This is a genomic window from Nocardioides currus (assembly GCF_003057875.1).
GTDB classification, from domain to species: domain Bacteria; phylum Actinomycetota; class Actinomycetes; order Propionibacteriales; family Nocardioidaceae; genus Nocardioides; species Nocardioides currus.
Map to the genome: position 1 here is coordinate 1 of NZ_PYXZ01000009.1, position 55,196 is coordinate 55,196.

Annotated in this window: 57 protein-coding genes, 1 rRNA gene and 1 riboswitch (1 of these 59 running past the window's edge); of the genes, 12 read left to right on the forward strand and 46 right to left on the reverse strand. The window is 72.2% G+C overall.

The features are described from left to right. From C7S10_RS17670 to glpD, 4 genes are all read right to left on the reverse strand, one after another. Positions 1–97: ribosomal RNA gene (locus C7S10_RS17670) — 16S ribosomal RNA — on the reverse strand; the annotation flags it as partial. A 365-nt stretch (positions 98–462) separates the two neighbouring features. Next, the gene (locus tag C7S10_RS17675; RefSeq protein WP_108345782.1) at positions 463–1,086 is read right to left on the reverse strand and encodes a DNA-3-methyladenine glycosylase; all 624 of its coding nucleotides are present in this window, start codon (positions 1,084–1,086) and stop codon (positions 463–465) included. After that, positions 1,070–2,527, reverse strand: a complete 1,458-nt coding sequence (gene argH / locus C7S10_RS17680; RefSeq protein WP_108345783.1) for an argininosuccinate lyase — start codon at positions 2,525–2,527, stop codon at positions 1,070–1,072. Before argH ends, C7S10_RS17675 begins: the two co-directional genes overlap by 17 nt. Positions 2,528–2,540: 13 nt before the next feature. Further along, entirely contained in the window at positions 2,541–4,259 is a 1,719-nt protein-coding gene (glpD, locus tag C7S10_RS17685) for a glycerol-3-phosphate dehydrogenase (RefSeq protein WP_108345784.1), read from the reverse strand. Positions 4,260–4,417: 158 nt separating this feature from the next. Here glpD and C7S10_RS17690 point away from each other — a divergent pair, with 158 nt between their 5' ends. Then, complete coding sequence (locus C7S10_RS17690) at positions 4,418–5,134, forward strand: MIP/aquaporin family protein (protein WP_279303180.1); 717 nt, start codon at positions 4,418–4,420, stop codon at positions 5,132–5,134. 44 nt (positions 5,135–5,178) lie between these two features. Next, on the forward strand, positions 5,179–6,696 hold the full coding sequence (gene glpK / locus C7S10_RS17695; protein WP_108345785.1) for a glycerol kinase GlpK: 1,518 nt from the start codon (positions 5,179–5,181) through the stop codon (positions 6,694–6,696). A 93-nt stretch (positions 6,697–6,789) separates the two neighbouring features. Here glpK and argG read toward each other — a convergent pair whose 3' ends face one another. The 8 genes from argG to argC are packed head-to-tail and all read right to left on the reverse strand — an operon-like array spanning position 6,790 to position 14,417. Further along, a complete protein-coding gene (gene argG, locus C7S10_RS17700) occupies positions 6,790–8,220 on the reverse strand; it encodes an argininosuccinate synthase (protein ID WP_108345786.1) in 1,431 nt (476 codons plus the stop codon). Beyond that, a complete protein-coding gene (locus C7S10_RS17705) occupies positions 8,217–8,747 on the reverse strand; it encodes an arginine repressor (protein ID WP_108345787.1) in 531 nt (176 codons plus the stop codon). Before C7S10_RS17705 ends, argG begins: the two co-directional genes overlap by 4 nt. Then, a complete protein-coding gene (gene argF, locus C7S10_RS17710; protein WP_108345788.1) occupies positions 8,744–9,679 on the reverse strand; it encodes an ornithine carbamoyltransferase in 936 nt (311 codons plus the stop codon). The genes C7S10_RS17705 and argF overlap by 4 nt, the downstream gene beginning before the upstream one ends. Beyond that, positions 9,676–10,857: an acetylornithine transaminase gene (locus tag C7S10_RS17715; RefSeq protein WP_108345789.1), complete on the reverse strand. Its 1,182-nt coding sequence runs from the start codon at positions 10,855–10,857 to the stop codon at positions 9,676–9,678. Before C7S10_RS17715 ends, argF begins: the two co-directional genes overlap by 4 nt. Then, positions 10,854–11,768, reverse strand: coding sequence for an acetylglutamate kinase (gene argB / locus C7S10_RS17720; RefSeq protein WP_108345790.1), 915 nt, complete (start codon positions 11,766–11,768; stop codon positions 10,854–10,856). Before argB ends, C7S10_RS17715 begins: the two co-directional genes overlap by 4 nt. Beyond that, positions 11,765–12,916 (reverse strand): bifunctional glutamate N-acetyltransferase/amino-acid acetyltransferase ArgJ, encoded by a 1,152-nt coding sequence (gene argJ, locus C7S10_RS17725; protein WP_108345791.1) that lies wholly within the window; start codon positions 12,914–12,916, stop codon positions 11,765–11,767. The genes argB and argJ overlap by 4 nt, the downstream gene beginning before the upstream one ends. After that, a complete protein-coding gene (locus C7S10_RS17730) occupies positions 12,913–13,386 on the reverse strand; it encodes an ACT domain-containing protein (RefSeq protein WP_108345792.1) in 474 nt (157 codons plus the stop codon). Before C7S10_RS17730 ends, argJ begins: the two co-directional genes overlap by 4 nt. Beyond that, positions 13,383–14,417: an N-acetyl-gamma-glutamyl-phosphate reductase gene (argC, locus tag C7S10_RS17735; protein ID WP_108345933.1), complete on the reverse strand. Its 1,035-nt coding sequence runs from the start codon at positions 14,415–14,417 to the stop codon at positions 13,383–13,385. The genes C7S10_RS17730 and argC overlap by 4 nt, the downstream gene beginning before the upstream one ends. A gap of 88 nt (positions 14,418–14,505) precedes the next feature. Between argC and C7S10_RS17740 the strand changes: the two genes are divergently transcribed. Continuing rightward, positions 14,506–15,309: a maleylpyruvate isomerase family mycothiol-dependent enzyme gene (locus C7S10_RS17740; RefSeq protein WP_108345793.1), complete on the forward strand. Its 804-nt coding sequence runs from the start codon at positions 14,506–14,508 to the stop codon at positions 15,307–15,309. Positions 15,310–15,478: 169 nt separating this feature from the next. Here C7S10_RS17740 and pheT read toward each other — a convergent pair whose 3' ends face one another. The 4 genes from pheT to C7S10_RS17760 form a co-directional block, all read right to left on the reverse strand. Beyond that, complete coding sequence (gene pheT, locus C7S10_RS17745) at positions 15,479–17,956, reverse strand: phenylalanine--tRNA ligase subunit beta (RefSeq protein ID WP_108345794.1); 2,478 nt, start codon at positions 17,954–17,956, stop codon at positions 15,479–15,481. Then, entirely contained in the window at positions 17,956–19,053 is a 1,098-nt protein-coding gene (gene pheS / locus C7S10_RS17750) for a phenylalanine--tRNA ligase subunit alpha (protein ID WP_108345795.1), read from the reverse strand. The genes pheT and pheS overlap by 1 nt, the downstream gene beginning before the upstream one ends. A 188-nt stretch (positions 19,054–19,241) precedes the next feature. Further along, entirely contained in the window at positions 19,242–21,878 is a 2,637-nt protein-coding gene (locus C7S10_RS22615) for a DUF4153 domain-containing protein (protein ID WP_108345796.1), read from the reverse strand. After that, positions 21,875–22,585, reverse strand: coding sequence for a response regulator transcription factor (locus C7S10_RS17760; protein ID WP_108345797.1), 711 nt, complete (start codon positions 22,583–22,585; stop codon positions 21,875–21,877). The genes C7S10_RS22615 and C7S10_RS17760 overlap by 4 nt, the downstream gene beginning before the upstream one ends. Before the next feature lie 117 nt (positions 22,586–22,702). Between C7S10_RS17760 and C7S10_RS17765 the strand changes: the two genes are divergently transcribed. Continuing rightward, on the forward strand, positions 22,703–23,335 hold the full coding sequence (locus tag C7S10_RS17765) for a LysE family translocator (protein ID WP_108345798.1): 633 nt from the start codon (positions 22,703–22,705) through the stop codon (positions 23,333–23,335). 43 nt (positions 23,336–23,378) lie between these two features. On the opposite strand, the gene C7S10_RS17770 is transcribed toward C7S10_RS17765, so the two are convergent. The 8 genes from C7S10_RS17770 to C7S10_RS17805 all read right to left on the reverse strand — a co-directional run bounded on the left by C7S10_RS17770 (position 23,379) and on the right by C7S10_RS17805 (position 29,435). Then, on the reverse strand, positions 23,379–24,449 hold the full coding sequence (locus C7S10_RS17770) for a sensor histidine kinase (RefSeq protein WP_243395455.1): 1,071 nt from the start codon (positions 24,447–24,449) through the stop codon (positions 23,379–23,381). A 9-nt stretch (positions 24,450–24,458) separates the two neighbouring features. Then, the gene (locus C7S10_RS17775; protein ID WP_108345800.1) at positions 24,459–24,725 is read right to left on the reverse strand and encodes a DUF4031 domain-containing protein; all 267 of its coding nucleotides are present in this window, start codon (positions 24,723–24,725) and stop codon (positions 24,459–24,461) included. A gap of 7 nt (positions 24,726–24,732) precedes the next feature. Beyond that, the gene (locus C7S10_RS17780; RefSeq protein ID WP_108345801.1) at positions 24,733–26,400 is read right to left on the reverse strand and encodes an ATP-binding protein; all 1,668 of its coding nucleotides are present in this window, start codon (positions 26,398–26,400) and stop codon (positions 24,733–24,735) included. 51 nt (positions 26,401–26,451) lie between these two features. Beyond that, a complete protein-coding gene (locus C7S10_RS17785) occupies positions 26,452–27,312 on the reverse strand; it encodes a TrmH family RNA methyltransferase (RefSeq protein WP_423802723.1) in 861 nt (286 codons plus the stop codon). After that, positions 27,309–27,695: a 50S ribosomal protein L20 gene (gene rplT / locus C7S10_RS17790; protein ID WP_108345803.1), complete on the reverse strand. Its 387-nt coding sequence runs from the start codon at positions 27,693–27,695 to the stop codon at positions 27,309–27,311. Before rplT ends, C7S10_RS17785 begins: the two co-directional genes overlap by 4 nt. A 57-nt stretch (positions 27,696–27,752) precedes the next feature. Beyond that, positions 27,753–27,947, reverse strand: a complete 195-nt coding sequence (gene rpmI, locus C7S10_RS17795) for a 50S ribosomal protein L35 (RefSeq protein ID WP_108345804.1) — start codon at positions 27,945–27,947, stop codon at positions 27,753–27,755. 48 nt (positions 27,948–27,995) lie between these two features. Then, positions 27,996–28,694 (reverse strand): translation initiation factor IF-3, encoded by a 699-nt coding sequence (infC, locus tag C7S10_RS17800; RefSeq protein ID WP_108345805.1) that lies wholly within the window; start codon positions 28,692–28,694, stop codon positions 27,996–27,998. A 240-nt stretch (positions 28,695–28,934) separates the two neighbouring features. Beyond that, positions 28,935–29,435: an SseB family protein gene (locus C7S10_RS17805; protein ID WP_423802722.1), complete on the reverse strand. Its 501-nt coding sequence runs from the start codon at positions 29,433–29,435 to the stop codon at positions 28,935–28,937. Between the two features lie 33 nt (positions 29,436–29,468). Between C7S10_RS17805 and C7S10_RS17810 the strand changes: the two genes are divergently transcribed. Genes C7S10_RS17810 through C7S10_RS17820 form a run of 3 tightly spaced genes read left to right on the forward strand, consistent with a single transcriptional unit; the run spans position 29,469 to position 31,682 of the window. After that, positions 29,469–29,927: a cellulose synthase gene (locus tag C7S10_RS17810; protein WP_108345807.1), complete on the forward strand. Its 459-nt coding sequence runs from the start codon at positions 29,469–29,471 to the stop codon at positions 29,925–29,927. Continuing rightward, positions 29,924–31,135, forward strand: coding sequence for an amino acid deaminase/aldolase (locus C7S10_RS17815; RefSeq protein WP_207769451.1), 1,212 nt, complete (start codon positions 29,924–29,926; stop codon positions 31,133–31,135). The genes C7S10_RS17810 and C7S10_RS17815 overlap by 4 nt, the downstream gene beginning before the upstream one ends. Beyond that, positions 31,125–31,682, forward strand: a complete 558-nt coding sequence (locus C7S10_RS17820) for a uridine kinase family protein (RefSeq protein ID WP_108345808.1) — start codon at positions 31,125–31,127, stop codon at positions 31,680–31,682. The genes C7S10_RS17815 and C7S10_RS17820 overlap by 11 nt, the downstream gene beginning before the upstream one ends. Here the strand turns inward: C7S10_RS17820 and C7S10_RS17825 are convergent. Beyond that, on the reverse strand, positions 31,652–32,617 hold the full coding sequence (locus tag C7S10_RS17825) for a GNAT family N-acetyltransferase (RefSeq protein ID WP_108345809.1): 966 nt from the start codon (positions 32,615–32,617) through the stop codon (positions 31,652–31,654). The genes C7S10_RS17820 and C7S10_RS17825 overlap by 31 nt on opposite strands. Positions 32,618–32,692: 75 nt before the next feature. Here C7S10_RS17825 and C7S10_RS17830 point away from each other — a divergent pair, with 75 nt between their 5' ends. Further along, positions 32,693–33,625, forward strand: coding sequence for an aldose 1-epimerase family protein (locus C7S10_RS17830; RefSeq protein WP_108345810.1), 933 nt, complete (start codon positions 32,693–32,695; stop codon positions 33,623–33,625). Between the two features lie 4 nt (positions 33,626–33,629). Here C7S10_RS17830 and C7S10_RS17835 read toward each other — a convergent pair whose 3' ends face one another. Genes C7S10_RS17835 through C7S10_RS17845 form a run of 3 tightly spaced genes read right to left on the reverse strand, consistent with a single transcriptional unit; the run spans position 33,630 to position 35,213 of the window. Continuing rightward, entirely contained in the window at positions 33,630–34,109 is a 480-nt protein-coding gene (locus C7S10_RS17835; RefSeq protein WP_108345811.1) for a PH domain-containing protein, read from the reverse strand. Next, complete coding sequence (gene hisG, locus C7S10_RS17840) at positions 34,093–34,938, reverse strand: ATP phosphoribosyltransferase (protein WP_108345812.1); 846 nt, start codon at positions 34,936–34,938, stop codon at positions 34,093–34,095. The genes C7S10_RS17835 and hisG overlap by 17 nt, the downstream gene beginning before the upstream one ends. Before the next feature lie 11 nt (positions 34,939–34,949). Beyond that, positions 34,950–35,213 carry a phosphoribosyl-ATP diphosphatase gene (locus C7S10_RS17845; protein ID WP_108345813.1) on the reverse strand — a complete coding sequence of 88 codons (264 nt, stop codon included), beginning with the start codon at positions 35,211–35,213 and terminating at the stop codon, positions 34,950–34,952. Between the two features lie 295 nt (positions 35,214–35,508). On the opposite strand from C7S10_RS17845, the gene C7S10_RS17850 reads away from it, so the two are divergent. Both C7S10_RS17850 and C7S10_RS17855 read left to right on the forward strand, forming a co-directional pair. After that, positions 35,509–36,090, forward strand: a complete 582-nt coding sequence (locus C7S10_RS17850) for a GNAT family N-acetyltransferase (RefSeq protein WP_108345814.1) — start codon at positions 35,509–35,511, stop codon at positions 36,088–36,090. Between the two features lie 38 nt (positions 36,091–36,128). Beyond that, on the forward strand, positions 36,129–36,371 hold the full coding sequence (locus C7S10_RS17855; protein WP_108345935.1) for a DUF3072 domain-containing protein: 243 nt from the start codon (positions 36,129–36,131) through the stop codon (positions 36,369–36,371). 33 nt (positions 36,372–36,404) lie between these two features. On the opposite strand, the gene ribH is transcribed toward C7S10_RS17855, so the two are convergent. The 9 genes from ribH to C7S10_RS17900 form a co-directional block, all read right to left on the reverse strand. Continuing rightward, complete coding sequence (ribH, locus tag C7S10_RS17860; protein WP_108345815.1) at positions 36,405–36,878, reverse strand: 6,7-dimethyl-8-ribityllumazine synthase; 474 nt, start codon at positions 36,876–36,878, stop codon at positions 36,405–36,407. Positions 36,879–36,888: 10 nt separating this feature from the next. Next, positions 36,889–38,136, reverse strand: a complete 1,248-nt coding sequence (locus C7S10_RS17865) for a bifunctional 3,4-dihydroxy-2-butanone-4-phosphate synthase/GTP cyclohydrolase II (protein ID WP_108345816.1) — start codon at positions 38,134–38,136, stop codon at positions 36,889–36,891. Beyond that, a complete protein-coding gene (gene pnuC, locus C7S10_RS17870; protein WP_108345817.1) occupies positions 38,133–38,810 on the reverse strand; it encodes a nicotinamide riboside transporter PnuC in 678 nt (225 codons plus the stop codon). Before pnuC ends, C7S10_RS17865 begins: the two co-directional genes overlap by 4 nt. Next, positions 38,807–39,415 carry a riboflavin synthase gene (locus C7S10_RS17875; protein WP_108345818.1) on the reverse strand — a complete coding sequence of 203 codons (609 nt, stop codon included), beginning with the start codon at positions 39,413–39,415 and terminating at the stop codon, positions 38,807–38,809. The genes pnuC and C7S10_RS17875 overlap by 4 nt, the downstream gene beginning before the upstream one ends. Then, positions 39,415–40,452: a bifunctional diaminohydroxyphosphoribosylaminopyrimidine deaminase/5-amino-6-(5-phosphoribosylamino)uracil reductase RibD gene (ribD, locus tag C7S10_RS17880; protein ID WP_243395456.1), complete on the reverse strand. Its 1,038-nt coding sequence runs from the start codon at positions 40,450–40,452 to the stop codon at positions 39,415–39,417. The genes C7S10_RS17875 and ribD overlap by 1 nt, the downstream gene beginning before the upstream one ends. A gap of 65 nt (positions 40,453–40,517) precedes the next feature. Next, a riboswitch (FMN riboswitch) is annotated at positions 40,518–40,662 on the reverse strand. 87 nt (positions 40,663–40,749) lie between these two features. After that, positions 40,750–40,962, reverse strand: a complete 213-nt coding sequence (locus tag C7S10_RS17885) for a hypothetical protein (RefSeq protein WP_108345819.1) — start codon at positions 40,960–40,962, stop codon at positions 40,750–40,752. A gap of 50 nt (positions 40,963–41,012) precedes the next feature. Then, positions 41,013–41,426, reverse strand: a complete 414-nt coding sequence (locus tag C7S10_RS17890; protein ID WP_165807210.1) for an MmcQ/YjbR family DNA-binding protein — start codon at positions 41,424–41,426, stop codon at positions 41,013–41,015. Between the two features lie 7 nt (positions 41,427–41,433). Next, a complete protein-coding gene (gene rpe / locus C7S10_RS17895) occupies positions 41,434–42,096 on the reverse strand; it encodes a ribulose-phosphate 3-epimerase (protein ID WP_108345820.1) in 663 nt (220 codons plus the stop codon). 4 nt (positions 42,097–42,100) lie between these two features. Continuing rightward, a complete protein-coding gene (locus C7S10_RS17900) occupies positions 42,101–43,039 on the reverse strand; it encodes a lipid kinase (protein WP_108345821.1) in 939 nt (312 codons plus the stop codon). Positions 43,040–43,254: 215 nt separating this feature from the next. On the opposite strand from C7S10_RS17900, the gene C7S10_RS17905 reads away from it, so the two are divergent. After that, positions 43,255–44,556, forward strand: a complete 1,302-nt coding sequence (locus tag C7S10_RS17905; RefSeq protein WP_108345822.1) for an AMP-binding protein — start codon at positions 43,255–43,257, stop codon at positions 44,554–44,556. Between the two features lie 76 nt (positions 44,557–44,632). Continuing rightward, a complete protein-coding gene (locus C7S10_RS17910) occupies positions 44,633–44,998 on the forward strand; it encodes a hypothetical protein (RefSeq protein ID WP_108345823.1) in 366 nt (121 codons plus the stop codon). Positions 44,999–45,049: 51 nt separating this feature from the next. Here C7S10_RS17910 and ligD read toward each other — a convergent pair whose 3' ends face one another. The 9 genes from ligD to metK all read right to left on the reverse strand — a co-directional run. Then, the gene (gene ligD, locus C7S10_RS17915; protein WP_108345824.1) at positions 45,050–46,009 is read right to left on the reverse strand and encodes a non-homologous end-joining DNA ligase; all 960 of its coding nucleotides are present in this window, start codon (positions 46,007–46,009) and stop codon (positions 45,050–45,052) included. Between the two features lie 25 nt (positions 46,010–46,034). Beyond that, the gene (locus tag C7S10_RS17920; protein WP_108345825.1) at positions 46,035–46,964 is read right to left on the reverse strand and encodes a hypothetical protein; all 930 of its coding nucleotides are present in this window, start codon (positions 46,962–46,964) and stop codon (positions 46,035–46,037) included. A 141-nt stretch (positions 46,965–47,105) separates the two neighbouring features. After that, on the reverse strand, positions 47,106–48,413 hold the full coding sequence (locus C7S10_RS17925) for an RsmB/NOP family class I SAM-dependent RNA methyltransferase (protein WP_108345826.1): 1,308 nt from the start codon (positions 48,411–48,413) through the stop codon (positions 47,106–47,108). Next, positions 48,406–48,846: an MmcQ/YjbR family DNA-binding protein gene (locus tag C7S10_RS17930; protein ID WP_108345827.1), complete on the reverse strand. Its 441-nt coding sequence runs from the start codon at positions 48,844–48,846 to the stop codon at positions 48,406–48,408. Before C7S10_RS17930 ends, C7S10_RS17925 begins: the two co-directional genes overlap by 8 nt. 33 nt (positions 48,847–48,879) lie before the next feature. Continuing rightward, entirely contained in the window at positions 48,880–49,725 is an 846-nt protein-coding gene (locus C7S10_RS17935; RefSeq protein ID WP_108345828.1) for a LamG domain-containing protein, read from the reverse strand. Between the two features lie 41 nt (positions 49,726–49,766). Next, positions 49,767–51,305: an OFA family MFS transporter gene (locus C7S10_RS17940; protein ID WP_207769452.1), complete on the reverse strand. Its 1,539-nt coding sequence runs from the start codon at positions 51,303–51,305 to the stop codon at positions 49,767–49,769. Between the two features lie 65 nt (positions 51,306–51,370). Next, entirely contained in the window at positions 51,371–52,315 is a 945-nt protein-coding gene (gene fmt, locus C7S10_RS17945) for a methionyl-tRNA formyltransferase (protein WP_108345829.1), read from the reverse strand. A 122-nt stretch (positions 52,316–52,437) separates the two neighbouring features. Further along, entirely contained in the window at positions 52,438–54,474 is a 2,037-nt protein-coding gene (locus C7S10_RS17950; protein WP_165807211.1) for a primosomal protein N', read from the reverse strand. Positions 54,475–54,703: 229 nt separating this feature from the next. Continuing rightward, positions 54,704–55,196: the 3' portion of a methionine adenosyltransferase gene (metK, locus tag C7S10_RS17955; RefSeq protein WP_108345830.1), read on the reverse strand. 710 nt of this gene lie beyond the right edge of the window; the window shows 493 of its 1,203 coding nt (coding positions 711–1,203); its start codon lies beyond the right edge, outside the window — the gene reads right to left on this strand; its stop codon occupies positions 54,704–54,706.

A 55,196-nucleotide genomic window follows, 5' to 3' on the forward strand; every position in this document is an offset into this window, starting at 1 on the left:
CCGCTCGAGTACCACCGAAGTGGCCTTTCCGCTCGACTTGCATGTGTTAAGCACGCCGCCAGCGTTCGTCCTGAGCCAGGATCAAACTCTCCATCGAAAAATGAAAAATCCAACCCCAACAAACAAACCCTGACAAAAAACTGTCAAGAATCATTGTCGGAAAAAACATAACCCCCATACAAGATGGAAGCATCAAACTAATTCGTCGACTATGACACACTGTTGAGTTCTCAAACATCAGACGCACCCAAGCGCCTCCGGCTGGGCCGGACTTGTCTTGGGGCAACCTGCAGAAACTTACCGGTCTGTGTCCGGCCCGTCAAACTGGCCTTCGTGACTCGGTGTCGGACGCGGCTGTACCCGCTGGATTTGGCCTCTCGGCCCCAGCGGGGTGTTCGCTCGCGGCGACAGGACGAAACATTAGACCCCCGGTGGCGCGCATGCCAACTCGGGGTGGACGGTTCACTGTTTGTGCAGGTCAGAGGCTTGTCGACGAGCCCGCCGTGCAGCCGGCCGGTAGACCGAGACGCTGCGCTCGTCGCTCAGCCAGAACCGCCACGGCGCCTCCGCGGCATGGCGCAGGCCCACGCGTGGCCCGCGAGAGATGGTTTCCGGGTCGGGCGGGTCCGCGAGCTCGAGCGTCACCCGTCCGGTCGACAGGTCGCACCCGTAGTCGGCCAGGTCGATCGCCAGCGCCGTGCACAGGCGGGCAGGACCACGCGCAAGATCGCGGTCCGAGGCGCCGGGCCGCCGTGCTCGTGCCGTCGCGACTCCCTCGACGACCTCGCCCGCACGGAGCAGCACCCCCGATGCCGTGCCTTCGGGGCCGCACACGACGTTGGCACAGTGGTGCATGCCGTAGGTGAAGTAGACGTACAGGTGGCCCGGTGGACCGAACATCGCGGCGTTGCGCGCAGTCGGGCCGCGGTAGGAGTGGGAGCCGGGGTCGTCGGCGCCGGCGTACGCCTCGACCTCGGTGATCCGGACCGCGACCCCGTCGCAGCGCAGCGTCGACCCGAGCAGGGTCGGCGCCACCTCGAGCACCGGCCCGGCCAGGTGGGCGGCCAGGTCAGCCGAGGCGCTCACGGCCGACGGTCGCGACGGACCGCAGCTCGGCGAGCTGCTCGAGGACGCGCCGGGGTGACGTGCCGCCACGACCGTCGCGCGACTCCACCGACCCCTGGGCCGTGAGCACGAGGCGCACCTGCGGCGTCAGCGCAGGCGAGATGCTCGCGAACTCCTCGTCGGTGAGACCGTCGAGGTCGGTCCCCTTGGCCTCGGCCGCGCGCACGCACGCGCCGGCGAGCTCGTGGGCGATGCGGAACGGCGTCCCCTCACGCACCAGCCATTCCGCGATGTCGGTCGCGAGCGAGAACCCCTGCGGCGCGAGCTCGGCCATCCGCTCGGTGTTGTAGGTGAGCGTGGCGACCTGGCCGGTGAAGGCGGGGAGCAGGACCTCGAGGGTGTCGAGGGAGTCGAAGACCGGCTCCTTGTCCTCTTGGAGGTCGCGGTTGTAGGCCAGCGGCAGCGCCTTCAGCGTGGTCAGCAGGCCCGCGAGGTTGCCGACCAGACGACCGGCCTTGCCGCGCGCCAGCTCGGCGATGTCGGGGTTCTTCTTCTGCGGCATGATGCTCGACCCCGTCGACCACGAGTCGTGCAACGTGACGAAGTCGAACTCACGCGTCGCCCACACGATGATCTCCTCGGCCAGCCGCGAGACGTCGACGCCGATCTGTGCGCAGACGAAGGCGAACTCGGCGACGAAGTCACGCGACGCGGTGCCGTCGATGGAGTTGGCGCTTGAGCCGGTGAAGCCGAGCTCGGTGGCGACCAGCTCCGGGTCGAGGCCGAGGCTCTGGCCCGCCAGGGCACCGGAGCCGTACGGCGAGTCGGACCGCACCCGGTCCCGCCAGTCCCCCAGTCGGTCGACGTCGCGCAGCAGCGCCCAGGCGTGGGCGAGCAGGTGGTGCGAGAGCAGCACCGGCTGGGCGTGCTGGAGGTGCGTGCGTCCCGGCATGATCGCGCCGTGGTGTGCCTGCGCCTGGCCCGCGAGCGCATCGACCAGGTCGAGGACCAGTGCCGCGACGACCCGCGCGTGGTCGAGCAGGTAGCTGCGGAAGAGCGTCGCGATCTGGTCGTTGCGGGACCGACCGGCGCGCAGCTTGCCGCCCACATCGGGCCCGACCTCCTCGATCAGCAACCGCTCGAGAGCACCGTGGACGTCCTCGTCGGACTCCGACGGCTGCAAGCGGCCCGAGGTGAACGCGTCCGTGAGCACGTCGAGCCCGCGGTGGAGCTCGTTCTCCTCGTCAGCGCTCAGCAGGCCCGCGGCGCCGAGCGCCTTCGCGTGGGCGTGGGAGCCGGCGATGTCGTAGAGCGCGAGCCGCCAGTCGAAGTGGGTCGAACGGGACAGGGCCTCGAGCTCGGGTGAGGGACATCCCGCGAACCGACCACCCCACAGCTTGCCCTCGTTGGTGGTGCTGAGGTCGGTGGCCGTGTCCCGGGGCTCGCTCGGTGGTGCCGTCACAGGGTCAACAATGTCAGTCGAGCGCGCGACCGACCGACCGGGCCCGGATGTCGGGCGCAGCCAGCCGCTCGGCGTTCGCGGCGAGGTCGTCGGGCTCGAGCTGCGACTCCCGCTCCGCGGCGACACGCGTCCGGTAGGCCTCGACCTCGTTCGCGACCCGGGCCTCGTCCCAGCCGAGGACGTCGGCCACCACGGCGGCGGCGTCGTCGGCGCACTCCACCCCGCGGTCGTGCGCCTCGATGGAGATGCGGGTGCGGCGCGCCAGGATGTCGTCGAGGTGCAGCGCTCCCTCGTGGGTGGCGGCGTAGCGCACCTCGACCTTGAGGTACTCCTCCGCGCCGGGCAGCGGCTCGAGCAGGCTCGCGTCGTCGTCCGCCAGCTCGAGCACCTCGTCGAGCAGCGAGCCGTAGCGCTCGAGCAGGTGGGTGATCCGCCACGTCGGCAGGTGGCGCTCGCGAGCGAGCCGGTCCTTCTGGTTGTTCAGGGCGAGGTATCCCTCCGCACCGACGAGCGGGATGTGGTCGGTCACGCACTCCCCCACGCCGCCCGGGAGGTCGACGCGGGCGGCGTCCACGGCGTCGGCGGCCATCACGCGGTACGTCGTGTACTTGCCACCGGCGATGGAGATCAGGCCGGGCTGGGGGCGGGCCACGGCGTGCTCGCGCGAGAGGTTGGACGTGGCCTCGCTCTCGCCCTTGAGCAGCGGGCGGAGCCCGGCGTAGACGCCCTCGATGTCGTCGTGCGTGAGCGGCCGGGCGAGCACCGTGTTGACGTGGTCGAGGATGTAGTCGATGTCGGCCTGGCTGGCGGCCGGGTGGGCCTTGTCGAGCTCCCAGTCGGTGTCGGTGGTGCCGACGATCCAGTGGGTGCCCCACGGGATCACGAACAGCACCGACTTCTCGGTGCGCAGGATCATCCCGGTCTCGGAGTTGATGCGATCGCGCGGCACCACGATGTGCACGCCCTTGGAGGCGCGCACGTTGAAGCGGCCCCGTCCGCCGGCGAGGGTCTGGATCTCGTCGGTCCACACACCGGCGCAGTTGATGACGACGCGGGCCGAGACGTCCTTTTCCTCGCCCGTCTCGACGTCGGTCAGCGTCGCGCCGACGATCCGCTCACCGGCCCGCGTGAGGCCGGTGACCTTGGTGGAGGGGAGCACCGTGGCGCCGTACGACGCGGCCGTGCGCGCCAGCATCATCGTGTGCCGCGCGTCGTCGGCCTGTGCGTCGTAGTAGAGCAGTCCGCCGGCGAGGGCGTCGGGTCGCAGGCCCGGGGCCAGCTTGAGCGCACCGCCCCGCGTGAGCTGCTTGTGGCGCGGGAGCGAGCGGGCGCCGCCCATGGTGTCGTAGAGGGTGAGTCCGGCCGTGACGTAGGGCCGCTCCCACACGCGGTGCTGCAGCGGGTAGAGGAACGAGACGGGGCGCACGAGGTGGGGCGCCAACCGGGTGAGCATCAGCTCGCGCTCGCGCAGGGCCTCGCGCACCAGCGAGAAGTTCAGCTGCTCGAGGTAGCGCAGGCCGCCGTGGAACAGCTTCGAGCTGCGCGAGGACGTGCCGGAGGCGAGGTCGCGCTGCTCGACGAGGACGACGCGCAGCCCGCGGGTGGCGGCGTCCAGCGCGACACCCGCGCCGGTCACCCCGCCCCCGATGACGAGGACGTCGACGTCGGCGCCGCCGAGGGCGCTCCATCCGTCGGCTCGCTCCTGCGGTCCGAGGCGTGCAGGTCGAGGCATGTCGTGGTTCCTCCGTGCGACCGGGTGGGCTGGGATGACGCATGGCCACACTAACCGGGCCGGTCGAGGACAGCGAGCTGTGCAAGGATGCGAAACCCTGACGCCAGTGGCGGAGGTCACACTCTCGGGCGTCCCTCTTCATCGGAAAGGACCGCTGCGTGTTCAGAGACATCTTCCTCCCCGAGGTGATGGGGACCGGCATCCTGATCCTGCTCGGTTGTGGTGTGGTCGCCAACGTCGTGCTGCCCAGGACGGGCGGCAACGGCGGCGGCACGCTGATGATCAACTTCGGCTGGGGCCTCGCGGTCTACTCGGGCGTCTACGTCGCCTACGAGTCGGGCGCCCACCTCAACCCCGCCGTCACCATCGGCATCCTGGCGGCCGGCGACTCGGGCCTGTCCGCCGCCGACGTGATCACCTACATCGCCGGCCAGATGGTGGGCGCGATGCTCGGCGCCACGCTCGCGTGGTTGGCGTACAAGAAGCACTTCGACGACCCCGACGCCGACCAGGGCTCGAAGCTCGGCGTCTTCAGCACGATGCCCACGATCGCCTCGAACGCCTGGAACGTCGTCACCGAGGTGATCGGCACCTTCGTGCTGGTCTTCGTGATCCTCGCCTTCGGCAAGACGCCCACCGAGGTCGGCCCGCTGGCCGTCGCCCTGCTCGTCGTCGCGATCGGCGCCAGCCTCGGCGGCCCGACCGGCTACGCCATCAACCCCGCCCGCGACCTGGGTCCCCGCCTGATGCACGCCGTGCTCCCGATCCCGGACAAGGGCAGCAGCGGCTGGGGCTACGCGTGGGTCCCCGTCGTCGCGCCGCTCATCGGTGGGGCGCTCGGCGGCCTGGCCGCCAACCTCGTCGGTTTCGTCTGAACCTCGCACGCCCGTCCCCGCCCAACACCTAGCCCGGAGGCACCATGAGCAACACCTACATCCTGTCCATCGACCAGGGCACGACCAGCACTCGCGCCATGATCTTCGACCACGACGGCTCGGTGGTGGCCGTCGACCAGGTCGAGCACGAGCAGATCTTCCCCAAGGCCGGGTGGGTCGAGCACGACCCGATCGAGATCTGGGAGAACACCCGCAAGGTGATCGGCGGCGCGCTGGCGAAGGCCAACCTCAACAGCAAGAACATCGAGGCGGTCGGCATCACCAACCAGCGCGAGACCGCGGTGGTGTGGGACAAGAACACCGGCCAGCCCGTCTACAACGCGATCGTCTGGCAGGACACCCGCACCCAGAAGATCGTCGACCGGCTCGCCGGTGACGACGGCGTCGAGAAGTACAAGTCGACGTGCGGCCTGCCGCTCGCCACCTACTTCTCCGGACCGAAGGTCACCTGGATCCTGGAGAACGTCGACGGCGCGAAGGAGAAGGCGGAGTCCGGCGACCTGCTGTTCGGCAACACCGACACCTGGGTGCTGTGGAACCTGACCGGCGGGGCCGACAACGACGGGGTCCACGTCACCGACGTGACCAACGCGAGCCGCACGATGCTGATGCGCCTCGAGGACCAGACGTGGGACGAGTCGATCGCCTCCGACATGGGGATCCCGCTGTCGATGCTGCCGGAGATCAAGTCCTCCTCCGAGGTGTACGGCGAGTGCAAGCCCGGCGTCCTCAACGGGACCCCGATCGCGGGCATCCTGGGCGACCAGCAGGCCGCGACCTTCGGGCAGGCGTGCCTGGAGAAGGGCACCGCGAAGAACACCTACGGCACCGGCAACTTCATGCTCCTCAACACCGGCACCGAGCAGGTGCCGAGCGAGAACGGCCTCCTCACGACGGTCTGCTACAAGATCGGCGAGCAGGAGACGGTCTACGCCCTCGAGGGCTCGATCGCCGTCACCGGTTCGCTGGTGCAGTGGATCCGCGACAACCTCGGCATGATCGGCAGTGCTCCCGAGATCGAGGAGCTGGCGATGAAGGTCGAGGACAACGGTGGGGCCTACTTCGTGCCGGCGTTCTCCGGGCTGTTCGCCCCGCACTGGCGTCCGGACGCGCGCGGTGCCCTCGTCGGGCTCACCCGGTTCGTCAACCGCAACCACATCGCCCGCGCGGTGCTGGAGTCCACCGCGTTCCAGACCCGCGAGGTGCTCGACGCGATGAACGCCGACTCGGGGGTGCCGCTCACCGAGCTGCGCGTCGACGGCGGCATGGTCGTCAACGAGACGCTGATGCAGTTCCAGGCCGACATCCTCGGCGTCGACGTGGTGCGCCCCAAGGTCGCCGAGACCACGGCGCTGGGTGCGGCGTACGCCGCCGGTCTCGCGGTGGGCTACTGGGAGAACGAGGACGACATCCGCAACAACTGGGGCGAGGACAAGCGCTGGAGCCCGCAGATGGACGACGACGAGCGCGAGCGGCTCTACCGCAACTGGAAGAAGGCCGTCACCAAGACCCTCGACTGGGTCGACGACGACGTGGAGTGAGACGACTCCGCTGACGCGCCCCACCGGCACCGACCCACACAGGGTCGGTGCCGGTGCCGTGTGGGGGCACGCCCGGGCCTCGGTCGGTCGGGCTCAGTCGGTCCCGACGTCCATGGCCGCGTTGTCGAGGGCCTCGTCGTCGAACGTGTCGGCACCGTTGCGCCGCGCGATGCGGTCGGCTCCCCCGGGCTCGATCTCCCCGAACAGGTTGCCGTTCTCGACCAGCACGTGTCCCTGGTCCTGCGGCTGGGTGGCGTACAGCTCGAGCTTCGCGCGCGAGTCGGCGATGTCGAGGTTGCGCATCGTCAGCTGGCCGATGCGGTCGGTCGGGCCGAACACGGCGTTGTCCGTGCGCTCCATCGACAGCTTGTCGGGGTGGTAGGAGAACGCCGGGCCGTCCGTGGCCAGCACCGTGTAGTCCTCGCCCCGGCGCAGCCGGATCGTGACCTCGCCGGTCACCAGGGAGGCGACCCAGCGCTGGATGGCCTCACGCATCATCAGCGCCTGCGGGTCGAGCCACCGGCCCTCGTAGAGCAGGCGTCCGAGGCGACGGCCCTCGTAGTGGTAGTTGGCGATGGTGTCCTCGTTGTGCACCGCGTTGAGCAGCCGCTCGTAGGCGATCCACAGCAGGGCCATGCCCGGGGCCTCGTAGATGCCGCGGGACTTGGCCTCGATGATGCGGTTCTCGATCTGGTCGGACATGCCGAGCCCGTGGCGCCCGCCGATCGCGTTGGCCTCCAGGACCAGCTGCACCGCGTCGTCGTACGTCGCCCCGTTGATCGCCACCGGACGGCCCTGGTCGAAGCGGATCGTCACGTCCTCGGTGTCGATGGACACCGCGGGGTCCCAGAAGCGCACGCCCATGATCGGCTCGACGGTCTCGAGGGACACATCGAGGTGCTCGAGCGTCTTCGCCTCGTGGGTCGCGCCCCAGATGTTGGCGTCGGTGGAGTAGGCCTTCTCCTGGCTGTCGCGGTAGGGCAGCCCGCGCTCGGTGAGCCACTGGCTCATCTCGGTGCGGCCGCCGAGCTCGTGGACGAAGTCGGCGTCGAGCCAGGGCTTGTAGATGCGCAGCTCGGGGTTGGCGAGCAGTCCGTAGCGGTAGAACCGCTCGATGTCGTTGCCCTTGAAGGTCGACCCGTCGCCCCAGATGTCGACGTCGTCCTCGTGCATCGCGCGCACGAGCATCATCCCGGTGACGGCACGACCGAGCGGAGTGGTGTTGAAGTAGGCGCGGCCGCCGGAGCGGATGTGGAACGCACCGCAGGCGAGGGCGGCCAGGCCCTCCTCCACCAGGGAAGCCCGGCAGTCGACGGCGCGCGCGATCTCGGCGCCGTACTCCAGCGCTCGGGCGGGGACGCCGGAGATGTCGGGCTCGTCGTACTGCCCGATGTCGGCGGTGTAGGTGCAGGGGACGGCGCCCTTGTCACGCATCCAGGCGACCGCGACGGAGGTGTCGAGGCCTCCGGAGAAGGCGATGCCGACGCGCTCGCCGACGGGGAGGGAGGTGAGGACCTTGCTCACTGGTCGTCCTTTGCAGTGGGGTGGTTGGCGAAGTCGAGGAAGCGGCGCGCGAGGTCGTCGCCGCCGAGGGGGTCGCGGCCGATGACGAGGACGGTGTCGTCGCCGGCGATGGTGCCGAGCACGTCGCCCAGGTCGGCCCGGTCGAAGGCGCTGGCGAGGAACTGCGCGGCGCCGGGCGGGGTGCGCAGCACGACGAGGTTGGCGCTCGCGTCGGCACTGACCAGGAGCTCGGCGCACAGGCGCGCGAGCCGCTCGCTGGCCCCGGCCGCCTCCCGGGTCGAGGTCGGGCCGCGGTCGCCGCCCTCGGCGGGCACGGCGTAGACCAGCGGGCCCTGCCTGCTGCGCACCTTGACGGCGTCGAGCTCGACGAGGTCGCGGCTCAGCGTCGCCTGGGTGACGTGCACGTCGTGCTCGGCGAGGAGCTCGGCCAGCTCGGTCTGGGAGCGGACGTCGTGGGTGCTCACCAGGTCGATGATCCGCTGGTGGCGCGCGTTCTTGGTCACGGGGCTGACGCTGCGCTCGCTCATCGCTCCCCCTCGCTGCGCTCGAGCAGCCAGGCCAGGACGGCCTTCTGCGCGTGCCGGCGGTTCTCGGCCTCGTCCCACACGGCGCTCTGGGGACCGTCGATCACCTCGGCGGTGATCTCCTTGCCGCGGTAGGCCGGCAGGCAGTGCAGCACGAGGGCATCGGGGACGGCGTGCGCGAGCAGCCCACCCGTCACGGCGTACGGCGCGAAGAGCTCGAGGCGCTGCGCGGCCTCCTCCTCGCGACCCATCGAGATCCAGGTGTCGGTCACGACGACCTGCGCCCCGTCGACCGCGGCGACGGGGTCGTGGCCGATGGTCACGCTGCCGCCGGTGTCCTCGGCGATCGCCAGCGCCCGCTCGACGACGTCCGGGGCGGGCTCGAAGCCGGCCGGCGAGGCGACGGTGACGTGCATCCCGGCGGTCGCCCCGGCCAGCACCCACGAGTTGCCCATGTTGCAGGAACCGTCGCCCACGAACGCCACCCGCACGCCGCCGAGCACGCCGAGCCGCTCCTGCACGGTCTGCAGGTCGGCGAGCAGCTGGCAGGGGTGGAAGTCGTCGGTGAGCGCGTTGATGACCGGCACCCCCGCGTGGTCGGCCATGGTGACGAGGTCGGCCTGGAGGGCGGTGCGCCACACGATGGCGCTCGACTGCCGCCCCAGCACGCGGGCGACGTCCTCGACGGACTCGCGCGACCCCATGGCCGCCAGTCCCCCGTCGACCGTCATCGGGTTGCCGCCGAGCTCGGCGATCCCGGCCGTGAACGAGACCTGCGTGCGCAGCGTCGGGCGGTCGAAGACGAGGGCGACGGTGCGCGGGCCGGCGAGGGGCTTGTGATCGTAGGGCTCGCGCTTCATCGACGCGGCGAGCGCCAGGACCTCGGCCTGCTCGGCCGGCGTGAGGTCGTCGTCGGCGAGGAGGTGGCGCATCACGCGTCCACCTCGACTGCGTCGAGGATCCCCGACCACGCCTCCACGAAGCCGCGGGCGTCCTCGTCGGTGAGGACGAGCGGCGGGACGAGGCGGATGGTGCTGGGTCCGGTCGCGTTGAGGATGTAGCCGCCCGCCATGGCGGCCGTGACCACGCCCGGCGCGTCGACGGCCAGCTCCAGGCCGACCATCAGGCCCTCGCCGCGGGCCTCGGTGACCCGCGGGTCGGCGCCGAGCCCGTCGCGCAGGGTCTTGCCGAGGGCGGTCGCCCGGTCGAGCAGCTGGTCCTTCTCGATGGTGTCGAGCACGGCGAGCGCGGCCGCGCAGGCCACGGGGTTGCCGCCGAAGGTCGTGCCGTGGTTGCCGGGCTCGAGCAGGGCGCCCGCGGTCCCGAGCCCGATGGTCGCACCGATCGGGATGCCGCCACCGAGGCCCTTGGCCAGCGTGACGACGTCGGGCGTGACGCCCTCGCCTGCCGGCAGCTGGTGGGCGAACCAGGCGCCGGTCCGGCCGATGCCGGTCTGCACCTCGTCGAGCCACAGCAGAGCGCCGTGCTCGTCGCACGCCCGCCGCGCGGCGCTGAGGTAGCCCGGGGGCGGCACGCGCACGCCGGCCTCACCCTGGATCGGTTCGAGCACCACGGCGGCCGTGTCGTCGGTGACGGCGGCGGTGAGGGCCGCGGCATCGCCGTACGGCACGAAGGTGACGTAGCCGGGCAGCGGCTCGAAGGGCTCGCGGTAGGCCGCCTTGGAGGTGAGCGCGAGCGCGCCCATCGTGCGGCCGTGGAAGGACCCCTCGGTCGCGACGAGGTGGGTGCGGCCGGTGCGGCGGGTGAGCTTGAGGGCCGCCTCGTTGGCCTCGGCGCCGGAGTTGGAGAAGAAGACCCGGCCCCCGACCTCGGGCCCGAGCAGCGTCAGCAGTCGCTCGGCGAGGGCGAGCTGGGGTTCGCTGGCGAAGAAGTTGGAGACGTGGCCGAGCGTGCCGAGCTGGTGGGTGACGGCCTCGAGGACCGCCGGGTGCGCGTGGCCGAGGGCGTTGACGGCGATGCCGCCGAGCAGGTCGACGTACTCCGTGCCGTCGGCGTCCCAGACGTGGGCGCCCTCGCCGCGGGTGAGCAGGAGCTTGGGGGTGCCGAAGGTGTTCATCAGCGCGGACTCGTAGCGCTGCTGCCAGGTGGTCATGCCGTCACCTGTGCCTTCCGGAGCTTGGTGGCGACGCCCGGCAGCACCTGGGTGCCGACGCCCTCGTCGGTGAAGATCTCGAGGAGCACGGCGTGGGGTTCGCGGCCGTCGACGACGGTGGCGCGGGGCACGCCGTTGGTCACGGCCTGGTGGCACGCGGTCATCTTGGGCACCATCCCGGCGTCCAGCGTCGGGAGCATCTCGCCGAGCGCGTCGGGCCCGATCTCCTGGATGACGTCGTCGGAGTTGCCGTAGTCGCGGTAGAGGCCCTCGACATCGGTGAGCACGAGCAGCTTCTCGGCGCCGAGGGCGATCGCGAGGGCCGCGGCCGCGGTGTCGGCGTTGACGTTGTGGACGGTGCCGTGGACGTCGGGGGCGACGCTCGAGATGACCGGGATCCGCCCCGCCTCCACGAGGTCGAGGACGGCCTCGGGCCGGACGTGGGCCACCTCGCCGACGAGGCCGAGGTCGACCTCCTCCCCGTCGACGATGGTGTTGGTGGGCTTGGCGGTGAACAGCCCGGCGTCCTCGCCGGACAGGCCGACGGCCAGGGGGCCGTGCTGGTTGATCAGTCCGACGAGCTCGCGCTGGACCTGCCCGACCAGGACCATCCGGACGACGTCCATCGCCTCCGGGGTGGTCACCCGCAGACCGCCGCGGAACTCGGAGGTGATGTCGAGGCGCTTCAGCATCGAGGAGATCTGCGGGCCGCCGCCGTGCACGACGACCGGCTTGAAGCCGGCGAAGCGCAGGAAGGCGATGTCCTCGGCGAAGGCGACCTTGAGGTCGTCGTCGGTCATGGCGTTGCCGCCGTACTTCACGACGATCGTCTTGCCGTGGTAGCGCTTGAGCCACGGCAGGGCGGCGGCCAGGGTCTTGGCGTCGGTCTTCATCGGTTGCTCCGTGCTCATGAGCTGTAGGCGCTGTTCTCGTGGACGTAGGCGTGCGTCAGGTCGTTGGTCCAGACGGTGGCGCGTGCGTCGCCGGCCTTCAGGTCGATGGTCACGGTGACCTCGCGGCCGGTGAGGTCGACGCCGGCCGGGTCCTCGGCGGGCGTGGAGTGGCGGCACACCCACACGCCGTTCATCGCGACGTCGAGGTCGGCGGGGTCGAAGGCCGCGTCGGTGGTGCCCATGCTGGCCAGCACCCGGCCCCAGTTGGGGTCGTTGCCGAAGACGGCGGCCTTGAAGAGGTTGCTGCGGGCGACGCTGCGACCGACCTCGACGGCGTCGTCCTCGGTGGCCGCGTTGACGGTGGTGATCGCGATCTCGTGGTCGGCGCCCTCGGCGTCCTTGAGCAGCTGCATCGCCAGGTCGGTGCAGGCCTGGGTGAGGGCGGCGGTGAAGTCCTCGGGCGTGGGCGTGATCCCGCTGGCCCCGCTCGCCATCACGGTGACGGTGTCGTTGGTGGACATGCAGCCGTCGGAGTCGAGGCGGTCGAAGGTGACGCGGGTCGAGGCGCGCAGCGCGGCGTCGAGCTCCGCGGCCGGGACGACCGCGTCGGTGGTGAGGACGACCAGCATCGTCGCCAGCTGCGGGGCGAGCATGCCCGCTCCCTTGGCCATGCCGCCGATGGACCACCCCGGGCCCTCGACGACGACCTTCTTGGCCACGGAGTCCGTGGTCATGATGGCCTCGGCGGCCGCCGTGCCTCCGTCGGCCGACAGTGCGGCGTACGCACCCTCGACGCCGGTGAGCAGGTCGTCGCGGCTGTTGGCGAGGCCGATCAGCCCGGTCGAGCAGACGACGACGTCGACGGCCCCGATGCCGAGCTTCTCGGCCACCTTCTCGGCGACCGCGTGCGTGGTCTGGAAGCCGTCGGGGCCGGTGTAGCAGTTGGCGCCGCCGGAGTTGAGGACGACCGCCTTGACGGTGCCGTCCTTGACGACCTCCTGGCTCCACAGCACCGGGTTGGCCTTGCAGCGGTTGGCGGTGAAGACGCTGGCGGAGTCGAAGGTGGGGCCGTGGTTGACGACGAGGGCGAGGTCCTTGGCGCCCGTCGGCTTGAGGCCGGCGGCGACGCCGGCGGCGGTGAATCCTGCGGGGTGGGTGGTGCTCATTTCTTGGGCTTCGACTTTCCGGGAGGGCTCGACTTCTTGGCGGGTCGGACGGGGACGGCGGCGGTCACGGTGTGACCTCGTCGTCGCCACGCCTCGGTCGCCTTGTCGCCGTCCACGAGGCGGACCATGATCCAGTCGGTGTCGAAGGTGGAGAGCGTGTAGACCGGGATCTCCGCCTCGGCCAAGGGCACGAGCAGGCTGGCGAGGATGCCGATCGAGTCTGGGTCGAGCGGCCCGCGGACCTGGAACGCCGTCAGCGGCTTGATGCTCGGCGTCTTGGTCGGCACCGAGCGGGTCGCGCAGACCAGGCTGGTCTCGGTGGCCGTCGCGGTCACCGAGAACAGGCTGGCCGACTCGGCCCACTTCGGGATCTCCGCGCCCGGACCGAGCCGCACGATGGCGAGCTTCTCCGGGAACTGGAGCAGGGTGAAGGTCTGGCTGCTGGTCTGGCTGCTGGTCTGGTCGGTCATGGCGCGAGTCCGATCGTGGAGAGGCCGGTGGTCTCGTCGAGGCCGAGGGCGAGGTTCATGCACTGCACGGCGGCGCCGGCGGTGCCCTTGGTGAGGTTGTCGATGGCGGCGACGGTCACGAGGCGACCGGCGCTCTCGTCGACCGCGACCTGGACGTGCACGGCGTTGGAGCCGACGACCGCCTTGGTCTGGGGCCACTGACCGTCGGGGAGGAGGTGGACGAACGGCTCGTCGCCGTACGCCGCGGCGTAGGCCTGCCTCGCCTGCTCCTCGCCCACGGCACCGACCAGCGGCGCGGAGACCGTCGCGAGGATGCCGCGCGACATGGGGACGAGCATCGGCGTGAAGCTCACCCGCACGGCTGCGTCGTGGACGAGGCCGAGGTTCTGGGCGATCTCGGGGGTGTGGCGGTGGACGCCACCGACGCCGTAGGCGCTGGCGTTGCCCATCGACTCGCTGCCGAGCAGGTGCGGCTTGAGTGACTTGCCGGCGCCGCTGAGCCCGCTGGCCGCGACGACCGCGACGTCGGGCTCGACGAGGCCGGCGGCGAGGGCGGGCGCGATGGCGAGGGTGGAGACGGTCGGGTAGCACCCGGGCACCGCGATCCGGCGGGCCCCGCCGAGCGCCGTACGCTGGTCGGCGAGCTCGGGCAGGCCGTAGGGCCACGAGCCGGCGTGCGTGCCGCCGTAGAACTTCTCCCACTGGGCGGCGTCGGTCAGCCGGAAGTCGGCCCCGCAGTCGATCACGACCGTGTCCTCGCCGAGCGCGGAGGCGATCTCGGCCGACTGCCCGTGCGGGAGGCCGAGGAAGACGACGTCGTGGCCGGACAGGGTCTCGACGGTGGTCGCCTCGAGGACGCGGTCGGCGAGCGGGAGCAGGTGGGGCTGGAGGCCTCCGAGCCGCTCCCCCGCGTTGCTCCCCGCGGTGAGGGCACCGATGGTGACGTCGGGGTGCCCGAGGAGCAGGCGGAGCACCTCGCCGCCGGCGTAGCCGCTGGCGCCGGCGACCGCTGTCGAGAACGTGTCAGGCATGCGCATGACTATACATGCCACTGCATGTTCATGCGCACCCGGGTCAAACCGGTGTCGTCGCGTCCGTCCTCCACCCTAGGTTGGACGCATGACTCTCCTGAGCCCCGACACCTACCTCGAGCACATCCGCGCCGAGTCTGCCCGGTTCCGCGAGGTGCTCGCCGACTGCGACCCCGCGGCGCGGGTCCCGACCTGCCCCGAGTGGTCGGCCGAGGACCTGCTCTGGCACCTCGCGACGGTGCAGAGGTTCTGGGCCGGGATCGTCATCGACCGGCCGGTCGAGAGGGACGAGGCCGACGTGCCCGAGCGCCCGGCGACGTACGCCGAGGTGCTCGCGTCGTACGACGAGTGGTCGGCCGCCCTCGTGGCCGCGCTCGACGGCGTGGACACGAAGGAGGAGGCGTGGACGTGGTCGGACGACCACACCGTCGGGTTCATCGTGCGTCGGCAGGCACACGAGGCGCTCGTCCACCGCATCGACGCCGAGCAGACGGCCGGCGTCGACCGGGCCGAGGTGGATCCCAACCTGGCCGCCGACGGGGTGGCCGAGATGATCGGCGTGATGTTCGGCGGCTGTCCGCCGTGGGGCACCTGGGAGCCGCTCCCCCACTACGCCCGTCTGGACTGCACCGACACCGGCGACGAGCTGTGGGCCCAGTTCGGGCTCTTCAGCGGCACCGACCCGGACAGCGGCCAGGTGATCTCCGCCGAGGAGGACTTCCACCTCGTCGAGGCGCCCGAGGACGTCGAGCCGGACGTGGTGATCGACGGGACCGCGGTCGACCTCGACCTGTGGCTGTGGCACCGCGGGGACGACGAGGACCTCGCGATCGCGGGCGACCGGTCGGTGCTGGACCGCTTCCGGGCCGTGGTGTCGAACCCGATCAACTGAGGTCTTGGCTCGCCCCACCACGGGGCCGGTGCGTGGGCGACACTCCCGGACCGCGGAGCGTGGGTGGGACACCGCCGCGTGACGTGTCGTGCGATGACACGCCCGGCGGAGGTGGGCCAGCCACCTTCCCGAGCCCAGGAAGGTGGCTGGCGCACCGCCAGCAGATCGATCAGCGCTGGACGGCGCCCGTGCGCTCGGCCGCCATCGCGACGGCGGCCTCCCGCGCGGCCGAGGCCTCGCCCTCCTTGAGGGTCCGGTCGGGGGCGCGGAAGCGCAGTGCGTAGGCCAGGGACTTCTTGCCCTCGCCCACCTGCTCGCCGGTGAACACGTCGAAGAGCGCGATCGACTCCAGCAGCTCGCCGGCCCCCTCGCGGAGCGCGGCCTCGACGGCCGCCGCCGGCACGTCGGCGTCGACGACGAGCGCGACGTCCTCCTTCGCGACCGGGAAGGAGGAGAACTCCGGTCCGGTGACGACGGTGGTCGCGTGCTCGAGCAGCGCGTCGAGGTCGATCTCCGCGACGGCCGTGCGAGCCGGGACGGCGTACGCCTTGCACACCTTGGGGTGCAGCTCACCCGCGTGCCCGATGACGCGCTCGCCGATCCGGAGCTCGGCGCACCGCCCGGGGTGCCAGGGCTCGCGGGTGGTGGCGGTGACGGTCAGCTCCACGCCGAGCTCGTCGGCCAGCGCGCGCACCGTGCCGATGGCGTCGGACCACGACGCGAGCCGCCCCGCGCCCCACCAGCCGGCGTCCTCCGCGTGCCCGGTGAGGGCGATCGCGAGGTGCATCGGCTGACGGGGCACGGCCTTCTCGATGCTGGCCCACTCCTCGTCGCTCGGGCGGCGGTCGACGCCGAGCAGCGGCGCCTTCGCACCGGTCGGCTCGAAGACCAGGCTGGTCTCGAAGAGCGCGACGTCGGTGGTGCCACGACCCACGTTGCGTGCCAGCGCCTTGAGCAGACCCGGCAGCAGCGTGGTGGCGAGGAAGGGCTCCTCGTTGTTCAGGGGGTTGACCACGCGCAGGGCGGTACGGCGCTCGTCGCCCTCGGCGAGGCCGAGCCGGTCCCAGTCGGCGTCGCCGACGAAGGGGTAGCTGATCGTCTCGACCAGCCCGGCTCCGGCCAGCGTGGTGCCGACACGGCGGCGCAGGCGCTGGGCCTCGCTGCGACCTCGCCCGGCGGGAGCCGGCGGCAGCACCGAGGGCACCTGGTCGTAGCCGACGATCCGCACGACCTCCTCGACCAGGTCGTAGGGGTCGGTGAGGTCGGGACGCCACGAGGGCGCGACGGCCGTCAGGGTGTCACCGTCGATCGCCACCTCGCAGCCGACGGCGCGCAGGTGCGCGAGCGTCGTCTCGGCGGAGATGTCGATGCCGCTGATCCGCGCCGGGAGGTCGACCGGGATCGTGATCGACACCCGCGCCGGCGGCGTGCCGACCACGGTGACGCCGGCGTCGGCGGTGGCGCCGCCGAGCTCGACGAGGAGCTCGACGACCCGGTCCGCGGCGGCCTCGGTGATCTCGGGGTCGACGCCACGCTCGTTGCGCTTGCCCGCCTCCGACGTGAGCCGGTGGCGCTTGCCGGTGCGGAACATCGACACCGCGTCCCAGTGCGCGGCCTCGACCAGGATCGAGGTGGTGGTCTCGGAGATCTCGGTCGTCTCGCCGCCCATCACGCCGCCGAGCCCGATGATCCCGGAGTCGTCGGTGACGACGAGGTCCTCCGCGGAGAGCGTGCGCACCACGCCGTCGAGGGTCGTGAGCTTCTCGCCGGCCGCCGCACGGCGGACGCGTACGGCGCCGCTCAGCTTCTCGCGGTCGTAGCCGTGGATCGGCCGGCCCAGCTCGAGCATGACGTAGTTGGTGACGTCCACCGCGAGCGAGACCGGTCGCATGCCGGCCTGCTCGAGCCGCGTCGCCATCCACCCGGGCGTGGTCGCCGTCGGGTCGAACCCGCTGACGCTGCGCGCGACGAAGACGGGGCAGCCGGCGGCGTCGTCGACCACCACGGGGTGTCCGTCGGCGTTGGCGGCCGGGGTGTCGCGGGCGGCAGGATCGGTGAAGGGCAGGTCGAAGCCGAGCGCCGCCTCACGGGCGATCCCCCGCAGCGACAGGGCGTAGGCGCGGTCCGGGTTGATCTCGAACTCGATGACCGGGTCGTCCATGCCGAGCACGTCGAACGCGTCGTCGCCGGGGGCACCGGCGTCGGCGGGCAGCACGATGATCCCGTCGTGGTCGGTGCCGAGCCCCAGCTCGGCGGCCGAGCAGATCATGCCGGCGGACAGGTGCCCGTAGGTCTTGCGCGCGCTGATCTCGAAATCGCCGGGGAGCACCGCACCGGGCAGGCAGACCACGACGAGGTCGCCCTCGACGAAGTTGTGCGCGCCGCACACGATCCCCTGCGGCTCGCCGGTGCCGTTCGCGTCGCCGACGTCGACGGTGCACCAGTTGATCGTCTTGCCGTTCTTCTGCGGCTCCTTCTCCAGCGTCAGCACCCGGCCCACGACCAGGGGGCCGGTGACGGCATCGGCCGGGTTGGTGACGGCCTCGAGCTTGAGCCCGAGCATGGTCAACCGGTCGGTGAGCGCGCTCAGCGTGACGTCGGCCGGCAGGTCGACGTACTCACGGATCCAGGACAGTGGCGCCTTCATCAGATCTCCGTCCCGAAAGCAGAGGCGAAGCGGACGTCACCCTCGAAGACGTCGCGCAGGTCGGTCACGTTGTGGCGGAACATCAGCATCCGGTCGATGCCGAAGCCGAACGCGATGCCTGAGTAGACCTCCGGGTCGATCCCGCAGGCGGTGAGCACGCGCGGGTTGACCACGCCGCAGCCGCCGAGCTCGATCCAGCCCTCGCCGCGACAGGTGCGGCAGGCGTCGGAGTCGACTCCGCGGCACACGAAGCAGACCATGTCCATCTCGGCGGAGGGCTCGGTGAAGGGGAAGTACGACGGGCGGAAGCGCGTCGTGATGCCCTCGCCGAACAGCGCGGTCGTCATGTGGTCGAGGGTGCCCTTGAGGTGGGCCATGGTGATGCCCTCGTCGACGACGAGGCCCTCGATCTGGTGGAAGACCGGCGAGTGCGTCGCGTCGACCTCGTCGGTGCGGTAGACCCGGCCGGGGCACACGACGTAGATCGGCGGCTGCTGGCTCAGCATCGTGCGGGCCTGCACCGGCGAGGTGTGGGTGCGCAGCACCAGCGCCGCGTCGGCCGGCTCGAGCCAGAACGTGTCCTGCATGGTGCGGGCCGGGTGATCGGGTCCCATGTTGAGGGCGTCGAAGTTGAGCCACTCGGCCTCGACCCACGGCCCCTCGGCGACCTCCCAACCCATGGCCAGGAAGACGTCGGAGAGCCGCTCGGAGAAGGTGGTGATCGGGTGCCGGGCGCCGGCACGGCGGCGTTTGGTCGGCAGCGTGACGTCGACGCGCTCCTCGACCAGCATCCGCTGCTCGTGCTCGTCCTCGAGGACGGACGTGCGCTCGCCGAGCGCCTTGGTGACCGCGCCGCGGGCCTGGCCCACGCGGGCGCCGGCCTCCTTGCGGGCCTGGGGCGGGAGCGCGCCGATCTCCCGGTTGGCCAGGGCCAGCGGTGAGCGGTCGCCTGCGTGGTCGAGACGGACCTGCTTGAGCTGCTCGAGGTCGGCGGCGGCGGCGATGGCCGCGACGGCCTCGTCGCGCATCCGCTCGACCTCCTCGGCCTTGAGCGGGGTGACCTCGACCGGGTCGTAGTCAGTGTTGGGGCCGGACATGGCTCCCTTTCCTAGCGCCTGGGGTGACGGCGCGATTGTAGAAGTGGGTCGGACGGGAGGACTCCCCGGACCCGGCGACGTCAGGAGGCTGCTGGAGAACAGCAGCCGGTCAGGCAGACCGGCGAGCCCCCGGACACCGTGCGGGTCCGGGGCGCAGAAATCGCTGGTCGAGGCTCACGGGGCCGACTCTACCGCGCCGAGCCGGCGGCGTACGCGTCGATCACCGGCGAGCACGGGTCGCCGCCCTGCGCATCGGTGGCGTCGAGGTCAAGGCCCTCGACCGCGTCCCGGGCCCGGGAGCGGCCGAGGTTCCACGCCAGCGGAGGCTCGTCGTCGCGGAGCTGGTTGAGCGGGAGAAGGCTCAGGGCACACGCCGCCGCGTCGGCCGGCAGGCGGTCGGCGATCACCGGTGCCGCGTCGGCGGAGAGGGTCCGGAGGTACTGGATGTCGAGCTTGCCGGTCGCCTCGTAGCGGTCGATGTTGCGACCGGCCACCCAGGCGTCGGGGTTGATCGAGGCCAGGGCCAGCACGGCGACCGCGCCGGTCACGAGCGCCAGCCGCGGCAGCCAGCGGCCGTGCCCGAGCCCACCGACGACCATGACGAGGAGCACCACGACCCCGAGCCAGCCCTCGAAGACGTCGACCGTCACCCGCAGCGTGGTGAAGCCGTAGCTCTCCTGGTAGAGGTTCATCCGGTGCAGGGCCGAGGCCACGACGACGAGCGTCAGGGCGCAGAGCAGGCCGAGCGAGGCGCGCATCCAGAGCCGGTCGAGGGCCTCGTCCTTGACCTTGCGCGCTGCTGCCCAGACCACGAAGAGGGTCAGGAGGGTGGCGATGGTGAGCTGGCCGAAGCCCTGGTGGACGTAGTCGGCGTAGGTCAGCCCGGTCGTGTCCTCGACGTAGTCGTGGCCACCGAAGACGGCCGCGGCCTGGGCGATGAGGAAGAGCACGAAGACCGCGTCGACCAGCAGCACCGGGATCAGCCACTCGAAGCGGTTGCCGAGCGGCTCGACCGTCCGCGGCTCCGGCTCGACGCGCGACGGGTTGAGCGCGAGGTAGGCCGCCGCGAGCGTCACGGCGAACACCAGGCAGCCGACGAAGATCCGGGTGACGAAGTCGTTGAAGCTCAAGGTGGGCACGAGCGCGTCCACCCAGGTCGCGAAGAGGGCGTCGGCGGAGGCGAACAGCGCGCCGAAGACCGCGAGCGCGATGAGCGAGACGACGACCGTGCGCACCACCGCGGGCGTCCGCCCGCCGGTGCCGACCACCCGCAGGGTCCGGCCGAACCACGGCAGCCCACGCAGCGAGGACAGCGGCCAGGAGATCCCGGTGACGACGAAGCCGGCCGGTGTGCGGGCGTCGGTCACGCCGATCAGGAAGACACCGGCGGCGGTGAAGACACCGAGCACCGCGATGCCCTCCGCGTCGAGCAGCGCCAGCGGCAGCACGAGGAGGGAGGCCAGCACCGTGCACCCGATGGTGAACGCGTTGCGGCGGTGCCGCGCGGTGAGGTACGCCGCCGTGCCGGCGCCGACCAGGACGAGCACCCACGACAGGCCGGGGTTGGTGAAGGTCATGGTCGCCCCGGCGAGCACCCCGACGAGGGCGCACGCGACGACCACGCGGAGCCCGGCCAGCCCCGGCCGCTCGGGCCAGAAGGAGCCGAAGAAGGAGTCGAGTCCCGGGGGCGGCACGGGCGCTGTCCCGGCGGGCGGTCCCAAGGGGACGTAGCGATCGGCGGGCGGCAGGCTCGGCGGGGTGGGTGCGGTCATGGCGTTCTCCTCGGTGGACGCCTGCGGCTCGAGGGGGGCGGGCGGCTCGTGGGGCACGGGCAGGTCGTGGTCGTCGGGCAGCTCCAGTCGGAGCAGGGCGCCGGACCGGTCCGGCTCGGGGTCGGTGAAGCGGAGGGTGCCGCCGTGGAGCTGGGCCACCCAGCGGGCGACCGCGAGCCCGAGCCCGGTGCCGCCACCGCTGGCGTCGGTGCCGAAGCGCGCGAAGACCCGTTCGCGGTCGTGCGGATCGACCCCGGGACCGCGGTCGGCGACCGTGAGCCACCAGCCCTGCGGCGTACGACCCGAGGCGACGTGGACGGGTGACCCGGCCGGGGCGTGTCGGGCCGCGTTGTCGAGGACGTTGACGAGCAGCTGTCGCAGGCGCGCCTCGTCGGCGGTGGCCACCAGGTCCTCGGGGATGTCCACCTCGAACTCCCCCGTGCGGCCGGCGACCCGGACCTCCTCGACGCAGTCGGCGACCAGGGCGCGCACCGGGACCTCGGCGCGCCGCAGCCGCGTGACGCCCGCCTCGATGCGGGAGAGCTCGAGGAGGTCGGTGACGAGCTGGCGCAGCCGCTCGGCCTGGGCCACGGCCGCGTCGAGGTGCTCGGCGTCGGCGGGCACGACACCGTCGGCGAGGTTCTCCAGCACCGCGATCATCGCGGCCAGCGGGGTCCGCAGCTCGTGGGAGACGGTGGCGATCAGGTCGCGCCGCTCCGCCTCCACGACCGCGAGGTCACCGGCCATCTGGTTGAAGACGGCGGCGAGCCGGCCGACCTCGTCGGACGAGGTGGTGCGGACGCGTCCGGAGTAGTCGCCGCGCGCCATCCGCTGCGCCACCTCGGTCATCGACCGCAGGGGCGCCACCATCCCGGCGGCGAGCAGCTGGGTGACCCCCAGCGTGAGCAGCACCGCGACGGGGAGGGTGAGCCAGACCGGCACACCGGCCGCCGAGCCGAGCGTCGCGAGCAGCGCCACCACGACGACGGAGATCGCCACGAGGGCGCCGAGCTTGACCTTGATGCTGGTGGCGGCGTCGAGCAGCCGCCTCACGCCGGCACCTCGAGCGCGTAGCCGACGCCGTGCACGGTGCGGATCCAGCCGGACCCGAGCTTGTGGCGCAGTGCCTTGACGTGGCTGTCGACGGTGCGGGTCGCGACCCCGCTCAAGGTCGCCTCCCCCCAGCCCCAGACGTCGGCGAGCAGCCGCTCACGGGTGAGCACCTGTCCGGGCTCGCGGGCCAGGCAGACCAGCAGGTCGAACTCCGTGGGCGTCAGGTGCACCTCGGCCCCGTCGATGGTCGTACGGCGCCGGCCGGGGTCCACCCGGAGCGCCCCCTGCTCGACCAGCTCGCGGTCGGGGGAGGCCGCGAGCTCGGCGGCGCGCTCGACGCGTCGCAGCAGGGCGGACACCCGGGCCACGACCTCGCGCATGCGGAACGGCTTGGTGAGGTAGTCGTCGGCGCCGACGCCGAGGCCGACCAGGATGTCGGCCTCGTCGTCGCGGGCGGTGAGCATCAGGACCGGGACGGGCCGCTGGGCCTGGATCCGTCGGCACACCTCGTGGCCGTCGAAGCCGGGCAGCATCACGTCGAGCAGCACCACCGACGGCTCGGTGTCGGCGGCGAGGGCGACGGCGGTGGGGCCGTCGAACGCCTGCGTGACCACGTATCCCTCGGCCCGCAGCCGCTCGCTCACCTGGTCGTTGATGACGCGGTCGTCCTCGACGACCAGCACCGTGCGTGCACCCCGCTCACTCATGGCCACAACCCTAGGAGCGCGGCTGCGCAGGAGGCGGTCACGAATCGTGGAGGTTGTGTGCAGATCGCGACGTGGAATCCGGTGTCCGTACGCCGCCCGCGACCCTACGATCGACCCGTGCCGACCACCAGCCAGCTGCTCGCCTTCGCGCTCGCCTCGATCCTGTTCATCCAGGTCCCGGGCCCGAGCCTGCTGTTCACCATCGGGCGCGCGCTGACCGTGGGCCGGCGCGCCGCGCTGCTGTCCGTCGTCGGCAACGCCCTGGGTGTCTTCGCGCAGATCGTCGCGGTGGCGCTCGGGCTCGGCGCGATCGTGGCGGCCAGCGCAGCGGCGTACACCGTGCTCAAGATCGCCGGCGCCTGCTGGGTGGTCTGGCTCGGCATCCAGGCCATCCGGCACCGCAGCGACGCGCGCGCGGCCCTGCTCCTCGGCGACCGCGTGCCGGAGCGCACCAGCGCCGCCCTGCGCACCGGCTTCGTCGTCGGCGCCACCAACCCCAAGACCATCGTCTTCTTCGTGGCCTTCCTCCCCCAGTTCACCAACCCCGCCGCCGGGCACGTCGGTGTCCAGGTCGCGCTGCTCGGCCTGCTCTTCGCGGTCATGGCGGTCGCCTCCGACTCCGTGTGGGCGCTGGCGGCCAGCCGGGCGCGCGACTGGTTCGCCCGCAAGCCGCAGCGCCTCGACACGATGGGGGCGGCGGGCGGCGTGATGATGATCGGCCTCGGCGCGACGCTGGCCGCGACCGACTGACCCGCGACCGACTGACCAGCGACCGGCCGGTCAGGTCGACCGGTCAGGTCGGTCGGAGGTCCTCCGAGGGCCAGTCGACCACGACTCGCGCTCCCGCTCCGGGTGCGTCGGTGACCTGGACGTAGCCCCCGTGCGCGCGGGTGAGCCCGCCGACGATGTACATGCCGAGGCCCGATCCCCCGCTGGCGCCGTGCTTCCAGAACTTCGTGAAGATGCGGTTGCGCATCTCCTTGGGGATGCCGTCCCCCTCGTCGTCGACGCAGATGCGCACGCCCGGGTAGGCCGCGTCCTCGGACATCCTGGACAGGCTGACGCGGACCAGTCCCTGCCCGTGTCGGACGGCGTTCTCGACCAGGTTGGTCAGCACCTGGGTGAACTTGTCGGGATCGGCGAAGACCTCGGGCAGGTCCTCGTCGGCGGTCAGCTCGATCTCGCGAGCCGTGCCGGCGCCGACCGAGTCGACGACGCGTCGCGAGAGCTGGACCGCGTCGGACTCACGGGGATAGAGCGGGAGGCGGCCGGTGTCGATGCGGGCGACGTCGAGCAGCTCGGCGATCAGCCGGACCAACCGGTCGGCGTCGGCGTTGACGGTCTCGAGCATGAGCTTGCGCTGGTCGTCGTTGAGCTTGTCCCAGCGGTTGAGCAGGGCCTGGACGAACCCTTTCACGCCCGTCAGCGGTGAGCGCAGCTCGTGAGCCACGGTCGCCACGAGGTCGGAGCGCTCGCGGTCGAGCCGCGCCCGGCCACGCCCGGAGCGGATGCCGATGGCGATCCCGACGACGGGGCCGAGCGGCTGGTCGCGCACCATCCGCGCGGTGGTCAGCACCTCCTCGCCGTCGGTGTTGATCCACGACTGCTCGGGTATCCCCGACCGGGTGTTGAGGCTGCGCTCGGGGTGGTTGACGTGCCACCAGTTGCGGCCGTCCTGGTCCTGCAGCCGCAGGACGGCGTCGACCCGCGACCCGCTGGCGGCCTCGACGGTGGTGCCGAGCAGCCGGGCAGCGTGGTCGTTGATGAGGGTGATCTCGCCACCGACGGTGGCGCCCACGATGCCGTCGGGATAGAGGTCCGCCAGCGACCGCAACCTCGTGGGTCGCGGTTCGATGTAGGGCACCGGCACACCCTAGTCCGCGGTCGCGGCCTTCGGTCGACGCAATCCGGCGCGGCGCAGGCGCGTCACGAGCTCGCGGGAGGTCACCGGCTCGGCGCCGGCAGCCAGCATGGCGGCGTACGCCTCGGACGGGACGTCGTAGTGGTCGCGGTCGAAGCCGCGGGCCGGCACCCCCGCACCGAGGGCGAACTCGTGGAGCTCGTCGAAGGAGGTGTCGCTCGCGAGGTGAGACCAGGTGCGGCCCCATCGCTCGACGGCCGGCGGGTCGATCAGGATCATCGGCCCATCATGGCTGGTCCAGCAGTGCGGGCTCGGAGTCGCCGGCCATCGGGAGGTCGACCCAGAAGGTCGACCCCTCCCCCTCGCGGGACCAGAACCCGACCGAGCCGTCGTGGGCCTCCGCGATCGACCGGGCGATGCTCAGCCCGAGCCCGGTGCCCGGCACGGCGTGCTCGCGGGCGATCGAGCTACGGAAGAAGCGCTCGAAGATCCGGTCCTGCTCGGGCCGGGCGATGCCGAGCCCGGAGTCCTCCACGGAGATCCGCGCCGTGTCGCCCCGGGTCGCGAGTCGGATGCAGATGCTGCCGCGCCCGGGGGTGAACTTGATGGCGTTGCTGACGAAGTTGACCACTACCCGCTCGATCTCCTGCTGGTCGGCGTGCACCTCCACCGGGTGGTCGGGCACCTCGACGCCGACCGTGAGCTCGCCGTGCCGGGCGGCCGGGATGGCCGCGGTGTCCTGGGCGGCCTGCACGCAGGCCCGCAGGTCGATCAGCTGACGACGAGGCGCCCACTCGTCCTGGTCGAGCGCGGCGATCCGGAGCACGTCCCTGGCCAGGGTCAGCAGGCGGTCGGCGTTGCGCGACACCCGGGCGAGCAGGTCGGCGCGGCGGGCCTCGGGCAGGTCGTCGCCGTCCTCGAGGAGCTCGACGTAGCCGACGATGCTCGTCAGCGGCGTCCGCAGCTCGTGGCTGATGGTGCTGATCAGCTCGTTCTTGGCGCGGTCCATCGCCTGCATCTGCACGTTGGCCTCGCGCTCGCGTGCCAGCGCCGCCGACGTGGCCTCCTCGACCTCGCGCTGCTGGGCGACCATCGCGAGCCCGCGCTCCCGCTCGAGGGCCACCCCGGTCGAGATGACCAACGCGATCAGGACGTTGGTGGCCATGAAGCTCTGCAGTCCGGCGAGCACCGAGACGAGGGAGGAGTCGAGGGTGTGCACCTCGAAAGGACCGAGTCCGAGCCGGGCGAAGACGTTGATCGCCGCCCCGAGGACGAGCAGCTCGAGCACCGCCCAGCGGGACGGGAACCGGGCGCCGGCCCACACCGCCACCGGGGTCAGCAGGAAGGCGACGGACTGGACGTTGTTCGGTGCGTAGGTCAGCGCGAGCGCTGCGACCAGCACGCCGAGGTGGACCACCAGCTCCAGCGCGGAGGGCGACAGCGACGGCGCGGGCCGCTCGAGGACCAGCAGCAGCAGCACCAGGTTGCAGCCCAGGTGGTTGATGAACACCCAGGCGGCGACCACCGACGCGCTGCGGTCGACCACCCCGAACGACAGCGCCGCCGACACGAGGGCGGGCACCGAGCTCCCGAGCGCCACGACGAGGAAGTAGCGGCGGAGGTCGGTCCAGGTGTGGATGCCGGCCGGTCGTCGCCAGCCGTGCGTGAGGAGCATCGCGATCACGCCGGCCTCGATCGCGTTGGCGAGCCCGAGCCACGGGCCGGTGACGGGATCACGCCCGCCGAGGACGTTGCCGGCCCAGGTCGCGGCTGCCGCGAGGACGACGAGCGCGGGGATGTGCCGGCGTGGCGAGACCACCATGACGCACGCGGCGATCCCCGACGCGAGCCACCACTCGGACACGCGCGCACCGCCGGGCGAGGTCACCACGGCGAGATAACTCGTCGCGAGGACGAGCAGCAGCCCTGCTGCTTGCCGTCGGTGCAGTGCCATCAGTCTCCGCCGCAGAGGGAGCGCGTTCGGGGGTCGCACTCTGCGCGGAGTCTAGTGAGCGCCGGCGTCCCGCGCAGTTCCGACCGATCCGCGAGCCGCGCGCTGCGCCTGGGCGCTGGCGTAGAGGCACACGGCGGTCGCCGTCGAGAGGTTGAGGCTCTCGGCGCGGCCGTGGATCGGGATCGCGACCCGGTGGTCGGCCAGGGCCGCCAGCTCGTCGGGCAGGCCCCATGCCTCGTTGCCGAAGAGCCACGCCGTGGGACCGGCCAGCTCGGCGTCGAAGAGGTCGAGCTCACCCGACCCGTCGGCCGCGAGGACGGTGTAGCCCGCGGCCCGCGCTGCGTCCACCGCGGCGGCGGCGTCTGACTCGATCGCGATCGGCAGGTGGAAGGCGCTGCCGACGCTGGCGCGCACGGTCTTGGGGTTGTAGAGGTCGACCGACTGGCCGGCCAGGACCACCCCGGCGGCGCCGGCGGCGTCCGCTGTGCGGATGACGGTGCCGGCGTTGCCCGGGTCGCGGACGTCGGCGCAGATGACGAGCAGGCGCGGCTGGCCTGCGGCCGCGGACACCGCCTCCTCGAGCGGTACGTCGAGGTGGCGGCACAGGGCCACGACGCCGGCCGGGCTCACGGAGTCGGACAGCGACGCCATGGCCCGGTCGTCGACCAGGGTGACCAGGCGGGCGGACGCCAGCACGTCGGCGTACGCACGGGAGGCGGCGGGCGTGGCGAACACCTCGACCACGCAGTCGGGCACGCCGAGCGCGCCCTCGACGGCCTTCGGGCCGTCGGCGAGGAAGAGCCGCCGCTCGGTGCGGACCGAGCGGCGGCTCAACTTGCGAGCCTCCTTGACGCGGCCGTTCCCCGCGGTCAGCGGAGCGCCGGGCGTCAGTGGAGTGCTCTCGTGGTTCAGGCGGAGACCTTGGGCGCGTTGACGTCCTCGGGCAGCGCGGCCTTGGCGGTCTCGACGAGCGCGTTGAACGCGGCCACGTCGTTGACGGCGAGCTCGGCGAGGATCTTGCGGTCGACCTCGACGCCGGCCAGGTTGAGGCCTTGGATGAAGCGGTTGTAGGTCATGCCCTGCGCACGCGCGGCGGCGTTGATGCGCTGGATCCACAGCTTGCGGAAGTTGCCCTTGTTCTTGCGGCGGTCGTTGTAGCTGTAGACGAGCGAGTGGGTGACCTGCTCCTTGGCCTTGCGGTACAGGCGCGACCGCTGACCGCGGTAGCCGGAGGCCCGCTCGAGGACTACCCGGCGCTTCTTCTGGGCGTTGACCGCCCGCTTGACGCGTGCCATTTCTCTACTCCTTGATCAAAGAACTGTGTGGGGTGCGCGTGGGTCGAGTCCGCGGACTCAGAGACCCAGCATCTTCTTGGCACGTGCGTTGTCGGCCTTGGCCACCTCGACGGTGCCCGTCAGGCGACGCGTGACCTTGGAGGCCTTCTTCTCGAGGTTGTGGCGCTTGCCGGCCTTCTCGCGAAGGATCTTGCCCGAGCCGGTCACGCGGAAGCGCTTGCTGGCACCGGAGTGGGTCTTGTTCTTGGGCATCGTGTGTCTCCTTGATCTCAGATGTCCTGGGACGACGTGACGAGTCGCTCAGATGTCGATGTCGTCGTCGAGGTTCTCGGAGCGACGACGCTCCTTCTTGGCCGCGACCGGGCCGGCAGCATGGGCTGCCTCGCGCTCGGCGTCCTCGGCGGCGACGGCCGCTGCGCGCTCGGCCATCTTCTCCTCCTTGGCCGCGGCGGCGTCGATCTTGGCGTCGGCCTTCTTCTTGTGCGGGCCGAGCACCATGATCATGTTGCGGCCGTCCTGCTTGGGCGACGACTCGACGAAGCCCAGCTCGGTGACGTCCTCGGCCAGTTTCTGCAGCAGCCGGAACCCGAGCTCGGGGCGGTGCTGCTCGCGACCGCGGAACATGATCGTGATCTTGACCTTGTCGCCGGCCTTGAGGAACCGGACGACGTGGCCCTTCTTGGTCTCGTAGTCGTGCGCGTCGATCTTCGGACGAAGCTTCATCTCCTTGATGATCACGTTCGTCTGGTTGCGTCGCGCCTCACGAGCCTTCTGGGCGTTCTCGTACTTGAACTTGCCGTAGTCCATGAGCTTGCAGACAGGCGGCCGACCCTGGGGCGCGATCTCGACCAGGTCGAGGTCTGCCTCCTGGGCAAGCTTCAACGCCTGATCGGTCGGCACGATGCCGACCGTCTCGCCATTGGGTCCGACGAGTCGGACCTCGGGAACGCGGATCCGCTCGTTGATTCGCAGCTCGGTGCTGATGTGTCCTCCAGAGATTGGGTGGTGGTGAGACCCTCGTGGAAGACATCTGCTCTCGGAACAGGCCCGAAATGAACAATGGCTCCCGCTGTGTCCAAGCGGAAGCCAGCGTCAGGCCCACGAAATTCTCGTGTGCCTGATCCGGACCGTGACCCGACGACCTCGCGGTCGGTGCGGGTGGGGGACGAACTGCGTGTCTCCGCTTGGTGGATCGATCCCGCAAGCGGGACTGATCGGTCAACAACGAAGACTAGCCGATCATTCCGACGACGGGCCAATCCACGCGGTGCGGTCCCCGACCCGGGCCAGCCGGTAGCCCGCGGCCAGCGCACGCAGGTCGTCGTCCTCGACCACGACGGTGGTGGGCCCGGCGATGTCGATCACGACCGCGGCCGCGTCCTCCTGCACCGCCGACTGCGCGGCGAGCCGCGCGACGACCGGGACCGGGCGGGCGTCGGGGTTCCACCGCGCCAGGGCCTCGGTGGAGGTGAAGGCGAGCAGCGCCAGCCGCCCGTCCGCGCCGCGCATCAGGACCGCCGCCATGTCGCTGGACTTGTCGTGCGCGAACCCCTGCTCGTCGTGCTCCACCTCGCCGAGGATGGCGACGACCGGGACGAGCAGCCTGGCGTCCTGGAGGGCGAGGAGCACCTCGCCGTGCGTCGCCTCGTCGCGGGCGTGGGCCGCGACCGCCGCGGCCAGTGCTGCGTCGGCCTCGCCGGTGTCGCCCGCGAACCCGGGATCGGGGATGAGTCGCTCCACGGCGCCCATTGTCCACTGTGCCAGTCTGGACACGTGGACGAGGCAACCTGGGCGGCGCTCGCCGCGACCCTGACCCTGCTGGGACTGGTGTGGACGTACGTCTCCTACCGGCGCCGCGGCGCCGTGGCGGCGATGCGCGCGCTCGGCTTCACGACGCTGCCGGTCGCCGCGTGGCTGACGGGCACGCTCGAGATGTTCACCGAGATCGGCGGCTCGGTGGCCGACTGGGCCACCGGCCTGGTCCTCAGCCCGATCACCTGGGCCGGCATCGGGGTCGCCGGGTTCGGAATCGTGCTGATCGTGATCTCCGGCTACCTGCGCGACCGCCAGATCGCCCGCGGGCTGGACGCCGGCGGCACGGCCCCGCGCGCCGAGAGGGAGCGGTCCCTGCCGGCCGGGTCCTCCACCTCGAGCGGCACCGGGTCTAGCCCCGTCGTCGACGACGACCTGGCCGACATCGAGGCGATCCTGAAGCGACGCGGCATCCAGTGACCGACCTCGTCGGGCGCAACCGCCTGTGGGCCCGGCTCGACCAGGCCGTCGCCGCACACCCCGACCTCCCGACCCCGATCGCCGTCGTCGACCTCGACGCCTTCGACGCCAACGCCGACGACCTGGTGCGCCGGGCCGGCGGGAAGCCCATCCGGGTCGCGTCGAAGTCGTTGCGGGTCCCGGCGCTGCTCGAGCGTGCGCTGGCCGGGCCGGGGTTCGCCGGCGTCCTGGCCTACACCCTGCGCGAGGCGCTTGCCCTCCACGACCTCGGCGTCACCGACGACGTCGTGGTGGCCTACCCCAGCGTGGACCGGGGTGCACTGGCCGCGCTCGTGGCCTCCCCCGCCGCCGCTGGTGCGATCACCCTGATGCTCGACGACGTCGCCCACCTCGACGTGATCGACTCGGTCCGCTCCTCGAAGGCAGTGCAGGTCCGCGTCGCCCTCGACATCGACGCCGGCCTCCGCCTCGGCACCCAGCACGTCGGCCCGAAGCGCTCCCCGCTCCACGACGCCACGGACGTGACCACGCTCGCGCGCGCGGTCGCGGAGCGCGACGGGTTCCGCCTCGTCGGCGTGATGACCTACGAGGGCCAGGTCGCCGGCGTGCCCGACGACGTCCCCACCCAGCGGGCGCGGTCGCTGGTCGTGCGGCGACTCAAGCAGGCATCGGTGGCCCAGCTCGGCGTACGCCGCCGTGCGATCGCCGAGGCGCTGCGACCGATCGCCGACCTGGAGTTCTTCAACGCCGGCGGCTCGGGCTCCGTGGAGACCACCGTGGCCGACCCTGCCGTCACCGAGGTGGCCGCCGGATCGGGCCTGCTGGTGCCCGGCCTCTTCGACCACTACCAGTCCTTCACCCCGCGTCCCGCCGCGTTCTTCGGCCTCCGGGTGAGCCGCAAGCCCACTCCTGACCTCGCCACCGTGCACGGCGGAGGACTCATCGCCTCCGGCCCGGTGGGCGACGACCGCGCCCCGATCCCGTGGGCTCCCCCGGGCCTGCACCTCACGAGCCTCGAAGGTGCGGGCGAGGTGCAGACGCCGCTGACGGGCCACCCGGCCGCACTGCTGGGGATCGGCGACCTGGTGTGGTTCCGGCACGCCAAGTCGGGTGAGCTCTTCGAGCACGTCAACCGGGTCCACCTCCTCGCGGGCGAGGAGATCGTCGAGGACGTCGCGAGCTATCGCGGCCTCGGGCATGCCTTCTGAGGAGTGGGCCACCCGCGTGCTCGAGCACGCGTCGGCGACCGCGCCGACCCTCGGGGACGGTCGGCTCGTGTGCATCGACGGCCCCGCAGGCTCGGGCAAGACCACCCTGGCCGAGGCCCTCGCGGAGCTCACCGGCGCGCCGGTGGTCCACACCGACGAGATGCTCGAGGGCTGGCGCGGGCTGCCCGGCCTCGCCGCCTCGGTCGACGCCCTCCTGCGCCCGCTGGCAGCGGGCCGGTCGTCGTGGCGGCGGTGGGACTGGCACGCCTCCGCCTGGGCCGAACGGGTGCCGGTCGCGCCCGCCCCGCTGCTGGTCGTCGAGGGGGTGGGGGCCGGCGCAGCGGCGTACGACGACCTGGTCACGACGCTCGTGTGGGTCGAGGCGGAGCCGGAGGTGCGCCTCGACCGGTGGCGTCGGCGTGACGGGGAGATGATGGCCGCGCACTGGGAGCAGTGGCTCGCGGACGAGGACGCCCTGCACGCGCGGGAGCGGACCCGCGAGCGCGCGGACCTGGTCTACGCCAGCGGCTCTTCGCGCAGCACGTAGTCGTCCTGCCGGTGCCGGACGGCGTAGCCCGCCCGCTCGTAGATCCCGAGCGCGCCGGTCGGGTTCTCGGTGTCGACGTCCAGGCTCGAGGTGTCGAACCCGGCGTCGCGGCACGCCCGGAGCGTGTGCGCGAGCAGGTGGGTGGCCAGGCCGCGGCGGCGGTACGGCGCCAGGGTGCCGACGTAGGCGACGTACGCCTCGCGACCGCCCTCCCCGGAGGGGGCGTTCTCGTACTCGTGCACGAAGACGTAGGCGGCCACCCGCCCGTCGGCAGCCGGGTCGCGCAGCACGAACGACTGCTCGTGGCGGGCATGGGCCGCCTTGACCATGAACGCGTGCCAGTGGGTCTCGTCGGTGGCGGTGTGGTCGGGGTAGTCGCGGAACGCCTCGTCGTGCGCCCGGCGCAGCTCGTCGGCCTGCGCCGGGGCGAACGTCTCGAGCGCGAGGTCGTCGGGCAGGACCGGCGCCGGGACGTCCGTCAGGTCGGAGAACATCATGAAGTTGTGCCGGCCGGCGACGAGGCCGTGCGCGACGAGCAGGGCGACCTGGTCGTCGCGCCCCGCGAGGGCCCGCACGGTCAACCGCAGGGCCGTCTGTGGCGCCTCGGTGGCGTGGACGCTGTGCGCGGCCTCGATCGCCCGTCCGAGCATGGCGGTGCCGATCCCCTCGCCGAGCCGCGCCGGGTCGACGTCACCGATCTGCCACACAGGGTGGACGCCCTGGTCGGCCGGACTGGGGAGCAGCACGGTGAACGCGACGAGGTCGCCGTCGACCCACCCGCCGTCGAGCACCATGCGGGGGTAGTCGGACATGAGCTCGCGCACCTCGGGGGTCGACAGCTCGAACCCGATCGGGTGGTCGACCGAGATCCGCGTCAGCAGGGCCGCCAGGTCCTCGGCGTCCTCGGTCGTCAGCGCGCGCGTGGTGAGGGTCATGGCCCGAGGTTAGGGCGCGCGGAGCGGTCACGCAGCAGGCTGGGTCGACCCTCGGCACGGCCCTAGGGTGTGCGCATGGTCTTTCCTTCTGGCGATCAGTTCGAGATCGCGGCCGCCGGCTACCGTGCTGTCGTCACCGAGAGCGGGGCGGCGCTGCGCGTCCTGTCGTACGGCGATCGCCCGCTCGTCGACGGGTTCGCGGAGGACGAGATGGCACCCGGAGGTCGCGGCCAGCTGCTGATGCCCTGGCCCAACCGCATCCGCGACGGGAGGTACTCCTTCGGGGGTCGCGACCTCCAGCTCGCCCTCACCGAGCCGAAGCGCTCGAACGCCTCCCACGGCCTGGCCAGGTGGGCGGCGTGGACGCTGGAGGAGCACACCACCAACTCCGTCTCGCTGGTCTACCGCGTGATGGCGCAGACCGGCTATCCGTGGGCGGTCGACCTGCACGTCCTCTACGACCTCGGCGCGGACGGGCTGACCGTGACGCAGACCACGACCAACCTGAGCGGTGAGCCTGCGCCGTACGCCTGCGGGGCGCACCCGTACCTGTGCGTCGGCCAGCCCGCGAATGGCGCGATCGACGCGCTCGAGCTGACGCTGCCGGCCGGGACGCGCACGGTCACCGACGACCGGCTGATCCCCGTCGACACGGTGGCGGTCGAGCCGGAGCACGACTTCCGCACCGGGCGGACGATCGGGGCGATGTCGTTCGACCAGGCGTACGGCGCACTCGAGCGGGTCGACGGGATCGCCACGGCCACCCTGCGCGGCGCCAACCGGAACGGGGTGGCGCTCTGGGTGGACGAGAAGATCCCGTGGTTGCTGCTCTACAGCGCCGACGACGTCGCCGGGAAGGAGCGGCGCTCGCTGGCGGTCGAGCCGATGACGGCCCCCACCAACGCCTTCAACTCCGGCGTCGACCTCGTGACGCTCTCCCCCGCCGGCCAGCCCGGTGACGAGCTGTCGGTGACGTGGGGCATCCGCGCCCTGGTCGACGACGAGTAGGGCCTCACCGGTCGATCAAGGCGCGTATCGCGCGCACGGCATCCCGCGCCCGGTCGCCGTCGGTGCCCTGGATCGCGAGCAGCGATGCCGTGGTGCCGTCGGCGAGGTCGACGCTCGCCCACGGAGCGCCGGCGGTCAGGTGGATCGAGATGACCTCGGCCCACTCCAGCTCGCGCTTCCTGTAGCCGTTGACCACGGTCAGACCGGCCTCGGTGGCGACCACCCGTGACCGCGCGATGGCGTAGCCGGCCGCCACGTAGAGCAGCCCGATGAAGACCACCGTCGAGCGCTGGAAGAGCGTGAACTTGGCGCGGATCTCGGGGTCGAAGCCGAACCACGCGAAGGCGCACGTGGCGAAGAGCATCGCGCCGAAGAAGATGACGGCGACGCGCGCGCCGAGCGGACGCCACGTGCGTGGCAGTGCGGGCGCTGGGGGTGTGGCTCCCGGGGCCATCTCGCTCACCCGCTCAGAGCCGGCAGGCATGGATGTCGGTGAGCAGGATGGCACGGGCGCCGACGCCGTACAGGTCGTCCATCAGCCGCTGGGCGCCGGCACGCGGCACCATCACGCGGACCGCGACCCAGCCGGGCTTGCCGAGCGGCGAGATCGTCGGTCCCTCGAGCCCGGGCGCCAGCACGGTCGCGCGGTCGAGGTTGGCCTGCTCGATGTCGTAGTCCATCATCACGTAGCTGCGGGCGACCAGCACGCCCTCGACGCGGCGTCGGAAGATGTCGAACTCGGCGTTCTCGGCGCCCTCCCGTGCGATCAGCACGGCCTCGGACTCCAGGATCACCTCGCCGAAGGTGGCCAGGCCCGCGGCCCGGAGGGTGGAGCCGGTCTCGACCACGTCGGCGATCGCGTCGGCCACACCCAGCTGGATGCTGGTCTCGACGGCGCCGTCGAGACGGGTCACGGTGGCGTCGATGCCACGCTGGTCGAGGAAGGCGCGGACCACTCCGACGTACGACGTCGCGATCCGCTGGCCCGCGAGCTCCTCGAGCTCCTCGAAGCGCCCCGCGGGGCCGGCGAAGTGGAAGCGGGAGCGGCCGAAGCCGAGCTGCATCGTCTCGATCGCCTGGGCGCCGGAGTCGAGGAGCAGGTCGCGACCGGTGATGCCGACGTCGAGGGTGCCCTCGCCGACGTAGAGCGCGATGTCGCGGGGGCGGAGGTAGAAGAACTCGACACCGTTGTCGGCGTCGATGAGCGTGAGCTCCTTGGAGTCGGAGCGCTGGCGGTAGCCGGCCTCGCGCAGGATGTCGCTCGCGGCCTGCGACAGGGCGCCCTTGTTGGGGACGGCGATGCGGAGAGTCATCGGGGGCCTCCTCAGAGGTGGGAGTAGACGTCGTCGAGGGTGAGCCCGCTGGCGAGCATCAGCACCTGTGCGTGGTAGAGCAGCTGGCTGATCTCGAGCGCGGTCGCGTCCTTGCCCTCGTGCTCCGCGGCCATCCAGGACTCGGCGGCCTCCTCGATCAGCTTCTTGCCGATCGCATGGATGCCGGCGTCGAGCTGCTGCACGGTGCCCGATCCCTCGGGTCGCGTGGCGGCCTTCTCGCTCAGCTCGGCCCAGAGCTCCTCGAACGTCTTCACGGGGCCCAAGCCTAGGCGGTCGCGGGTTCCCGCCGGTCGCCGGTCCGGGGACCGGCATCGGGTTCGGGGCGTACGCGGGCGCGGTGCTGACCGGCTTGGTGTCGTGGCTCGACACCCCGTGCGGTTGGCAGGTGGATACCAGATTCGGGTTTTCTCGCCCTCATCTCGGCTCGGTAGGTATCTGGATACCTACCGCGCGGCGGTGGCCCTCGAAATCCGGTGTTGAGGTATGCACCTGCATACCCACCGGGCGCGGCGGGCGGGTGTCGATGTCGCCGGGCGCGAGACTGGTGCCATGGACGAGCTGACCGGTGTCCCCGACTGGGGACGGCTGACCTGGCCGCGCACGACCGACCGGCTGACGCTGCGACCCGCGACGGCGGAGGATGCGGACGCGATGTTCGCCTACCGCGCGATCCCGTCCGTCGCCCAGTGGATGACGAAGCTGCCCACCGACGTCGAGTCGTGGCGATCGGACTTCGACAAGCGATCGCCGTACGCCCTGGTGATCCTGCTGGACGGCGAGCCGATCGGCGACCTGTTCCTGAAGACGGAGGACGCCTGGTCGCAGGCCGAGGTGCGCGAGGAGGCGAAGGACGTCTTCGCCGAGATCGGCTGGTGCCTGGCACCCGCCCACGAGGGGAAGGGCCTGGCCACCGAGGCGGTCCGCGACCTGCTGGTCGCCTGCTTCGACGGTCTCGGGCTGCGGAGGGTCGTGGCCCACTGCTTCGCCGACAACGAGCCGTCGTGGAGGTTGATGGAGCGCATCGGCATGCGCCGCGAGGCCCACACCGTGCGCGACACGCTGCACCGCGACGGGCAGTGGTACGACGGCCTCACCTACGCACTGCTCGCCGACGAGTGGTCGCAGCGCTGAGGCTGGTCTCGGTGGGGACCGTGGGCTACGGTCGCCACATGAGCGAATCGAACACACATTCGAACCCGACCAACGAGACCCTGGGCGGACCCCAGGGTGACACCACGCGCAAGGACCCTGAGGAGTGGGTGACCGGCGACGAGCCGATGACCGGTGCGCAGGCCAGCTACCTCGACACCCTCGCCCGCGAGGCCGGCGAGGAGATCTCGGCCGACCTCACCAAGGCCGAGGCCTCCGAGCACATCGACCGGCTGCAGTCCGGCAGCGACCGCAGCGCCTGAGGCAGGACCGCGGCACGCCGCCACCACCACTGGTCAGCGCAGGCCGGCCAGCACCCGCGCGGTGTCGAGGGCGGCGGACGTCGCCTCCCAGCCCTTGTCCTCCTTCGACCCCTCCAGCCCGGCACGGTCGAGGGCCTGCTGGTCGTCGTCGCAGGTGAGCACCCCGAAGCCGATCGGCACGCCGGTGTCGAGCGCGACCCGGTTGAGGCCGTCGGTGGCGGCGTTGCAGACGTAGTCGAAGTGCGGGGTGCCGCCGCGGATGACGACACCGAGGGCGACGACCGCGTCGTAGCCCTGCTGCGCGAGGGCCAGCGCCACGACCGGGAGCTCGAAGGTGCCGGGCACCCGCACGATCGTGGGCTCGCTGACCGAGTAGGCCGCAAGCGCTCGCTCGGCCCCGGCGACGAGACCGTCCATCACCTCGGTGTGCCAGCTGGCGGCGACGACCGCGACCCTGAGGCCGGAGGCGTCGAAGGGCTTCTGCTCGGGTGCTCCGTGTCCGCTCATCGGTTGCTCCTCACTGGTGCAGCTCCTCGGTCATGTCCTCCGGGAGGTCGGGCAGCAGGTGCCCCATCCGGTCGCGCTTGGTGCGCAGGTAGTCGATGTTGTCGTGGGTCGGGTGGATGGCCAGCGGGACCGTCTCGGCGACCGTGATCCCGAACTCCTCGAGGCTCGCGGTCTTGTCGGGATTGTTGGTCAGCAGCCGGACGGAGGTCACCCCGAGGTCGCGCAGCACCTGGGTCGCGGTGCCGTAGTGGCGTCCGTCGGCGGGCAGCCCGAGGTCCAGGTTGGCGTCGACGGTGTCGCGCCCCGCGTCCTGGAGGGCGTAGGCCTGGAGCTTGGCGACCAGGCCGATGCCGCGGCCCTCGTGCCCGCGGAGGTAGACCACCACTCCCCTGCCCTCGGCGACGACCTGGGCCATCGCCTCGTTGAGCTGTGGCCCGCAGTCGCAGCGGTGGCTGCCGAACACGTCGCCGGTGAGGCACTCGGAGTGGACGCGGGTCAGCACCGGCTCCGGGCCCGACACGTCGCCGTACACCAGCGCGACGTGCTCGCTGTCGTCGATGGTGATCCGGTAGCCGTACGCCGTGAACTCGCCGTGCGAGGTCGGCAGGCGCGTCTCGGCGACCCGCTGCACGTGCCGCTCGTGCCGCCGCCGGTGGCGCACCAGCGCCTCGATCGAGATCATCGCGAGGCCGTGCTCGTCGGCGAACTCGCGCAGCTCGGGGCCGCGCTTCATCGTGCCGTCGTCGTTGACGACCTCGACCAGCACGCCGGCGGGCGTCAGGCCGGCCAGCTTGGCGAGGTCGACGGCCGCCTCGGTGTGCCCGCGGCGTACGAGCACACCACCGTCGCGGTAGCGCAGCGGGAACACGTGTCCGGGGCGCGTCAGCTCCCACGGCTCGGTGGCCGAGTCGGCGAGCACCTTCGCGGTGTGGGCACGGTCGGCCGCGCTGATGCCGGTGCTGACGCCGTCGCGGGCGTCGACCGAGATCGTGTACGCCGTGCGCAGCTTGTCCTTGTTGTGCGGGGTCATCAGCGGGATCTCGAGCCGCTCCAGCATGTCCCCCGGCATCGGCACGCAGATGACGCCGCTGGAGTGGCGGATGGTGAACGCCATCAGCTCCGGCGTCGCCTTGGCGGCGGCGAAGATGATGTCGCCCTCGTTCTCGCGGTCCTCGTCGTCGACGACCACGACGGCCTTGCCGGCGGCGATGTCGGCGATGGCTCGCTCGACGCTGTCCAACCTGACGGGCTCGCTCATGCGGCCGCTCCTTCCAGCTCGGGGGTGGGACGGGTGACACGCGAGGCGCGCAGCCAGACGACGAAGCCCAGCAGCACGAACACGGCGTAGACGAGGTACATCCCCGCCGTCGGGTAGTAGCCGGCCCGGACGAGGGTGGTCACGCCGACGACGTCGACGAGGATCCACACGAGCCAGAACTCGACCCAGCCACGCGCCATGCCGTACGTCGCCAGCATCGACCCGGCCAGGATCCAGGCCTCCGTCGTCGGGCCCCACGAGCCGATGCGGGTGAGGACGGCGTACGCCGCTGCGTAGCCGACGACGCCCAGGGCGACGAGCTGTGCGCGCTCGGCCCGGGTGGCCCAGCGGGGCGAGATCGCGCCGCCGTCGGATGCTCCCCCGGCCGCGCGCTCGTGCGACCAGCGCCACCAGCCGTAGAGGCTGACGGCCGCGAAGAACACCTGCCGGCCGGCCTGTCCCCACAGGGGCTCGTCGGTGGCCCCGCTCATCTCGCCGGTCACGAAGACGGTGAAGAGCAGGACGTTGCCGACCAGGCCGATCGGCCAGGCCCACACGAGGCGGCGCATCCCGAGGATCGCGCTGGCGAGGCCGAACAGGTTGCCGACGACCTCGCGGACGTAGAGCTGTCCGTCGCCCACGGCGATGGTGCCGTGCAGGATCCAGTCGATCATGCCTGCTCCTTCAGGTAGCCGCCGGCGAGCAGCTTCTCGACGTGCTTGGCGATCACGTCGAACTCGAGGTTGACCCGGTCCCCGGGCTTCCGGGTGCCGAGGGTGGTGCGGGCCAGCGTCTCGGGGATCAGGCTGACGGTGAAGCTGGCGTCCTTGGCCTCGACGACGGTCAGGCTCACGCCGTCGACGGTGATCGAGCCCTTGTCGACGAGGTAGCGACCGAACCCGGTGGGGATCGACACCTCGACGAGCTCCCAGTGCTCGCTGGGCTCCCGCCGCAGGACCTCGCCGACGCCGTCGACGTGGCCCTGCACGATGTGGCCGCCGAGGCGCTTCTCCACGGTCACGGCGCGCTCGAGGTTGACCCGGTCGCCGACCGCGACGCCGTGCAGGCTGGTCTTGTCGAGCGTCTCCTGCATGACGTCGGCGGTCCAGGTGTCGCCGTCGGTGCTGGCGACCGTGAGGCAGCAGCCGTTGACGGCGATCGAGTCGCCCAGGCCCGTGCCCTCGAGCACGGTGCCGGCGCGGACGCTCAGGCGGATCGCGTCGCCCTGCTCCTCGACGCCGGCGACGGTGCCGAGCTCTTCGACGATGCCGGTGAACATCAGTGGTCTCCTCCGGGGGTGAGGGTGAGGCGGACGGTGGCGTCGGCTCCGGTGCCGATCACGGCCGCCCGCTTGAGGTGCCACCGCAGCTGGTCGGTGATGGTGGTGATCCCGAGGTCGCCGACGGCGGGGGCGCCGGCGCCGAGGAAGGTCGGCGCGACGTAGGCGACCACCTCGTCGACGAGGCCGGCGCGGAGGAACGCGGCGGCCAGCGTGGGACCACCCTCGAGCCACACGTGGCGGCGCCCGGCGGCGTACAGCTCGGCCAGGGCGTGGGCGGGGTCGCGGGTGGCGAGGTGCTGCGCCTCGCCGGGGCCCTGGTGGATCCGGCGGTCGGCGGGGACCTCGCGCTCGCCCATCACCACGCGCAGCGGCTGGTGCTCGACGGGTTGGTCGACCTCGTCGCGGACGTTGAGCTGGGGGTCGTCGACCAGCACGGTGCCGGTGCCGACGAGCAGGACGTCGCACTCGGCCCGGAGCGCGTGGGTGTCGCGGCGCGCGTCGGTGCCGCTGATCCAGTGGCTCGTCCCGTCGGCAGCGGCGCTGCGGCCGTCCAGGGTCGCGGCGAACTTCCACGTCACGAACGGACGGTTGTGCTCGACGGCGAAGGTCCAGGCCTTGTTGACGCCCTTGGCGACGGGCTCCATCACACCTGCCTCGACGTCGATGCCTGCCGCTCGCAGGGCCTCGGCACCACCGGCGGCGACCGGATTGGGGTCGCGCTGCGCGAACACCACGCGGCGGACGCCCGCGGCGACCAGCGCCTCGGTGCAGGGTCCGGTGAGACCGGTGTGGTTGCAGGGCTCGAGGCTCACGACCGCGGTCGCCCCACGCGCCGCGTCGCCGGCCTCGGCCAGGGCGGCGACCTCCGCGTGCGCGGTGCCGGCGCCGCGGTGGAAGCCCTCGGCGATCTCCGCGCCGTCGGCGCCGAGCAGCACGCAGCCGACGCGGGGGTTGGGGCCGAGCGGCACGCCCGGCGTCGCGGCGAGGGTCAGGGCGCGTCGCATCGCGGCCTGCTCGGCCGGTGTCGTGGTCATCGCTTCCCCTCGGGTCCGTGGAATGCGGACTCCGGGGTGCGGGCGCACGCCGCGAACGGCTCACGCTGCGTGGTCTTCTCATCCGGACTTTGACCGTCGGTCCAGGAGTTCCACCTGGTCAACCGGCCACTGGCTGTGGCCGGGTCGCGGACTTCTGCGTCAGACGCAGTCACCGCCGGTGCGGAGTTTCACCGCCCCCAGAGCACGCTCTTGCTGGATCGAACTCTGCCACACGCGCCGGCATTCCCGGTCGGGTGTCCGCGTGTGGTCTCGGCCACGTCCGGGCCGGACGAGCGGCTAGCGCTGGTCGCGGCCGAGCCGCGTCCACCCGCACAGGCCGAGCCCAGCGCACGTGACGACGGCGACCAGCACCACGTGCAGGGGTGACCAGACGTCGTCGGGGTCGCGGCCAAAGGTGATGGCGAGCGCCAGGACGACGGCGAGGGCGAGGAGTCCTAGGCCGAGCTCGAATGAGCGGTGGGCGAACAGTCGATGCAGCGCTGTGTCCATGCCGCCAGTGTGCACCCCGACCAGCCGGCGTGGACGAGCCCTCCGGCGCGTCAGCCCTGCAGGTCGTGCTCGCGCAGCCAGGCCTCGGCGCGGCGGCGCGACGCCTGGGCCAGCCACGCGTCCTGCACGAGCTCAACGATCTCGTCCCGCTCGACCTCCCCGACCCGCGAGGCGCGCAGGAGGACGGAGGCGTGGCCGTCGAAGTGCGGCACCGTGAAGAACGGCGACGACTCGTCCTGCACCAGCGCGAGCTTGTCGCCCTCGGAGGCCACCCAGATCACGATCACGTCGCGGTAGCGCTCCCCCGTCTCCGGGTCGACCGCGTCCGGTCGCGGCGTCCGGAAGAACACGAACGACTTGCTCCCGACCTGGTAGATCGGGTTGCTGTCGGATCGGAAGACCGTGACGTGCGGCATCCCCAGCGCGGTGGCGTGGATGTCGTCGACCGTGGCCCTCCTGCTCACGACGGGCTCATCCCGCAGCGGCCTCCGCCTTCGCCCTCAGCTCGCGCACCATCGCGTCGGGGTCGGCGGCGGAGTAGACGGCGCTGCCCGCGACGAACACGTCGGCGCCGGCCTCGGCGCAGCGCTCGATCGTCTCCAGGCTGACGCCGCCGTCGACCTGGAGCCAGGTCTCGACCCCGTGCTTGCGCATCAGCTCGCGCGCCGTACGGATCTTGGGCAGGCACAGGTCGAGGAACTTCTGTCCGCCGAAGCCGGGCTCCACGGTCATGACCAGCACCATGTCGAGCTCGGGCAGCAGTGCCTCGTAGGGCTCGATCGGCGTCGCCGGCTTGAGCGCCATGCTCGCCCGGGCGCCCTGGTTGCGCAGCTCGCGGGCGAGCCGGACCGGTGCCTTGGTGGCCTCGACGTGGAAGGTGACGCTGCGCGCTCCGGCCTCGGCGTAGAGCGGCGCCTGGGAGTCGCAGTCCTCGATCATCAGGTGTGCGTCCAGCGGGATGTCGGTGGCCCGGCCCAGCGCCTCGACCATGGTCGGGCCGAAGGTCAGGTTGGGCACGAAGTGGTTGTCCATGACGTCGACGTGCACCCAATCGGCGCTGCCGATGCGCCCCACCTCGGCACCCAGGGCGGCGAAGTCGGCGTTGAGGATGGACGGCGTGATCTGGATTCCCACGCGGTCAGCCTAGAGGCGGCCCGTCCAGCTGCGCGGCCCGGCTGTGGCGGGGCACCACCACGTGCAGCGCGTTGCGCTCCACCTCGAAGGTGGCGGGGCTGTGCGTCGCGATCTCGCCGTCGAGGTTGACCGGCATCGGCCGGTCCGTCGTGACCGTGATCGCCCGGTTGGTCAGGTGGTGCACGCGCTCGTGCTCGATCAGGTCGCCGCTGCGCAGCAGCCGGGCCACGGAGACGTGGTCGCGCAGCCGGCCCTTCTCGACGGCGTAGACGTCGAGCAGGTGGTCGTCGATCGAGGCGGTCGGCGAGACGGTCAGCCCGCCCCCGTAGTGGCGGCCGTTGCCGACGGCCAGCTGCATCAGGTCCTCGAGCTCGAGCGAGCTGCCGTCGGGCAGCTCGATCCGTGCCGCGAACGGGCGGTGGTGGCGGTACGCCGCGAGCGTCGCCACCGGATAGGCGAGCTGCCCCAGCCGTCGCTTGAGGCGCGGGGTCAGCCGCTGGGTGACCTCGACGGACAGGCCCAGCGAGGCGACATTGAGGAAGACCCGCCCGTTGGCGCGACCCAGGTCGACGACGACGACCGTGCCGGTGAGCACGGTGTCGAGGGCGGCGGCGAGGGTGGCGGGGATCTCCAGGGTGCGAGCGAAGTCGTTGGCCGTGCCGAGCGGGAGCACGCCGAGGGCCGTGCCGGTGTCGGCCAGCAGCTCGGCCGCGCAGCCCATGCTGCCGTCGCCCCCGCCGACCAGCAGGATGTCGGGCGACGACCCCGCGGCGTGCGCCAGGACCTCGGGCAGCTCGGAGCCGCTCGCCACGGGGTGCACGTCGACGCTGTCCACCCCCGCACGCTGCAGGTGCCGCGTGACCTGCCCGACGGCCGCGGCGCCCGTGCGCGACGCGGTGTTGACGACGACGGAGAGGTGGCTGGTGCGGAGGTCGCTCGGCATGCCCACGAACCTAGGCGGGCCGGGTGAGAGGAACGTGAGGCTGACCTGTGGGGGCCTGAGCGAACGGTCTAGACCGGCGGGCGCTCGAGGTGACAACTGGTCCGCTCCCCATTCACAGGACGGTAAAGAACGGGCAACTCCGCCTCGGGGTCGACCCGATTTCAACAACATCGAACCCACGACCACACGAAGACAGACCTCGAGGGGGGTGCACGATGTCGGATCGACTGCGAGGGCGCGACAGGGCGCCGTCGTCGTACGTCCTCCTGCGCACCCAGGCCAGCAGGCGACCCGACGCCCCCGCGATCTCCGCGGAGCGGGCGCTCACCTGGGCCGCACTGTTCCACGAGGTCGAGGAGCTCGCGGCGGGCCTGCTGTCGTCCGGCGTGCGGGCCGACCACGTGGCGCTGCTGGCCGTGCGACCGGGGGCCGCGTCGGTGGTCGTCGAGCTCGCCCTGCGCGCGATCGGAGCCGTCCCGGTCCGGATCGGCCCCGGAGCCGGTGCAGCCGAGACCGGTCAGGCGTTCACCGTCGCCCCGGTCTCGCTGGTGGTGGTCGACCACCCGGAGCGAGTCGACGCGCTGGCCGGCCTGCCCCTGGGACGCGCGAAGCTGCTGGACCTCACCGACACGGCCAACCTCGCCGGCCTCGTCGAGGTCGGGCGAGCACGGCTGCGGCAGGAGCCGGACGCGATCGCCCACGCCGACCGGATGGTCGCCGCCCACGCGACGCTGCCGCGTGTCGTCGGATCCGGTGGCGAGGCGCTGGCCCCCACGGAGTCGCGGCAGTCGATGCTCCTGACGGCCCACGACCGCGTGCTCCTGGTCGGTGAACCGACCGACGCCTTCACGTGGCAGGTCCGCTCGGCCTGCCTGGCCACCGGCGCGGCCCTCGGGTGGGTCGGCGGGCTCGAGGAGCTCGCCGACGCGATCGGGGTCGTCCAGCCGACCGTCCTCGCCCTCGCCGAGGGGGCAGCGACGGGCCTCGAGCCGATGCTCCTCGACGCCACGGTCGGCGGCCGGCGCTGGCACTCCGCGCCGGGCAGCGTCCTCGACGCCGTGGCCGCCGTCGCCGAGGGGGCGGTCGTCGGTGGGCCCAGGGTCCCTCGCGGGTCTCGCCGACGCGCCACCGCGATCGCGGCCCTCCGGCCCTGGTTCGGCGCCGACCTCACCCAGGTGCTGGTCGCCGTGGACACCAGCCGCCGCCTCCGGTCCGCGCTGGACGCCCTCGACATCGATGTCGACGTCGAGCCCGCCGCCGAGCTGGAGCGCGCCGACCTGCCGCGTCCGGCGGCGCGGCGTGCGCGCCCGCGACCGCCGCTGCCCCAGCGGCAACCGAGTCCGGTCGACCGGCACTTCGCCGCCCTCACCCGTCCCGAGCCCGTGGTCGAGGAGGAGGACGAGGCGATCCCTGCCTCGCCGCACCTGCGACCGCTGCTCACCGGCGAGTCGTTCCTCGACCGCGTGCTGGCCGAGCAGGCAGCTGCTCGCACCGCGGTCCCTGCCACCTCGACCTGACCCACCACCCACAGACCCGGCTTCCGCACCAGGCGGAGCGCCAGACCACCGCACCACCCAACGAAAGGAACCACCCATGTCCAACGTGGACGTTGCCCTCAAGGAGGCCATGGCCATCGACGGTGCCGTCGCCGCCATGCTCGTCGACTACACCTCCGGGATGGCCCTCGGCCAGGCCGGCGACAGCGCCGCCATCAACCTCGACGTCGCCGCCGCCGGCAACACCGACGTCGTCCGCTCGAAGCTGCGCACCATGGACAGCCTCGGTCTCGACGACCGCATCGAGGACATCCTCATCACCCTCGGCAAGGCCTACCACCTGATCCGCCTCACCGAGACCCACGAGGGCCTGTTCCTCTACCTCGTGCTCGACAAGGGCCGCGCCAACCTCGCGATGGCCCGCCACAAGCTGGCCTCGATCGAGAAGAACCTCGAGGTCTGATCGACCCCCGAGCGCCCCGGACGGCCACGGCCGCCCGGGGCGCCGATGCGCTCAGGACTCGGGGTCGACCGGCGGTTCGGCTCCGTCGGCCTCGTCCCGCGCGGCCCACTCGAGCAACGGGGCGATGTCGAAGACCTCCCCGTCGATGCCGCCGTGCAGGTCGCCCATCTCGGCGAAGCGCGCGGGCATCGTGAAGATCGTGAAGTCCTCGGGCTCGCACACGTCGATCTCGTCCCACCGCACCGGCGCGGACACCCGGGCGCTCGGCACCCCGCGCACGCTGTACGCCGCCGCGATGGTGTGGTCGCGCGCGTTCTGGTTGTAGTCGACGAACAGCTGGTCGCGCGAGCGGTCCTTGCGCCACCACGCCGTGGTGACCTCCCCGCCCGCCCGGCGCTCGACCTCGCGGGCGAAGGCGAGCGCACCGCGGCGTACGTCCTGGAAGCCGTGGTCGGGCCTGATCCGCACGTAGATGTGGATCCCCGAGCCGCCGCTGGTCTTCGGGAACCCGACGGCGCCGAGCTCGTCGAGCACCTCGTGGGCGATGTGGGCGACCCGCTGGACGGTCTCCCACTCGCACTCCGGCCCGGGATCGAGGTCGATGCGCCACTCGTCGGGTGACTCGGTCTCGGCGCGGCGACTGTTCCACGGGTGGAACTCGACGGTCGACATCTGGACCGCCCAGATCACGCTGGCCAGCTCGGTGACGCACAGCTCGTCGGCGGTGCGGTTCCAGCGCGGGAAGTGCAGGCGGACGGTCTCCACCCACGGCGGCGCACCTGCGGGGATCCGCTTCTGGTGCACCTTGTCCCCGGCCAGGCCCTTGGGAAAGCGGTGCAGCATGCACGGCCGCTCCCGGAGCGCGTTGACGATCCCCTCGCCGACGGCGAGGTAGTACTCCACCAGGTCGAGCTTGGTGGCGCCGGACTCGGGGAAGTAGACCCGGTCGGGGTTGCTCACCCGCACGACCTTGTCGTCCACCTCGATCTCGGTGCTCGGTGAGGTCGCCATGTCCCGACCCTAGTCAGGCGACGGGTCAGCGGGCGACGGACACGGTGACCGGGTCGCTGGCCCCCGCGTCGGCGTACTCGCTCTCGGGCCGCAGCCAGCGCAGCTCCTGGCCCTCCGTGACGGTCACGGTGGCGCGGGAGACGCCGTCGGGGCCGGAGTAGGTCAGCGGTGACACGTCGACCCACTCGCTCGCGCCGCGGGCCCGCGACTGGAGGACGAGCGGGTCGCCGGTGACCCGGCCGCTGGGGTCGGTCACCGAACCCGCGATCTCGACGTCGGTGCCGGCGGGGACGGGCGCGGTCGGGCCGAGGATCGAGGTCGACAGCGTCAGCCCCTCGAAGTCCCAGGCCCGGCCGTTGCCGCGGACGGCGTCGACGTGGAACGGGTGGCCGTCGCAGCCGAAGCCGGTCACGACGTAACCCGGGCCGTCCCCGTGGACGGCGACGAAGTCGGTGGGGGTCGAGGTCTCGACGACCGCCGTGACCCCGGTGCCGAGGTCGACCAGGCTCCAGGCGTACGGCACGAGGGCGGTGTCGACCTGCTGCCAGGCGGCGGCGGGGACCGTGAGGTCGGCCCTGCCGAGCCAGGCGTGCCCGGCGGGGGCGTCGGGCGTGGCGACCCAGACGTAGGACGCGCCGGTCGTGCCGGCCTCGGCGCGCACCGACACCGACGCACCCAGCGAGGCGAGCGAGGTGAAGGAGAGCGTGGGCCCGGACGCGGTGCCGACACCGGACGGCACCAGCCCGAAGCTGCGGCGACCCATCGGTGCGGTGTCGGGCCCGAGGTTGATCCGGGTCGACGGCGCGGACGCCGGCGCCGCGATCGACTCGCAGCCGACGTAGGTCAGGTGCATCCCGTCGAGCGGGGAGCCCGGTCCGGCCATCGCGGTCGCGCCCGTGTCGTCCGCGTGGGCGGGCGCCGCCGCCAGTGGTGAGAGCAGGACCGAGACGGCCACTGCTGTTCCTAGACGACGTCGCACCCGAAGCTCGATCCCGTTTCCCGCCGGTCTAGATGACCGGTCCCCCACGCATCATCATGCACGCCACGTGTCCACGAGGGAACCCGCAATGTGGGTACGGCGAACAGCCGGTGTCGATCAGGTGCGGCGGATCGTGGCGATGAACATCGCGTCGGTGCCGTCACGGTGCGGCCACAGCTGCCTGGTCGCCTCGAGCGTGGCGTCGCCGCGCGCGGCGAGGACGGCGTCGACGACCCCCGTGGTCTCGGCCAGCACCGGCGAGCAGGTCGCGTAGACGACCACGCCGCCGGGCCGGGTCGCCCCGATCGCGTGCGAGAGCAGGTCGCGCTGGAGCGGGACGAGCTCCTCGACATCACGGGGCGTACGGCGCCAGCGGGACTCGGGTCGGCGGCGCAGCGCTCCCAGGCCGGAGCAGGGGGCGTCGACGAGCACGCGGTCGAAGGTCCCCGGGCGCCAGGGCGGGCGGGTGCCGTCGCCGGTGACCACGCCGCTCACCCCGCCGGGGACGGCACGGACCCCGCGAGCGACCAGGCGGGCCCGGTGGTGCTGGCGCTCGTTGGCCAGCACCGTCGCCCCGCGCTGGGCGGCGAGGGCCGCGAGCAGAGCCGCCTTGCCGCCCGGTCCGGAGCACACGTCCAGCCAGCGCTCGTCGCGGCCGTCGAGGTCGGCGTCGGCGAGCGCCGTCGCCACCAGCTGGGAGCCCTCGTCCTGCACGCCGGCACGTCCCTGGGCCACCGCCGGGACGGCCGACGGGTCGCCGCCGGCCAGCTCCACGGCGTACGGCGACAGGGTGCCCCGGACTCCCCCGGCCTCGACCAGCTCCTGGACCGTGCACAGGCCGGGCCGCGCGACCAGCATCACCCGCGGCGCGGCGTTGTCGGCGGCGAGCAGGACCGGCAGCTCAGCCGGCACACCGAGTGCCTCGCCCAGCGCCTCGACGACCCAGCGGGGGTGGGACCGGGCGATCGAGGCGTGGCCGACCGGGTCGCTCGCCTCGTCGGGGGCGACCCGACCGACCCAGGTGGGGAGGTCATCGGTGCTGACCTTGCGGAGCACGGCGTTGGTGAGCCCGGTCGGTCCGACGCCCACGCGGGCGCGGACCAGGTCGACGCTGGTGCTGATCGCGGCGTGGTCGGGCACCCGCATCGCGAGCAGCTGGTGGACGCCGAGGCGCAGCGCGTCGCGCACCTTGGCCTCGAGGCGCGGCTTGGTCAGGCAGGCGTCGATGATCGCGTCGTACGTCCCCTGCCACCTGATCGTCCCGGAGACGAGCTCGGTCGTGAAGGCGGCGTCGCGACCGGTCAGGCCGTGCTCGGCGAGCACCTGCGGGAGGGCCAGGTTGGCGTAGGCGTCGTCGAGGCGCACGGCCTTGAGGACGTCGTACGCCGCCAGCCGGGACGGGTCGATTCGGGTGCTCCTAACCATCCGCCGGGCCGTCCGCGAGGAACTGCTTGGCCAGCCGCTTGGGCGCCACCGCGAGCCACGCCTCGTGGATCACCTCGGTCAGCTCGTCGAGGCCGATCTCGCCCAGCCGCGACTGCTGGACGAGCACGGCGTTGTAGCTGCGGAAGTGGTCGATGGTGAAGAACGGCGTGGAGTCGTCGTCGACGAGCGCGGCCTTGTCGGCGGCGTCGGCGGTGCGCAGCACCAGCAGGTCGTCGTACTGCTCACCCGTGTCCGGGTCGACGGCGGACGAGTGCGGGTGGCGGTAGAGGACGAACCCCCGGCCCTTCTCGCCGGCGGGCACCTTCCAGGTCGGGACGTCGCCCCAGGAGGTGCCGAGCTCGGTGCTCGGCAGGGCCGCGCAGATCGCGTCGACGTCCTCGGGTCGGGCTGGCCTGCCGGTGGACGGTGTCACGGGCGCGAGCCTAGCGGCGAGCGGCCGCGACGATCAGCACGCCTTGTTGTAGACGCCGACCTTCGTCGGCGGGGCGTCGACCGGCAACGTGTTGGGAGCCTCGAGGCTCCAGTGCCGCACCCAGTCCATCTGCATCCGGCTGATGTTCATGGTGCGATCGGGCTTGGCCTCCATGGTGAACCGTACGGTCAGCGGCACGCCGGTGAGCACGTCGTCGCGCTTCTCGGTGAACACGACCTTGGCGTCGATGAACCACGAGATCCGCTCGCGAGTGACCTCGACGGCGTAGGTGTGCCAACGGTCGGCACCGAGGTCCATCCCGGGGTTGGCGGCCTTGTAGGCGACATCGGGCAGCGTGCGGGCGTAGACGTTGGCGGCCTTGCCGTTGGGGGTGAGGCTGGCCATGGCGATGTTGCGGGCGCCGCAGTTCTCCTCCGCGCCGGCCGCCGGGACGAGTTCGGCGAGCACCTTGTAGCGCGCACCGCCGCGGCCGTACTGCCGGCTGCGCAGCCGCGTCTCCCAGCGCCCGACCTCGTCACCCGGGCCGGCCAGGGTCGCGCTGACGGTGCCCTCGCTGGTCGCGTTGAGGGTGAGCATGCCGTTCTGGTGCCAGACCTGACCGGGGCCGTTCGCGACCCACTGCGGGCCCATCGGTCCGGTGTACGGCGTCTCGAACTCCTCGCGCCAGAGGATCCCCTTGTTCCACCAGCCGTAGGTGTTCCCGGCGTGGATCGGGCCGGGCTCGTCGTCGCCCGGGGTCGCCTGCGCAGGCGCGCTCGCGAGCGCCGGGCTGAGCAGGGACGCGAGCAGGGTCGCGGCCAGCGTGGCGGCGCCACGACGGGTCCGGCGGGGTCCTCGAGCGGCCTGGGGGGAGGTCATGGGGTCCGACCGTACGCGCCCGGGGGCGGTCGCGCGCAAGTTCAGGAGAACAGCTTGAGGGCCGTGGTCACGGTCTCGTAGACGCCGTACAGCAGCAGCAACGAGACGACGGACCACGCCAGGACGAGCCTCACGGTGCCCGAGCCGGCCTCGGTGCCCGCCTGCGACTCCTCGCTGGCCGCCTCGTCCGCCTCCTTCTGCTCGGTGTGCTGCGACATGTCCTCGTGGAACTTCGCAGCGACCGGGCGGACCAGCAGGTTGGCGACGAAGCCGACGGCCAGCACGCCGACCATGGTGAACAGCGCGGGGCGGTAGGAGTCGGCGTCGAGCGTGCCGGCGCCGCCCGCGCTGTCGAGGAAGCGATTGATGATCAGCGGGCCGGCGACGCCCGCCGCCGACCACGCGGTGAGCAGCCGGCCGTGGATGGCGCCGACCTGGAACACACCGAACAGGTCGCGGAGGTAAGCCGGGACGGTCGCGAACCCGCCGCCGTAGAAGGAGATGATCATGGCCGCGAGGAGCACGAAGATCGCGGTCGAGGTGGACCCGGACAGGGCGAGCAGGACGTAGAGCACGATGCCGACGCCGAGGTAGACCATGTAGATCGGCTTGCGGCCGATCAGGTCGGAGGTGCTGGACCACACGAACCGGCCGGCCATGTTGAACAACGACAGCACCCCGACGAAGCCGCCGGCCGCGGCCACGCTGACGCTCGAGGTGTCGCCGTCACGGAAGAAGTCCTGGATCATCGGGCTGGCCTGCTCGAGGATGCCGATGCCCGCGGTGACGTTGCAGAACAGGACCGTCCACAGCAGCCAGAACTGCGGGGTGCGGATGGCGTTGGCCGCCGACACGTTGTCGGTGGTGACGAGCGACTTCTGCTTCACCATCGAGGGGTCGAAGCCGGCCGGCTTCCAGCCCGGCGCCGGGACCCGGATGTTGGCGACGCCGATCATCATGATCGCGAAGTAGGCGATCCCGAGGGTGACGAAGAGCAACGACAGCGCGTGCCCGTCGGCGAGCGAGGCCGGGTCGGCGGCGTCGTACGAACCGTCGTAGTAGGACAGCAGCTGGCGGGAGGCGGGCGAGGCGACCATCGCGCCGCCGCCGAAGCCCATGATCGCCATGCCGGTGGCGAGGCCGGGCCGGTCGGGGAACCACTTGATCAGCGTCGAGACCGGCGAGATGTAGCCGATGCCGAGGCCCACTCCCCCGATGACGCCGTAGCCGAGGTAGAGCAGCCACAGCTGCGAGGTGGCGATGCCTGCCGACCCGACGAGGAACCCGGCCGCCCAGCAGCACGCGGCGGTGAACATCGCCATCCGTGGCCCGACCTTCTCGACCCACGTCCCGAACACCGCGGCGCTCAGCCCGAGCATCACGATCGCGATCGAGAACACGACCCCGATGGCCGTCTGCGAGGCGTCGAAGTGATCGATCAGCGAGTTCTTGTAGACGCTGGTGGCGTAGGCCTGGCCGATGCAGAGGTGGACGGCGAGCGCGGCCGGCGGGATGAGCCAGCGGTTGTAGGACTGCGGAGCCACGGTGTGGCGCCTGTCGAGGAATCCGAGCACGGGCACGCGTGACCTCCGAGTCGTGGGCGTTCGTGGAGGTTAACGCGAGACTGGTTGAAAAGTGACGCACCTCACCCCTGCGGGTGGGCCGCCCCCAGGGTGGCGCCGGGCGGCACGGTGACGCCGCGGGCCCAGTCGGCCGCCCTCATCTGCTTCTTGCCGAATGCCTTGACCTCGCCGAGCTCGACGGCGTGGGTGGCGGTGCCGACGAAGACGGCGTTCTTGGTGACCTCGAGGACCCCGGGCGCGAGCTGGGCGTGATCGGTCGCGACGCGGACCGCGCCCAGCTTGAACCGCTCGCCCTCCCACGTGCTCCAGGCGCCGGGGCCGGGGGTGCAGGCGCGGACCTGGCGATCGATGGCGGCCGCGGGGTCGGTCCACTCGACGCGGGCGTCCTCGACCACGATCTTCGGGGCGTAGGACAGGCCGTCGCCGGCCTGCTCGCGTGCCTCGAGCGAGCCGTCCTCGATGCCGTCGAGGGTGCGCACCAGAAGCGTCGCGCCTCCCTCGGCGAGCCGGCCGAGCAGGTCGCCGGCGGTGTCGGTGGGGCGGATCCGCTCGGTCATGACCCCGAACGTCGGCCCGGCGTCGAGCTCCTTGACGATGCGGAACGTCGTCGCGCCGGTCATCTCGTCGCCGGACCAGATCGAGTGCTGCACCGGCGCCGCGCCACGCCACGCCGGGAGGATCGAGAAGTGCAGGTTGATCCACCCGTGCTCCGGGATGTCCAGCGCGGACTGCGGCAGCAGGGCGCCGTACGCCACGACCGGGCAGACGTCGGGACGCAGCTCGCGCAGCGCCGCCTGGAAGTCCGGGTCGCGCGGGTGCTCCGGCTTGAGCACCGGCACGCCGAGCTCCTCGCCACGCACAGCGACCGGGCTCGCCACCAGCTTGCGCCCGCGGCCGGACGGCGCGTCCGGCCTCGTGACGACGCCGACGAGCTCGTGGCCCGAGGCGGCGAGGGCGTCGAGGGACGGCACGGCGACGTCGGGCGTGCCGGCGAACACGACCCGCATCACGGCCTCCCGGAGGTGGCGGGACGGCGGACGGGCTGGGCGGACAACGTGGTGCCTCTCCTCGGGTCGGCGGAGCGGCAAGTCTAGGGAGGCTTCGAGGTTGGTGGCCGCCCGGGCACGGCTCAGATCGTCAGCGGGTCGACCTGGATGCGTACGGCGTCGAGCTTGCGTGCGCTGCGCACGCGCTGGAGCTCGCCGAGCGCGTCGGAGAGGGCGGGGCCGGAGGCGAGCGGCACCCGGATCACGGCCCGCTGCTCGTCGCGGGGCGCGGCGCCCGCTCGGTCGAGGGGCACCGGTCCGAGGAGGTCGGCGACCTCGGGCAGGTCGAGCAGCGTCAGCGCGTCGTCGAGCGGGCCCGGCTCGCCGGTGATCGTCGCCAGCCGCGCCGCCGGTGGCAGGTGGGCATCCGATCGGTCGGCGAGCTCGCGCTCGGCGAAGCCGGCCGGGTCCCAGCGGACCAGCGCCTGGAGCACGGGCAGCGCCGGGTCGCCGACCGCCACCACCCGTCCGCCGGGACGGACGAGCCCGGCCGCGCCCAGCCACCGTCGCAGGGCCTCCTCGCTCGCCCGCAGGTCCTCGCGCGCGAGGGTCAGCCAGGTGTCGAGGATGACGACCGCTGCGTAGCCACCCTGGGCCGGCGGCTCGGCACCGACGGTGGCCACCACGATGTCCGGACGGTCGGAGACCTCTGTCAGCACCCGCTCGCTGCTCGAGCTGCGGATCGTGGTGCCGGCGAACGAGCGGCCGAGCTCCTCGGCCGTGCGCGCCTCGCCCCGCACGGGCGCCCGCAGTCCGCGGTGGCCGCACTCCCGGCAGGCCCAGGCGGGGTCGGCGGTGCCGCACCACCGGCAGGTCGGCGGGGTGGTCGGGCCGCCGAGGACCAGCGGACCGGCGCACGTGGCGCACCGGGCCGGGGTGCGGCACCGCTCGCAGGCCAGGGAGGGCGCGTAGCCCGCGCGCGGGGTCTGGACGAGCACCGGACCGGATGCGAGGCCCTCGCGGATCACGTCGTAGGCCGCTCGCGGCACGCGGGAGCCGACGGCGCGGTCCTCGGCGGGCACGACGTCGACCCGGGCGCGGTCGCGGACGACGGCGCGCGTGGACACGAGCTCGTGCGCCCAGCCCGACCGCAGCAGGAGCAGGCCCTCGCAGGTCCGCGCGAACCCGGCGACGAGCATCGCGGCATCCTGCTGGGTGGCGCGGAGGGCGAGCATCTCGCGGACGTGGGGGTATGGCGCTCGTGGCTCGGCGTGCAGGTCGTCCCCGTCGTCCCAGATCACCAGGAGGCCGAGGTCGTGGACGGGGGCCAGTGCGGCCGAGCGGGTGCCGACGACGACCCGGCGCGCACCGCGGGAGACGGCCAGGAACTCGCGGTAGCGCTTGGCCGGTCCGGCCTCGGCGGAGAGCACGACGTGGTGGTCGGGCCCCAGGACGGCGTCGAGCGCGGCGGAGACCCGCTGGGCGTCGCGCTGGTCGGGGACGCACACCAGCGAGCCGCGCCCGCCGGCCAGGGTGGCCGCGACCGCGTGCGCGAGCATCAGCGGCCAGTCGTCGCCGGGAGCACTCCCCCACACCGCACGGGGCGCGGCACCGCTCCCGAGGTGGGACAGGAAGGCCGGGCCGTGCACGACGTGCTCCCAGGTCGCGGGGTCCGGCGCACCGGCCGGCGACGGCCCCGCCGCGGCGGACGGCTCCTTCTCGGTGGCCGCGTGGCGCGGCGGGACGGCGAGCCGCAGGACGTCGGCCCGCGCTCCGGCGTACCTCTCCGCGATGCTCGCCGTCAGCTCGGCGATCTCGGGGTGGAGCACCGGCTCGGCGCTGACCACGCGGCGCAGCGGCTGCAGGCGGCCGGTGTGCTCGCTGGTCGCCGTGCGGGCGAGCACGAAGCCGTCGACGTCCTGCCCGGCGAACCGCACCTTGACGCGCGCACCGGGGACCGCCGTGGCAGCGTCCTTGGCGGGGACGGCGTAGTCGAAGGGACGGTCGAGGTGCGCGAGCGGGACGTCGACGAGCACGCGGGCCACCGGGTCGGTCGCAGCAGGCTCGAACTCGGCCGCCTTGCGGGCACGGGTGGCCGCGGCCTTGGCCTTCGCGTCGGCCACGGACGCACGGAGGCCGGGCAGCATCTCTGCCTGCCCGGCCTCCCTGCGCTCGCTCATGGCCGCATTCAACCAGCGGCCACCGACGTCTCGATCAGCGCAGGTTGAACGACGCCTTCGCCATGCTGGGCTTCGTGGTCGCGTTGCCCGAGTAGCGAATCGCAAGAAAATGCACGAAGTCCCCGCCGGGGCGGGGACTTCGTGAGCGAGTCGTCGACTTCAGGGGGTTTGCATGCCCCCCGAAGTCTGGGTTTCCCCGGCTAGCCGGGGAAACCGAAGCAAGCAGCGATCAGGCGCCGGCGGCGGCCTTCAGCTTCTCGGCGCGGTCGGTGGTCTCCCACGTGAACTCGGGCAGCTCGCGACCGAAGTGACCGTACGCCGCGGTCTTGGCGTAGATCGGGCGGAGCAGGTCGAGGTCGCGGATGATCGCGGCGGGTCGCAGGTCGAAGACCTCGAGGACGGCCTGCTGGATGGCCTCGTCGGAGACGACGCCGGTGCCGAACGTCTCGATGAACACGCCGACCGGCGCGGCCTTGCCGATGGCGTAGGCGACCTGCGCCTCGCAGCGGCGGGCGAGGCCCGAGGCGACGACGTTCTTGGCGACCCAGCGCATGGCGTAGGCGGCCGAGCGGTCGACCTTCGACGGGTCCTTGCCGGAGAAGGCGCCGCCGCCGTGGCGGGCCATGCCGCCGTAGGTGTCGACGATGATCTTGCGACCGGTCAGGCCGGCGTCACCCATCGGGCCGCCCACGACGAACTTGCCCGTCGGGTTGACGAGCATC

What these genes read in the sequence shown, in the direction of transcription:
- C7S10_RS17865 (WP_108345816.1), bottom strand. Translation starts at nt 38,136, where the DNA reads ATGAGCGAGCCCGTCAGGTTGGACAGCGTCGAGCGAGCCATCGCCGAC.
- rplT (WP_108345803.1), bottom strand. Translation starts at nt 27,695, where the DNA reads ATGGCACGCGTCAAGCGGGCGGTCAACGCCCAGAAGAAGCGCCGGGTA.
- pnuC (WP_108345817.1), bottom strand. Translation starts at nt 38,810, where the DNA reads ATGATCGACTGGATCCTGCACGGCACCATCGCCGTGGGCGACGGACAG.
- C7S10_RS17835 (WP_108345811.1), bottom strand. Translation starts at nt 34,109, where the DNA reads ATGCCTGCCGGCTCTGAGCGGGTGAGCGAGATGGCCCCGGGAGCCACA.
- C7S10_RS17730 (WP_108345792.1), bottom strand. Translation starts at nt 13,386, where the DNA reads ATGACCGACCAGACCAGCAGCCAGACCAGCAGCCAGACCTTCACCCTG.
- C7S10_RS17760 (WP_108345797.1), bottom strand. Translation starts at nt 22,585, where the DNA reads ATGAGTGAGCGGGGTGCACGCACGGTGCTGGTCGTCGAGGACGACCGC.
- C7S10_RS17910 (WP_108345823.1), top strand. Translation starts at nt 44,633, where the DNA reads ATGTCCAACGTGGACGTTGCCCTCAAGGAGGCCATGGCCATCGACGGT.
- C7S10_RS17830 (WP_108345810.1), top strand. Translation starts at nt 32,693, where the DNA reads ATGGTCTTTCCTTCTGGCGATCAGTTCGAGATCGCGGCCGCCGGCTAC.
- C7S10_RS17775 (WP_108345800.1), bottom strand. Translation starts at nt 24,725, where the DNA reads ATGATCCTGATCGACCCGCCGGCCGTCGAGCGATGGGGCCGCACCTGG.
- C7S10_RS17885 (WP_108345819.1), bottom strand. Translation starts at nt 40,962, where the DNA reads ATGGACACAGCGCTGCATCGACTGTTCGCCCACCGCTCATTCGAGCTC.
- C7S10_RS17900 (WP_108345821.1), bottom strand. Translation starts at nt 43,039, where the DNA reads ATGCCGAGCGACCTCCGCACCAGCCACCTCTCCGTCGTCGTCAACACC.
- C7S10_RS17855 (WP_108345935.1), top strand. Translation starts at nt 36,129, where the DNA reads ATGAGCGAATCGAACACACATTCGAACCCGACCAACGAGACCCTGGGC.
- rpmI (WP_108345804.1), bottom strand. Translation starts at nt 27,947, where the DNA reads ATGCCCAAGAACAAGACCCACTCCGGTGCCAGCAAGCGCTTCCGCGTG.
- C7S10_RS17875 (WP_108345818.1), bottom strand. Translation starts at nt 39,415, where the DNA reads ATGTTCACCGGCATCGTCGAAGAGCTCGGCACCGTCGCCGGCGTCGAG.
- C7S10_RS17780 (WP_108345801.1), bottom strand. Translation starts at nt 26,400, where the DNA reads ATGGCACTGCACCGACGGCAAGCAGCAGGGCTGCTGCTCGTCCTCGCG.
- argB (WP_108345790.1), bottom strand. Translation starts at nt 11,768, where the DNA reads ATGAGCACGGAGCAACCGATGAAGACCGACGCCAAGACCCTGGCCGCC.
- hisG (WP_108345812.1), bottom strand. Translation starts at nt 34,938, where the DNA reads ATGACTCTCCGCATCGCCGTCCCCAACAAGGGCGCCCTGTCGCAGGCC.
- C7S10_RS17715 (WP_108345789.1), bottom strand. Translation starts at nt 10,857, where the DNA reads ATGACCACCTGGCAGCAGCGCTACGAGTCCGCGCTGATGAACACCTTC.
- argC (WP_108345933.1), bottom strand. Translation starts at nt 14,417, where the DNA reads ATGCCTGACACGTTCTCGACAGCGGTCGCCGGCGCCAGCGGCTACGCC.
- pheS (WP_108345795.1), bottom strand. Translation starts at nt 19,053, where the DNA reads ATGTCCGGCCCCAACACTGACTACGACCCGGTCGAGGTCACCCCGCTC.
- ribH (WP_108345815.1), bottom strand. Translation starts at nt 36,878, where the DNA reads ATGAGCGGACACGGAGCACCCGAGCAGAAGCCCTTCGACGCCTCCGGC.
- glpK (WP_108345785.1), top strand. Translation starts at nt 5,179, where the DNA reads ATGAGCAACACCTACATCCTGTCCATCGACCAGGGCACGACCAGCACT.
- ribD (WP_243395456.1), bottom strand. Translation starts at nt 40,452, where the DNA reads ATGACCACGACACCGGCCGAGCAGGCCGCGATGCGACGCGCCCTGACC.
- pheT (WP_108345794.1), bottom strand. Translation starts at nt 17,956, where the DNA reads ATGAAGGCGCCACTGTCCTGGATCCGTGAGTACGTCGACCTGCCGGCC.
- glpD (WP_108345784.1), bottom strand. Translation starts at nt 4,259, where the DNA reads ATGCCTCGACCTGCACGCCTCGGACCGCAGGAGCGAGCCGACGGATGG.
- C7S10_RS17740 (WP_108345793.1), top strand. Translation starts at nt 14,506, where the DNA reads ATGACTCTCCTGAGCCCCGACACCTACCTCGAGCACATCCGCGCCGAG.
- C7S10_RS17850 (WP_108345814.1), top strand. Translation starts at nt 35,509, where the DNA reads ATGGACGAGCTGACCGGTGTCCCCGACTGGGGACGGCTGACCTGGCCG.
- C7S10_RS17705 (WP_108345787.1), bottom strand. Translation starts at nt 8,747, where the DNA reads ATGAGCGAGCGCAGCGTCAGCCCCGTGACCAAGAACGCGCGCCACCAG.
- C7S10_RS17820 (WP_108345808.1), top strand. Translation starts at nt 31,125, where the DNA reads ATGCCTTCTGAGGAGTGGGCCACCCGCGTGCTCGAGCACGCGTCGGCG.
- C7S10_RS17935 (WP_108345828.1), bottom strand. Translation starts at nt 49,725, where the DNA reads ATGACCTCCCCCCAGGCCGCTCGAGGACCCCGCCGGACCCGTCGTGGC.
- ligD (WP_108345824.1), bottom strand. Translation starts at nt 46,009, where the DNA reads ATGGCGACCTCACCGAGCACCGAGATCGAGGTGGACGACAAGGTCGTG.
- C7S10_RS17925 (WP_108345826.1), bottom strand. Translation starts at nt 48,413, where the DNA reads ATGGTTAGGAGCACCCGAATCGACCCGTCCCGGCTGGCGGCGTACGAC.
- C7S10_RS17825 (WP_108345809.1), bottom strand. Translation starts at nt 32,617, where the DNA reads ATGACCCTCACCACGCGCGCGCTGACGACCGAGGACGCCGAGGACCTG.
- argJ (WP_108345791.1), bottom strand. Translation starts at nt 12,916, where the DNA reads ATGAGCACCACCCACCCCGCAGGATTCACCGCCGCCGGCGTCGCCGCC.
- C7S10_RS17950 (WP_165807211.1), bottom strand. Translation starts at nt 54,474, where the DNA reads ATGAGCGAGCGCAGGGAGGCCGGGCAGGCAGAGATGCTGCCCGGCCTC.
- C7S10_RS17905 (WP_108345822.1), top strand. Translation starts at nt 43,255, where the DNA reads ATGTCGGATCGACTGCGAGGGCGCGACAGGGCGCCGTCGTCGTACGTC.
- fmt (WP_108345829.1), bottom strand. Translation starts at nt 52,315, where the DNA reads ATGCGGGTCGTGTTCGCCGGCACGCCCGACGTCGCCGTGCCGTCCCTC.